Genomic DNA, 56,690 nt, shown 5'->3' with positions numbered 1-56,690 from the left:
TCGGCACACAGCACCGCGCCGGATTCCGCGATCCGGTTCACCGCCACCCATGCCGAATTGAGCGGCAGTGCCGGAGCCATCGTGAAATCGGAATGCAGCGCGAAGGTCACGCCCGCCCGTTCCAGCGAACCCATGCGCGCCATCTGCGAGGCGCGCTCATAGCCGATGGAATCCCGCCAATAAGCCTCGCCCAGCTCGTGCAGATAGTAGACATTGGCCGAGACAATCGCGCCCAGATCCTTGATCCGCCGCACCTGTTCCTCGTTCGACACCCCGAAATGTTCGATGGTGAACCGGTGATTGAACCGCGGCTTTTCCGCCTGAAGCTTTTCAAGCGTGTCCAGCGCCAGTTCGACGCCCATGTCGCCGGTGCAATGCACATGGATCTGCTTACCCTCAAGCCAGAAGGCGCGGGCGTGGTCATAAAAGGATTCCGGTGACATCAGCCACTCGCCATGATGCCCGTCGATAAAGCCCGGCTCGCGCATCTGCATCAGCTCGGCAAAGAACCCGCCATCGGTGAAAAGCTTGACACTGTTACCGAAAAACAGCCGGTCCGTGTCGCGCCCTTCAAATTGGCGCACCCGTTCGACGTTTTCCTGCGCGTTGCCCTCGAATGTGCCGCGCTGCAGGGCGCGGGGAATGATCTTCATCCGGAAGGGCACCGTGTCATTGTCCAGCGCGCCCTTGAGAAGCTGCCATTCGATCTGGTCGTTCATCATCGGATAGGCCAGTTCCCCGATGGTGGTGTGCCCGCCCAGATGGACGGTCTGCTTGACCAGTTCCAACCCTTTCATGAACCGCTGCGGGGCCAGCAGAACCTTGTTCATCGCCTGCGCCGCCAGCGCCATGCCGGTCTCGAAGAACCTCCCCGACTCCAGATCGATCTGCGGATGCCGTTCCAGATCCTCGCGCGCCGTGCCCATCCATTCGATGGCCGCATCATTGGCGATGATCTCGTGAAAGGATCGCTGCCAGACAAAAATTGGCTTGGTCGAGGATACCGAGTTCAGCGCCTCGCGGTCCACATTGCCATGCCAGATCCGGTGAAAGCCCCAGGTGACGGTGATTTCCTCGCTGCCGTCATCGGCGGCAATGATCTCGGACAGGCGAGCAAGGTAGTCTTCGTGGCTGGTGACTGCCGGACAGGTCCGGTCTGGCAGTACCCATTCCATCGCGGTGATGAAATGGCAGGGCATCAGGATCGCGCCAAGAGTCGGGTGCAGGTGCGGGTCGATGAATCCCGGCATCAGCACCTTGTCCTCGAATCGCGTGTCGATGCGGTGGGGATGCGCGTTCAGCCAGGGTTTCAGCGTCTCAAGCGTGCCGACCTCGATGATCCGCCCGTCGCGCACCGCGACGGCGCTGGCCTCGGGCATGGCCCCGGTCATCGTGCGGATCTTGCGCGCGGTGAAAACGGTGATGTCGCTCATCTGTTCTGGCTCCTGTTGGGCATGTCCCCGGCCTGTCCCGGTGGGTCTTTAGAAATTGGCCTGCGCAAAGGACCAGACGATCACGGCGTCCCCCGGCCCCGGATTCCGGCAGGAATGGCTTCCGGTCCCGTTCAGTTGGAAACTGTCCCCTGCGCTTAACGAAAGTGTCTGACCGTCGATGGTCAGCTCAAGCTGGCCCGAAACGATGTAACCGCCCTCATCCCCCTTGCGGGCGCGGCCCTCGGGGCCGGTCCCGGCCTCGGGCGCAAAGGTGGTCAGCACCATTTCGAGGTTCCCGTTCAGATGCGGCGACAGCAATTCCTCGCGCACGCCGGACTGGCTCAGGTTGATCTCGCGCCGCGCGCCGCGCCGCACCACATAGGCGCTCTCGGCAGAGTCCTCCTGCTCCGCGTGCGAAAAGAACCAGCTGATCGACACGTCGAGCCGCCGCGCGATCTTGTCCAGCGTATCCAGCGTGATCGGGCTCACCCCGCGCTCCAGCTCGCTCAGATGACCGACCGACCGGCCAATTGCCTTGGCCATATCGCTGAGCGTCAAACCGCGCGCCCGGCGTAATTCGCGAATCTGCCGCCCGACCGGTTCGCTGGCATTGTTCAGATCGTCTTGGGCTGTGTCGCCACGTCCAGCCGACCGCTTCGCTTGAATATTTGTCGAAGTCACGAGGATTTTCCCTTCTAATTTCACTGGACTGAAAAATTCGTTGCATTTTTTCACAAGCGTTGCAACAGTTCTGGATATTACAAACACAAGACGCCGGAAAAGCCGCGCAAATAATCACCAACAGAGGACCATAGATGCTTGATACTTTCCTGAAATCGCTCCCTGTCGCGCTTGCCGCGACCTTGGGCGCGGCCTCGCTCGCGCAGGCCGAACCAAAGGCGGGCGGCACACTTACCGCCTTTACCTCGGGCTACCGGACCCTGAACGCCGCCGTGCAATCGGGGGCCGCCACCGGCGCGCCCGCCTCGCAGATCTTTGCCGGTCTGGTCACCGTCGGCACCGATTACGCCATCGAACCCTATCTCGCCGAATCCTGGGAAGTGTCCGAGGACCAGCTCACCGTGACCTTCGATCTCGTCGACGGCGCGACGTTCCACGACGGGGAACCGATAACCGGCGAGGACGTGAAATTCTCGATGGAGGTGGTCAAGGCGAACCACCCCTTTGGCCAGAACATGTTCGGCCATGTCACCAGCATCGACACGCCCGAGGCCGACAAGGTCGTGCTGCATCTCGACCAGCCGGTGCCGGGTTTGCTGATGTCGCTACAACCGCTGCTGATGCCGGTGCTGCCGAAGCACATTTATGACGACGGGCAGGACATGAAGACCCACCCCCGAAACATGGAAAACGTCGTCGGTTCCGGCCCCTTCATGGTCGAGGAGAACGACCCGACCCAGCGCCTCACGCTGGTGAAATACGATGATTTCTTCATCGACGGCCGTCCCTATCTCGACAAGATTGTCTTCCCGCTGATCAAGGATCCGCTGACCCGCGTGCTGATGCTGGAAAAGGGCGAGATCGACTATGCACCCTTTGCCGGTGTCCGCCCGAATGACGCCACACGCCTTGAAAAGGCAGACGGGGTGAATGTCACCACCGACGGCTACGGCGCGATCGGCTACGTGCATTACCTCGAGCTGAACCTGCGTGAAAAGCCGTTCAACGACCACGCGGTGCGCGAAGCACTCGCACATGCCATCGACACGGATTTCCTCTCCAAGGTCATCTTCGGCGGCCGTACCCAGCCAGGCACCGGTCCGCTGCACACGGGCAACCCGTTCTATTCGGCGGACGTGCCCATGTACGAACCCGACATGGAAAAGGCCGCCGCCCTGCTGGATGAGGCTAGCTATAGCGTTGGCGACGACGGCACACGGTTCTCTTTCGTGCTCGACGTGCCAAGCTGGGCCCCCGCCGCGCATGTGCCGATGGCCGAATACATTCAGGCGCAGCTTGCCAAGCTGAACATCACCGTCGAACTGCGCAAAGCCCCGGATTTCGGCACATGGGTCAAGCGCATCGCAAGCTGGGATTACGACGCGACGATGAACGGATCCTTCAACTATCCCGATCCGACCATCGGCGTGCATCGCCATTTCGACTGCGACAACATCAAGAATGTGATCTGGTCGAATACCCAGGGCTACTGCAACGAAGAGATGGACAAACTGCTTGATGCGGCCGCGGTGGAAACCGACATGGACGCCCGCAAGGCGCTCTATGCCGATATCCAGAAGATGGCGCAGGAAGACCTCGTGTTCATCTACATGCCGCAGGATTTCTCGGCGACGGTCTATTCCGACCGTATCGGCAACACACCCGCATCGCCCTTTGGCGCGCTGGCACCGTTCACCGACGTCTACCTCGAAGAGTAAAGAGCCAACCAGAAGGGCGGCCTTCTGCGCCGCCCTCCCGATCTCCACCACTCACGAAAGGGACCGCCCCCGTGCTCACCGGACTGCTGCGCAAGCTCGCCAATGCTGTATTATTGCTTTTCGCCGTGCTCGTGCTGAATTTCGCTTTGATCCACATCGCCCCCGGCGATCCGGTCGAGGCGCTGGTCGGTGAGATGGGGGGCGCGACCCCTGAACTTATCGCCGAGTTGCGCGAAAGCTTTGGCCTCGATCAGCCGCTTTATGTGCAGATCGGCCATTACCTCGGTCGCGTGCTGCAGGGCGATCTTGGCTATTCCACGTATTACGACCAGCCGGTGACCCACCTGATCGCCGAGCGCATAGGGCCGACCTTGCTGCTCGTTACCGTCGCTCTGCTCTGGGCCATCGTCATCGGCACCATTCTTGGCGTCTTTTCCGCCCAGCGCCGCAATTCATGGATCTCTCACCTCGTCACTGTGTTGTCGCTGGCAGGCTTCTCCGCCCCGGTTTTCTGGATCGGGATCATGCTGATCCTGCTTCTCTCCGTCGCCTACCCGATCCTGCCGATCTCGGGCATGACCAGCACAGAGACCGCGACAAGCACCATCGGCTATATCCTCGACGTGGCGCATCATCTGGTGCTGCCCGCGCTGACCCTCGGTCTGATCTACCTTGCCTTTTACAGCCGCCTGTCGCGCACCAGCATGCTCGAAGTGCTCGAGACAGACTATGTCCGCACCGCCCGCGCCAAGGGCCTGCCGAAACGGCTGGTGATCTACAAACACGCGCTGCGCAACGCGGTGCTTCCCGTCGTCACCTTTGCCGGCCTTCAATTCGGACAGGTGATCTCCGGCGCGGTGCTGGTTGAGACCGTTTTCGCATGGCCCGGGCTGGGCACGCTGGCATTCGAATCGATCCTGCGCCGTGACACGCCCACCCTGCTGGGCATCCTGTTCTTTTCCGCCCTGATGGTCGTGGTGATGAACCTGCTAACCGACGTCATCTACCGCCGGATCGACCCGAGGATCAAAGCCACATGAGCGTCACCGACACCACCCCTCCCGTCGCCGCGACCGCAGGCAAACCGCTGCCTAAACCGGTCTCGCCCTCGCGGCAGGTCTGGCAGATGTTCCGCCAGAACCATTCCGCGATGATCGGGCTGTTCATCCTGTTCGCGATCATCGTGATCTCGATTATCGGGCCGTCGCTTTATACGGTGTCGCCGCGCGATATGGTCTGGATGCCGCTAACCCCGCCGGGCCAGTCCGAATACCTGCTCGGCACTGACTACCTTGGCCGCGACCTGTTGGCCGGACTCATCAACGGCGGTCGAGTCACCATCACCATCGGGTTTTCCGCCGCCGTGCTGACCATCCTGATCGGCGTCACCATCGGCGCGCTGGCCGGGTTCTTTGGCGGCCGGATCGATAACGTGCTGATGCGCGTGACCGAGTTCTTTCAGGTCCTGCCGAACCTGCTCTTTGCGATGGTCGTCGTGATGCTCTTCTCGCCCTCGCTGATCAACATCGCCATCGCCATCGGCATCGTATCATGGACCTCGACCGCCCGCCTGACCCGCGCTGAATTCCTCAAGATTCGCGAGATGGATTACGTCAAGGCCGAACGCTCCATCGGCGCAGGCAATGCCCGGCTGATCTGGAAGGTGATCCTGCCCAATGCCGCGCCGCCGCTGATCGTGGTGGCCGCCCTGTCTATCGGCTCGGCCATCCTGTTCGAGGCGGGTCTGTCCTTTCTCGGTCTTTCAGATCCCAACGCGATGAGCTGGGGCCGCATGATCGGCGACAACCGCCCCTATATCCTCGACAGCTCATGGGGCGTGACCTTTCCCGGCATAGCCATCTTCCTGACCGTGCTGGCCATCAGCCTCGTCGGCGACGGGCTGAACGACGCCATCAACCCGAAATTGAGACAGCGATGACCAGCTCTTCCCCTCTCCTCTCGGTTCGCGATCTAGAGATTTCCTTCCGCACCGGCGGGCGTGAAATCCCCGTGGTACGCGACCTCTCCTTTGACCTTTCCGCGGGTGAGACCCTTGGGATTGTCGGCGAATCCGGCTGCGGCAAAAGCATCACGGCGCTGTCCCTGATCGGCCTCGTTCCCAGCCCGCCGGGCCGCGTCTCCAAGGGGCAGATCCTGCTGAACGGCGAAGACATCGTGACCGCTGGCGAAGACCGTCTGACCCGCATCCGCGGAAATGAAATCTCGATGGTGTTTCAGGAACCGATGACCTCGCTCAACCCGGTCTACACGGTGGGCGAACAGATCGCCGAAACCGCCCGCGCGCATTTCGGCAGCTCGCGCGCCGAAGCATGGGACCGCGCCATCGAAATGCTGAAACTGGTCGGCATCCCCTCGCCCGAGCAACGCGCGCATAACTATCCGCACCAGCTATCCGGCGGGATGCGTCAGCGCGTGATGATCGCGATCGCGCTGGTCTGCGAACCCAAGGTGCTGATCGCGGATGAACCGACCACCGCGCTCGACGTGACGGTACAGGCGCAGATATTCGATCTGTTCCGAGAGCTGCAGCGCAAGATCAAGGCGGCCATCATCCTCATCACCCATGACATCGGCGTCGTCGCCCAGATGTGCGACCGGGTCATGGTCATGTACGCGGGCCGCAAGATCGAGGAAGGCCCCGTCCGCTCTTTCATCCGCGACCCGCGCCACCCCTACACGCGCGGGTTGATCTCCTGCATCCCCAAGCTCAGCCGCGATCCAAGCGACACGCCGGAACCCCTGTTCGAAATTCCCGGCGTAGTGCCAAGCCCTGCCGATCTCGCCGAGCTCAAGGGCTGCGCCTTTGCGCCGCGCTGCAACCGCGCGATCAATGAATGCCAGTTGCACAGCCCCGCCCTGACTCCGCTGGGCTCGGACCGCGCCGTCGCCTGCCTGCGCCAAGAGGAGATCCCCGCATGAGCGAAATATCGGCCCTCAGCGTCTCGGACCTCAAGGTCCATTTCCCGGTCGGCGGCGGCAAGGTCGTCCATGCGGTCGACGGAATCAGCTTTGACATCCCCGCCGGCGTCGCCTTTGGCCTCGTGGGTGAATCCGGCTCCGGCAAGACAACCGCCGCCATGGCCTGCGCCCGTCTCAACGACGCGACCGACGGCACGATCCGGCTGGGCGGCGATGACATCACTCATCTTGACGGCGACCAGATGCGGCAGGCGCGCCGCGACATCCAGGTCGTTTTTCAGGACCCCTACGCCTCGCTCAACCCACGCGAACGCGCCGGGGCCATCGTGCGCCGCCCGATGGATCTCATGGGGATCGGCACGCCCAAGGAACGCGAGGATCGCGTCGATGAGCTTTTCGCGACCGTGGGCCTGCGCGCCGAGCAAAAGGCGCTGTTTCCGCACCAGTTCTCTGGCGGGCAGCGCCAGCGCATCGGCATCGCCCGGGCGCTTGCCACACGGCCCAAACTCATTGTTTGCGACGAACCCGTCTCGGCGCTGGACGTGGCCATTCAGGCGCAGATCCTGAACCTGCTTGGACGCCTCAAGGCCGAATTGGGCCTGTCCTACCTGTTTATCAGCCATGACCTTGGCGTGGTCCAGCACCTCTGCGACAAGATCGCGGTCATGTACCTTGGCCAGATCGTCGAGATCGGCTCACGAAGCGCGATTTTCCGGCGACCCATGCACCCCTACACGATGGCGCTCATCTCGGCTGTGCCAACGCTCGAGGCCGGGATGGACGCAGGGATGCGGCTGAAAGGCGACCCGCCCAGCCCGATCTCCCCGCCCGAGGGATGCCGCTTTGCCGGGCGCTGCCAGTTCGCGCAGGATCGCTGCCGCCAGCAAAGCCCGGTACTTTCCGGCGATCCGGATGGCCAAAGGGTTGCCTGTTTCCGCGCCCGCGACCCCGAGGTCGCAGCGCTGAGGGACAAGCTGACCAGCACTCCCGCCTAGGCCCCGACACCCACGTATTGATGCAGCAGGCTCTTGTCGCTGCGGACCTCTTCGATGTCGAAGCGGGCCTTGATCTCGCCGTGGTTCATGAACGCCACCCGGTCGGCAATCGGCAGCACCGCATCGACCCGCTGTTCCACCAGCAGGATCGCGACGCCATCGTCGCGCAGCTTGACCACCGCCTCACGGATACTGGCAATGGCCGAGGGCATCAGCCCCTCGGTCGGCTCGTCCAGCATCAAGACCGAGGGGTTCACGCAAAGCGCGCGCGCCATTGACAGCATCGTCTGTTCACCCCCCGACAGCGTACCCGAACGTTGTTTCATCCGCTCGCGCAACACCGGGAACAGCCCCAGCGCATAATCCAGCGACTCCTGCCCCGAATGGCGCGTCATCAGCCCGATCTCGAGGTTTTCAGCCACGCTGAGTTCCGAAAACAGCCGCCGCCCCTGCGGCACATAGCCGATCCCGCGCCGGGGAATTTCGGAGGCGGGCAACCCGGTCAGCTCTTCTCCATCCAGCCACAGCCGCCCGGCCGCAGGCCGCACCGTGCCCATGATCGCCTTGAGCGCGGTGGTCTTGCCCGCGCCGTTCCGGCCCATCAGGCAAAGCACCTCACCTCCCTTCACGGTAATCGAGAAATCCCGCAGCGCCTGACTGCGGCCATAAAAGGCGTCATAGCCCTCGACGCGCATCTCGCTCATGCCGGCGCTCCCAGATAGGCGGCCTGCACCGCGTCATTGCTGACGATGTCACCGGGGCTGCCCTCGGCCAGTACCTGGCCAGTCTCCAGCACGGTGATCCGGTCGGCCAGCGCCATCACCACATCCATGTTATGTTCGATCAGCAACACCGTGGCCGATTGTGCCACCCGCCGCACGACCTCCTGAAAGTTCCCGATCTCGGAATCCGACAGGCCCTGCGTCGGCTCGTCCAAAATCAGCAGCTTGGGTTGCAGCGCCAGCCCCATCGCCACCTCAAGAAGACGCTGATGCCCATAGGCCAGCGTTCCGGCGGTTTCATATAGCAGATCGCCCAGCCCGACCTCCTGCGCCGCCTTGGTCGCCGCCCGCGCGATCTGCACCTCGCTGACGGGCTTGCGCGAAAACAGATGCGGGCGCAGCCGGTTCTGCGCGGCGATCGCGATATTTTCCAGCACGGTCATCGCCCCGTAGATATTGGTGATCTGGAACGTATAGGCGATCCCCATGCGCACCCGTTTATGCGCGGGCATCCCGGTCACGTCGCGATCTTCAAAAAACACCTGCCCGGCCGAGGGTTTGATCCGCCCCGACAGCAGGCTGACAAAGGTGGATTTTCCCGCGCCGTTCGGCCCGATGATGGCGCGGATCTCACCGGGGTCCAGCGCGAAATCGACGCCATCCACCGCCTTGAGCCCGTCGAAATGGCGTGACAACCCCTTGGTACGCAGCAAGGTCATTTCAGCCACCCCAGCCATCTATCGCGGATCGTGCCAAGGATACCCTTGGGAAACCACAGGTTCACGACGATAAGCAGAACACCGATCACGATCAGGTAGGCGGTGGTGATCCCGCTTAGGCGATCAATCAGCATGGTCATTACCGCCGTACCCAAGAGCGGACCCAGCAGCGTTCCCGGCCCGCCGATCAGCGTGTAAAGCAGCGCCTCAATCGAGTTCTGGAACCCGGCAAAGGACGACCCGATATAGCCGAACATCAACCCGTAAAGCGCCCCCGCCGTGCCCGAAATGGTGCCTGATACGGTAAAGGCGGTCAGCTTGATCGCATAAGTGTCGAAGCCCAGCATCTGGGTGCGCGGCTCATTCTCGCGCACCGCCACGAACAGCCGCCCCAGCGGCCCCTGCGTGATCGCGAAAAGCACCCCCAGCACCACTGTAAAGATCAGCAGCGCAAGGTTGAACCGGGCCGTGTCCGAGGTCATGTCGACGACGAAGCCGAACAGGCCAAAACTACGCGCATCGGTCGGCAGGGTCAGCCCCTGATCGCCGCCAGTGATACTGGTGAACTGGAGCGTCATCAGATAACCCGCCTGTGCGAACATCAGCGTCACGATCATAAACGACACGGCCTGCGTGCGCAGCGCCAGCAGACCGATCACCAGCGACACGGCAAAGGCGCCAATGATCCCAAGCAGAAAGGCGACCGGCAAGGTAACGCCCCAGTAATAGGTCGAGAGACCCGCCGCATAAAGACCGGCGGCAAAGAACATCGCATGCCCCAGACTGAGCAGCCCGGTATAGCCCATCAGCATGTTGTACCCCATCGCAAATACCGACAGGATCAGAATACGGGTCAGCGCAAGCGTCAGATAGGGCGGCAGCACGAATTGCAGCACGAAAAGGACGATGACCGTTACGACGCAGAGCGCCAGCAATTTACCATTATGCAAGGTCATGACCGGTGATTTCCGCCTGTCTGATGTACAGGGGGTGTACAGGTTGTGTACGCAAAACATACAGGCGTCATACGCGGTTTGACCTTCCAAACAGACCCTCGGGCTTGAACACCAGAACAAAGGCGACGAGCAGGGTGGAAAAGATCTTGGCCGCCGTCGGCGAGAAGAAAACCGAGAGCAACCCGTCGGACATGCCGATCAGGATCGCGGCGGCGATGGTGCCGGGGATCGACCCCAGCCCGCCCACGATCACCACGACGAAGGACAAAAGCAGCGGGTCGCCGCCCATCAGGTAGTGCGCCTGCTGGTTGGGCACGACCAACACGCCGCCAATGGCTGCCAGCATCGCGCCGATGGCAAAAACGATGGAATAGACCCGGTTAACGGGTATGCCAAAGTTCTGCGCCGTCTCGCGGTCGAACTGGGTAGCCCGCATGACCAGCCCCCATTTCGAGCGTTTGAGCATCACCCAAAGCCCCGCCACCAGTACCAGCGCCATGACGACGGTGAATAGCTTGTAACTGGAATATCCGAACCACGGCGTGCGGATCGTATAGTAAAACGGCGCGTCGACGGCTCGGGCGTCGGGGCCAAAGCTCATCAGGGTAAGCTGTTGAATGATATAGAGCATTCCGATGGTCGAAACGATGGTGCCTTCGGGATCGTAGTTGATCCGCTTGAGGATCGCCCAGTCTGCAAGGTAGGCCAGCATCCCGACCAGCAGGGGCGCGACAACGAGCGCCACGCAGAAGGCCAGTGCCGGGTGGCCGGGCACGAACTGCGCGCAGGCCCAGGCACCGACCGCGCCAAGCATGTAAAATTCGCCATGCGCCACGTTGACCACGCGCATCACGCCGAACACGAGCGAAAGCCCCAGCGCCGTCAGCATGAGCACCGAGGCCATCACCAGCCCTTCCAGCCCGGCCAGCAGGAGATAGGGCGCAAGATCCATCATGAAGTCACTCCTTCAGCCCGCCGTGTCGGGGGTGAAAGCAAAGAGGCAAGAAAAGGGCGGCAGGTCAATGCCTTGCCGCCCTGATGCGTTTGATCAGAAGGACATCTGGGTATAGTCCGTCTCATCCTCGTAGAGGGTTTCCTCGATCGAGGTACGATAGACGACGTCAAGCTTGCCATCCGTGACTTTGGAAATGTTCTGATGGGAAAAGGCCTGGTGAGTCTTGCCGTTGAACAGCTTTTCGCCTTGCGGGAATTCGTTCGACGCTTCAAAGCCTTCGATGGATTCCATTGCCTCGAGGAAGGCGATTTTCTGGTCAGGGCCTTTGTAATCGGCCATTTCCATCGCCTGCTTCATCGCGAACAGCGTCTCCCAGACCGAGAACATGTGTGCATAGGTCGAGATGTCGCGCGCATCGTCCACCGATGCACCGTTTTCATCGACGCCAACCTTTTCGCGATAGAACTTGTCGAACTCTGTCTGGTCAGCTTGGGCATAGCGCGCATGACCTTCCCAGAAATGCGTGCCCTCGAGGTATTCCAGCTGCGGGATACCGATGTCGACCGCCTCCAAGCTGTCGATAAAGCCGAATATTTCCGGACGGTTAGAGCCCAGATGCTCGCCCAGTTCCTTGACGAAGGTCATCACGGCGGGGCCAACCATCACGTGATAGATGACCTCGGTATTGAACGGGATGCGTGGCATGTAACGGGTGAATGTCGTCTCGGTCGGCGGGATAGCGATGTCGGCCACGACTTCGCCGCCCTGCGCCTTGATCGCGGCGGTCATGTTGTCGCGATGGTCATACCCAAAGGCATAGTCGGGGTAGATCAGGGTGATCTTCTTGCCGAGGTTTTCCGAAATCCACGGTGCCATCGAACTGACCTGGCTTTTCACGTCCGAGATCGACGGCTGGAAGCAGTAGCGGTTGAACCCACCCGCCGCCAGCGTATGTGCCTCGGAACACAGGAAATAGGGCATCTTCAGTTCACCCGCACGCGGGGCCGTCGCCGCCGCGACGTGCGAGAAGAGATGGCCGAAGACAGCGTCGACCTTGTGCTCTGCCGAGAATTTCTCGATCAGCTCGACGCCGCGTTTCGGGTCGGTGCCGTCATCCTCGACGATCATCTCGACGGGCATGCCGTTGATGCCGCCGCCCGCATTGATCACCTCGAGCGCGGCGTTAGCGGTACGTTCATACCAGCGCCCGTAGGATGCACCGATGCCGGTGCGGTGGAACGGGGCGCCCAGCCGGATCGCGTCGCCCGCCTGTGCTCGCGCCCGCCCGATTATTCCCGGGCTGGCCAGCAGCAAACCTGTCCCTGCGAGTCCCGCGAGAACGGAACGGCGATTCTGGCCCTTGTTCATAACTCTCATGATGTAACTCCCTTTTGTCCCTGTTGGTCTTTACCCGGTATCGGGCTGTCCGGGTTTGCCCGGGCGTTGCCGCGCCTTTTGATAGCGGTCACGGCAAAGATTAACCGACATCCGCCGGTTCGAAAGAAAAATTAACCTTTGCTGCGGTTTTTCCATGCGATTGCCCGGATTTGGGCGGTTCGGGAAAAAAGGCGTTGGATCAAACACCTCTCTCAACCCGCGCTTTCCCGCCCAAGCTGAACCACCAGTGTACGTTTCGCGTCGAATGTGATGCCGGAAGTGTTGACGTAACAGGCAAGGGGCGCTTAACCTGACAAGTGTCAGTCTGGCTTTGCGACGAATAATGCCGGACCGTCACAAGAAGAGGGGAGGCTTCTTTGTTCGCACTGATAGACACGACTTTGGCTATCACGGCCCAGCGCGGGTCGGTTACCGATCTGCGGGTCCGGGCGTTCCCTGCTGACAATTATTAGCGACACCGGATCGGGACATTCTCCGAACCGGCGCGACAGATCACGACAAACGATCCTTGGGAGGAAATTATGAAGAATGTTACGTCTTTGGCGTCCGGCGCGGTAACCGCGCTGGTCTTGTCACTTGGGCTGGCAGGCGGTGCGACGGCAGAGGATTTCGAGTGGCCGCGCTTGCTTGTCATCGGGACACCGGGCACGTCGAGCGGCAGTTTTGCGTCGACAAACGGCTGGGGGCCGATCTTGCAGAAGGAAACCGGCACCACCGTCCGCATCGTTCCCGAAGACAGTGAAACCCAGCGCTATCGCCGCCTGACCGATCGGGAAGATATCGCGATCTCATCGGTTTCCGCGTCTGAAATGCGCTACCAAATCCAGGGCATCGACGGCTATTCGCAGACCAAGCCGGTGGCCCAGCGCATCCTATGGCATCACAACGACACGCCGTGGGGTTATGTCGTGGCGGGCGACTCGCCGATCAAGAGCGTGCAGGACATAAAGAACGGCGGCGTGCGCATCACGCAGGGCGTATTTTCGCCCCCGATGGTTTCGGCCGTCACGGTCGGTCTTCCGGCCATGCTGGGCATGAGTGAAGACGAGGTCTCGGAGAAGATCGAATTCGTTCCGGCGTCGTCCTATGCTGAAAACTGCCGCTCGGTGGTCGAAGGCAAATCCGACATCGCCTATTGCTCGCCGATCAGCTCGGTCCTGTCGGAAATGGAAGGCGCGCCGGGTAGCATCCGCTGGCTGGACCTCGACCCGGCGGACAAGGAAGGCTGGAACGCCTATCTCGCCGAACGTCCAATGCTGATCCCCGCCGAGATCGAGATGGGCGTCAAGACCGCGCGCGGCGTGAACGGGGCGACGTCTAACTTCGTCTACAGCGTTCCGGCCACCACGGACGTGGATTTCGCCTATAACATGGCGAAGTGGTTCCATGAATCCTTTGACGCCTACAAGGGCACGCACCCGCTGGCCACACGCATGTCGATGGATCAGTTCCGCAAGTACCTGAACCGCACCCCGCTGCCGGTCCACGAGGGCACGGTGAAATACCTGCGCGAAATCGGCCAGTGGAGCGATGAGGACGATACTTGGAACAACAAGGCCATCGAGACCATGGACGCCTGGATCAGTGCCCGTCAGGAAGCGTTGAAAGCGGCGCAGGAACAAGGGATCGAAATCAACTTCGAGAACCAGGAATTCCTTGATCTCATGAAGGAGAAGACCGCCGGCGTGGAGAATTTCCAGTCGCGGCTTTGACAGGCTGATTAAATGCGGGGCGGCGCTGATCGCCCCGCGTTTTTGCCGTTTTCATCTTTAACCTATCGGGCCGGTACATGTCTGACAGCATCTCATCCCCTTCCACTGAGGACACTGCGACCCAATCCTCGGATTTCACCCGCCTCGGTGGGACTTATTCCCTCTGGAGCCTCGTCTTTGTCGCGCTTGTCGCCATAGGGATCGGCACGGGTGTCGCCTATGCCTTTGGGCTGCCGATACTGGGTAAGCGCCTGCTCGAGGGACAGTATTACTGGGTCTTCATCGGCATCTTCTCGGCCTGCGCCTTTATCGCTATCCCCGCGCATCGCAACCAGACCAAGGTGCCATTCTACGACGTGATCGCGGCTGTGGTGATCCTTGCCATCAGCCTATATTTCTCGACCCACGCCTGGGACATGGTGCAGGCGGGATGGACGAATATCCCGCTTGGTATCGTGATCTGGGCCCTGATGCTGGAAATGGCCCGCCGGTCCGGCGGCATTCCCTTCCTGATGGTCGTGTTCTTTCTTGGACTCTACCCGCTGGTCGCGGATTACTTCCCCGGCCTGCTGATGGGCATCCCCTATAGTTTCGACCGGCTGATGGAGGCCCACGTCTTTCGCGCCGAAGGCATGATGGGCATCACCACCAAGATCGTGGCCGAGATCGTGCTGGGCTTTCTGGTCTTTGCCGGTGTGCTGATCGCCACCGGGGCGGGCGAGTTTTTCATCAATCTCGCGAATGCCGGTTTCGGCAAGTATCGCGGTGGCCCTGCCAAGGTGTCCATCGTCGCCTCGGCCTTTTTCGGATCGCTCTCGGGGTCGATCTTTTCCAACATCGCCGGGACAGGGTCGATCACCATTCCGACCATGAAAAAGGTTGGCTATCCGCCGCATTACGCGGGCGCCATCGAGGCCTGCGCCTCGACCGGCGGGGTGGTGATGCCGCCAGTCATGGGTGCCATTGCCTTTGTCATGGCGATCACAATCGGCGTCGATTACGCGACTGTCATGATCGCGGCGATCCTGCCCTCGCTGCTGTTCTATTTCGGTCTGATCCTTCAGGTCGATGCCTATGCTGCGCGCAAGGGGCTGGACGGGGTTGTCGACCCGGATCAGCCGTCGGCATGGCAGGTGCTGCTCAAGGGCTGGCCCTTCATGTCGGTGCTGGTCTTCCTTGTCTGGGGCCTGCTTTACATGCGCTGGGAATATTACGCGCCGTGGTATGCCTGCATCCTCATGGTCGCCTTAAGCTTTCTGCGCCGCGACACGCGGATGACTCCGCAGCGGCTGATCGAGACCGTACGCCAGATCGGGCTTCTAGTGACGCAGACCACCGCGATCATCCTGCCCATTGCCTATGTTGTCAGCGCGCTGACCATTACCGGCGTTACCGGCTCTGTGACCTCCGGACTGATCGCGCTGGGCGGAGACAACGTGTTCCTCATCATCGCATTGGGAGTCGTAGCCTGTTTCATCATGGGCATGGCCGGTCTTGCCATCGTCGCATATATCTTCCTTGCGGTGACGCTGGCCCCGGCCATCATCGAGATCGGCGGGCTGAACACTGTCGCGGTGCACTTCTTCATCATCTACTACGCGATGTTGTCGGCGATCACACCACCCGTGGGCGCGGCGGCATTCCTTGCGGCGACCATCGCCGGGGCGAAACCGATGCGGACCTCTTTCACCGCGATGCGTCTTGGGGTGGTGATCTACTTCGTGCCGCTGTTCTTCCTGTTCCAGCCTGCGCTGGTGCTTCAAGGGGATCTGACACCACTGATCTACGTGCTGCCGTCGATCATCATCGGGATCATGCTGCTGTCGGGCGGGCTGGAAGGATACCTGCTGGGGATCGGTCACGTGCGCCCTGCCCTGCGTCTGCCGCTGGCGGCAGCAGGGTTCGCGTTCAGCTTCCCCGGGTTGATGACAACCCTGATCGGCGGCGCGATTTCCGCGCTGCTCGTCGGGTTGATCATTGCGGATAACAAGAAAAGGAACGTTCCCGCCGAATAGGGGGCGTTCAGCGCGGGCCGGTCTCTGCGATCAGCTCGCGCACCATCGCCGCCGCACCGACGGCCACGGTACGGATCACGGTTTCCTCGGGAATGTCACGGCTCAGCCAGTCCCGCATCGGCGCATAAACCGACAGAAAAAGCAAAACATTGGCGAGAACCTCAAGCTCGGCATCGTCCAGTTCCCTGCCCGAGCGTCGGCGCAACTGGTCCGCTATGTCTTTGATCAGCGCGAGTTCGCGAATTCGCATCGCATGGCGATCCTCGCTTAGCAGGTGCGGCACCGAGCGATAGGCCAGCAAAGCGCCGTTGCGCTTTTTGCTCCATGTTTCCCTAAAATAGCCGACAAAGACCTCTTCAAGCGGGATGCTGGTATCATCGAGTATTTCCGGCAGTGTTTTAACATCCTGTCGGAACCAGACCTGATTCAGCAGGCGGCGCAGGATATCGTTCTTGTTGGCGATATAATCGTAGATGCTGGCCTGATTGACCCCTGAGCGAGCGCAGATGTCGCGGATCGTGGTCGAGGCAAATCCTTTTTCGAGGAACAGCTCAAGTGCCGCATCACAAATCTGTTCGCGCCGGGACTGGACCAATGCCTTGTCCTGCACATTTGTTATCTCGGCTTCTTCCAGCAGTTGCTGACGCACAGTGTCGAGCCGCATTATTCCTTGTCCGCCTTGCAAGCAGCCACTCCCCAAGCCGATCCGCTGTTTCAAGGCTACCGCCCGGATCGGGTCCAGACAACCGGCAAACGCGCCATAAGACACAGTTGGTAGAGACAAAAAGCCGGTTTGCCCGTGCTTGTGACACGAGAGTCGCGGTTAACCAAATTTGTCAGTGTTTTCGACGGATCTGAGGCCGCGATTTACGGCGCGACCAACCCTTTTCGCAGGGCTGTCAAATCGAGGTTGCGTGACATGAAAAGCGCGCCTGCTTCGATGGCGTCTTCATAGAGTTTCGGATCGAGCGTCAGGATGCCGGGCGGCTTGCCTGCCAAGCGGATACGGCGGATCGCGTCGATCACGGCCTGCCGGACGTCGGGGTGCGAGGGCTCTCCGGGATGGCCGAGCGAGGCGGCAAGGTCGGCGGGGCCGACAAAGATCGCGTCGATTCCGGGCACAGCGGCGATGGCCTCGATCTGGTCCAGCGCCTCTTGCGTTTCGACCTGCACGATAAGACAGATTTCTTCGCGGGCCTTGCGGTGATATCCGGCGATCTTGCCGAACCGGGAAGCGCGCGTGCTGCCGGACACGCCCCTGATCCCGGACGGCGGGTAATCGACCGAACCAGCGGCAAGCGCGGCTTCTTCGGCATTCTGAACATAGGGGACAAGGATCGTCTGCGCGCCCAGATCCAGCAGTTTCTTGATCTCGGCCGGGTTCAGCGAACCGGGGCGCACGATGGGGGTAACCGGGTATGGTGCGACTGCCTGAAGCAGGGGCAGCACGCCATTCGGATCCAGCGGCGAATGTTCCGTGTCGAACATCATCCAGTCGAACCCGCAATCCGCCATCATTTCCGCCGCAAGGCTGTCGCTCATCGTGCACCAGATTCCGTGCTGAAGCTGCCCTTCGCGCAGCGCGGATTTGAAACGATTCACAGGCAGTTCGGACATGAGGACCTCACTTTTCAAAATGTCGTTTCCCGGTTCTATCGCAGACAGGGGAGCACGTCCGCCGAAAAATTTCTGGTCCGGCGCAGGCTGCATTCAGGGGGAATTTCAAGACCTTGCGCAGGGACACGAAAATCACGAAATTCTCATGCATGCGATGGGGTCGCCGTGCTAGGGTTCGGGTCAGCGTAAAGAAACGGGGGGAGGCCGGCGTGGATACGGGTACGGCGAGCGGCAGAACAAATAACGCGCAGGATGGCGCGGATCTCGTGGAGCTTTTGCGCGGATGCAGCAGGGGCGATCGGGCCGCGCTCAAAGCCCTGTACGATGCCGAAGCCAGCCGCATGACCGGCGTTGCGATGCGTATTCTTTTCAACCGCGATCAGGCCGAGGATGCGGTTCAGGACGCCTTTATCCAGATATGGCGGAAAGCGTCGCGCTATGACGTGGCGCTCGGCTCGCCCCGGGCGTGGATGTACACGATCGTCCGGTATCGCGCGATAGACATCCTGCGGGCACGCGGCAGGGAACAGGTGACGGAACCGGAAGATCTCGACAAGCTACGCGAGGATGCGGTGGATCTTTCTTTTCGTCGGCTCGACAAGAACGGTATTCTCTATCACTGCCTGAAAGCGCTGGAAGATGACCGGCGCTATGCGGTTCTGCTGATTTATGTTACCGGGCTGACGCAGGAGGAAGTCGCGGGCAAGCTGGGCCGACCGCTTGGCACCATCAAGAGCTGGCTGAGACGCGGATTGCAATCATTGAAGGCGTGCTTGTCATGACCCGCGCAGAACTGCTGAACCTGTTCGGACAGGATGACGATGAATTCCGGGCCGAGGCCGAGGCGACGCTTGCGCCGACCACTGCCGCCGCGCGCAAGCAGGCCGAAGAGATCGCGGGCGAGCGCGAGAAGTTTCATGAACTTGACCTGACCGCAGAGTCCGTTCCGCTACGACCCGAGGCTTGGGCACGGATCGAGGAAGCGCTGGACGAGCCAGAGCCCGAGACCGGGTCCAATGTGGTCCGGATTGAACGAAAGAAATCCGAAGATGCACAGGCAACGCGCTGGCGACCAACGGCGCTGCTTGCGACCGCAGCCGCGCTGGTTCTTGCCATGGGGCTTGCCTGGCAGCTGATTCAGGCGAAACCGCCGACGATGGTTGCCATCCTCGTGGATGACACCGGCGAGTCGATTGCCATCGTCGAAGCATTCAGCGACACCCGGCTGCAGGTGACTCCGCTCGCGCCCATCACGCCGGAAAACGCGCAGGTTCTGGAACTCTGGACTCAACCCGACCCGGACGGCCCGCCAGTTTCCATCGCTGTCATGGAACAGGGCGAACGGACCATGTTGTCGGCGCAGGACCTGCCGCAGCTTCGCTCCGACCAGTTCTTTGCCATTTCGGTTGAACCGGAGGGCGGATCGCCGACCGGGCTTCCGACTGGACCAGTGATCGGTCAGGGGGTTGCGCAGCCGGCCTATTGAGGCGTTGGGCAGAGACATTAAGAGCCTAAATCGACCGCCCTGCGTGAGTTGACAAGTCAATTGTGCGGCTATCGCGCCACAGCATGCTGTCCAGAAAGCAAATTCCCAACAGAAACAGTTGGTTGTATCCGTTCTGAGAGATAAAAGATTATTAAAACAAATACCTAAGTGAAGGCCGATCCAACGGTCGCAGACGATTTCGTCAAGAGACGCAGGCAGCAGCATGAGACCATTTGCTTCCCGATACCGGTCATTCAGGCTCCGACGTTTCCGAGGAAGCCTCGGATGAACCGTCTCGCTTGCTCCGTGCCTGTCGGAGTTTCGACTGCGCCGGTGCCGCCCTTCTCGAACCGTATTGTCATAAATGCCGAGGGGGTTCTCAAGTAATGCAAGCCACTGACCAGACCCAGCAGAAGACTTTCGAAGAGGCCAAGTACAATCAAGCCGTTCTCGACACCGTGGCGGACGGGATTGTCTGTATCGACGCGCGCGGAACAATCCGAACCTTCAACAAGGCGTCGGCAGAGATATTCGGCTATACGGCGGAAGAGGTCCTTGGCCAGAAGATCAACATGCTAATGCCAAGATCATATGCCGACCGCCACGACGAGTATCTTGAGAACTATGCGAAAACCCGCGAGCCAAAGCTGATGAACAGCAGGCCCGAGGTGGAAGGCAAGCGGAAATCCGGAGAGATTTTCCCTATGGAAGTCGCCCTGACCGAAGTCGCCTATAATGACGAGATGATTTTTGTGGGGGTGGTACGGGACATCACCGAGCGCAAGCGGATCGAGCAATTGAAATCCGAGTTTATCGCAACGGTCAGTCATGAGTTACGCACCCCGCTTACCTCGATCTCTGCCCCGCTTGCCCTGATCCACAGCGGCAAGCTTGGCGCGCTGCCCCAGATGGTGTCGAGCACCACCGAAATCGCGATGCGCAACTGCGAGCGCCTGACGTCGTTGATCAACGACCTGCTTGATTTCGAAAAGACGTCATCGGGCCGCGCCAAGTTCAACATGCAGCTTTACCGGATCGAAGAGCTGATCAGTCAGGTTCTGCAGGAAAACTTCACAATGTCCGAAGACTTTCCGATCCGGCTCAACCTGCCGGAGGAAACGGCGGACGAGCGCATTCTGGTCGACAAGGAACGGCTGCTCCAGATCCTCGGGAACTTCGTATCTAACGCCGTGAAATTCTCGGACGATGAAAAATCGGTCGAGCTTTACGCGGAACGCAAGACAGAATCCGTGCGGATATCGGTTGTCGACCGGGGCATTGGCATTCCCGAGGAATTCCACGACAGGATTTTTCAGCGGTTCTCGCAGGTGGACGGATCGACCACGCGGAAAAAGGGCGGCACCGGCCTTGGCCTTGCGATCAGCAAGGAGCTGGCAAAAAGCATGGGGGGCGAAATCGGCTTTTCCTCGAATGAGGGACAGGGCTCGACCTTTTGGGTAGAATTCCCGCAGGAACGCCGACCGTCCTGAGATACCGACCACCTGTATGCTAGGGCCAAAGCGTGGGCCTTTTCAGCCGCGCCGGATGACCCGCCAAAGCGCGAATACCACCACGCCGTTGGAAACCGCTAGTACGGCAATGAGGCGCAGGGTCAGGTCCGGACTGGCCGCGCTTATCAGCCAGGCGCCGAGCATCGGCGCCGCTGCGGCGGCAATGAGCGAGGGCCGCGCCAGCTGTCCGATGATCGCCGGATAACGGTCGACGCCGAATACCGCGAGCGGTAGCGCTCCGCGTGCAATCGAAAACAGCCCGTTGCCTCCGCCAAAGAGGATCAGCGCCATTCCGGCCCAGTCCAGGCCCGACGCGAGCAGGAGGACGCCGGCTCCAATGCCCACCGCTGACGCGATCATGGTCCAGATCGGGTGATGCCTCCCGCCGCCGAGCATTTCGAGAACTCTCGCGGCAACCTGTGACGGACCGATCAGAGTTCCCAAGCCGACAGCTGCGGCCAGCGCGTAGCCCTGCGCCTGCAGAAAGGTGAACAGCCATGTGGCGATATTGACCGCGATCAGCCCGTTCAAAACAAGCAGGACGCCCATAAGGATAAAGACAGTTTTTTCCTGCCCCAGCAGCTTGGCTTTTTTCGTCGTGCCAGCGGTCGTCTCGGGCACGCGTTTCTGTTCTACCGGGAGGACGATCAGGACCAGAGGCAGGGTCAGGCAGATATGGATGACCGCATAAGCCCCGGCAACACCGCGCCAGCCCCATGTTTCCAGCATCACCGTCGAAAGAGGCCAACAGACGGTGCTGGCGAAACCTCCCCAGAGTGTCAGCATGGTGATCGCGCCTCTCGCATCCGCTCCGTATAACCGGCCCAGCGACGCAAATGCCGGATCGTAGAGACCGGCCGCCATGCCTACGCCCAGCAACAGCCAACCGAGCCAGAACAGCCAGAGATTCGGAGCTATCGAGATCACCGAGAGGCCGAGCGCGATCAGTATGCAACCGATGGCAAGAACAGGACGCCCGCCGTGGTGGCTTATCGCCCGCCCGACGGTGGGCGAGGCAAGCCCCGCGATGAGCATCCCCCCCGAGAGCGCCGCCGTGATCCCGGACAGCGGCCAGCCCGTGTCAGCGGCAATCGGTGCGGCGAGCACCGCCATCAGGTAGTAGGTGCTGCCCCAGGTAAAGATCATCACCACGCCCAGCGCGGAGATCACGGCCCCTTTCGAGGCCTGCGTTGGTCTGGCGATGTCGACCATAATTTCAGGCAAGCGACCAGAAGTGGAAAAGCAATCCGGTAGCGAAGGCCCCCGAAAGGGAGAGAGCGATGTAAAGGGCGAACACCGGCGGGCGTGCCAATGCCCATACGGCAAGCGCCGCCGGGATCGAGGTAACCCCGCCAGCGACAAGGAAGGCGAGACCGGCACCGGGCGACATGCCCTGCTCGATCAGCCCGCCGACAAGCGGCAGCGCCGCGTAACCGTTCAGATAGGCGGGCACGCCGATAAGCGTTGCGATGGCAATCGGCTGGATACCCGTCCCGCCAAGCGAAGCCGTGATGGTTTCAGCGGGCACCCATGCCAGCATGAGGCTTTCCAGCAGGAAGGCGAGGAACAGCCACTTGGCAAGGAACATCGTCGTGGACCAAGCAGTACGCGCGAATGTTGCCCGTCGTGCCGGATCGGTCCAGAATTTCCAGACCACCGGCTTTGGCGCGCGGATCTTTGCCCCGCCGCAGCCGCCGTTGCTGACACCCTCGCGCAGGGGATTCTGGATCGCGCCGCTTTTCGACAGGAGATGGACGGTGATGCCACCGAACAGGCCCAAACCGATGGCAGCGAGCGTCTTGGCGAGGGCGAATTCCATGTCCAGCACACCAGCCGTCAGGAAAAACATGGAGGGGTCCATGATGGGAGAGGCCAGCCAAAAGGCCATGACGGCCGACAGTGGTACGCCCATCGCCAGAAGTGCCGCGATAAGGGGGATGACACCGCAGGAGCAGAAGGGAGAAAGCCCGCCTGCAAGCGCGCCCAACCCAATCATCAGCAGTGGCGCCCCGACAAAAGCCTTTGCGATGAGGTTATCAGCACCGGTCGCTCCGGCCCAAGCGGCGATCGCGATGGAAAGCAGTAAGTAAGGAGCCGTATGCAGCAGCGCTGCAACGGCAAAACCGGTGCTTTCGGCTGCCTGCTGAGTGTCGAAAATGGTCAGCAAAACCACGATAGCGAAAGAGGCCAGCCAGACGCGGTGATCCTTCCACAGAGTGCGAAGCCAGATACGTGGGCCGTTCGGGGTAATCGTCACATCGGTCATCGCCATTCCTCCGGCTTGATTGGTTATATGGATAGGGGGTGCAGATCTGGGCGCATCATGCCGCGTCCTCATCCCGCTGGATCGAAACACCGGTGCAGCATTCAGAGGTCAGGAAATCGAGCACCGCCTGTACCGCAGCATAATCCGCCATGTTGTAGACCTCCCTGCCCTTCTTTTGCTGGCTGACCAGCCCGGCATCGACAAGGGTGGACAGGTGATGGGCGAGGGTCGAGGCGGCGATGTTCAGATGTTCTCCGATATCGCCGACGCGAAGGCCTTCCCTGCCCGCCTTGACGAGCAGGCGGAAAATCGAAAGCCGGACATCGTGTCCGAGGGCGGCAAGGGCGCGGGCGTGAGGGCTGCTAATGGTCATACAACCAAAATAACTACAAAACTAGTTTTGTAAAGATGATTCTATTTTGCGTGCCCGACGCGCGTTACGCGAACCGCTCGCGCGTGCGGTTCGCGAAGGCGACCAGCGACAGCATCACAGGCACCTCGACCAGCACGCCGACAACCGTCGCCAGCGCGGCTCCCGAATTGAGACCGAACAGGCTTATCGCGACGGCGACGGCCAGCTCAAAGAAGTTGGACGTGCCGATCAGCGCGCAGGGTGCGGCGATCCGGTGCGGCACTTTCATGGCGAAAGCTGCCGCATAGGCGAGTGCGAAGATGCCGTAGGACTGGATCAGAATCGGCATGGCGATCAACAGGATCACCTGCGGCCGGTCGAGAATGACCTGCCCCTGCAGGCCGAAAAGGATCACCACCGTCGCGATCAGGCCGATGACGGACAGGGGTTTGACACGATCGCGAAACGCCTCGATCCGGGCGGGCGTGCCAAGCTGCTTGCGGGTCAAGATCCCGGCGACAAGGGGCAGGGCGACAAACAGGAGAACCGACAGGACGAGCGTTTCCCATGGCACCGTGATCTCTGCCACGCCCAGCAGGAAGGCGACGATGGGCGCAAAGGCGAAGACCATGACGAGATCGTTTACCGACACCTGCAAGAGCGTGTAGTTTTCGTCGCCCTTGGTGAGCTGCGACCAGACAAAAACCATCGCCGTACAGGGCGCGGCCCCAAGCAGGATCAGACCTGCGATGTATTGCTGCGCATCCTGCGGGTCGATCAGATCGGCAAAGACGAACTCGAAAAAGAAAACGCCGAGCACCGCCATCGTGAAAGGTTTGATCAGCCAGTTGACCGCCAGCGTGATGGCGATGCCCTTGGGCTGGCGGGCAACATCGCGGAGAGAGGCCGGATCGACGCCGATCATCATCGGGTAGACCATCGCCCAGATAAGCACCGCGACCACAAGGTTGACGCTGGCGATTTCCGCCCCCGCGATCAGCCCGACGAGCCCCGGCGACAGGCTGTCCAGCGCGATGCCCGCAATCATTGCCAGAGCCACCCAGAGGCTCAGGTAGCGTTCAAAAATACTCATGCCTTGATAACCGTTTCTTCCGTTTCCTGCAGGCGGCCTGCGGTGAGGGCCGACAGTCCGACCATGACAGCCGCCGTGCCGAGCGTCAGACCAAGACCGCCGATCTGGTAGGTCGCCCCGGAGAGCACCGTGCCAGCCAGCCGTCCGGCCGCATTTGCCATGTAGTAGAACCCGACATCCATTGTCACCCGCTCTGCCTTGGTAAAGGCAAGGATCAGATAGGAATGGAGCGACGAATTGACCGCGAAAATTGCGCCAAACACGAGCAGCCCGATGACAAGAGTGATCGTGAGCCAGCCACTGGGACCGGAGGAAAGCAGCACGGCGACCGACAGCAGCAGCGGCACCACGAACAGCAAGTAGGCCCAGTCCCTTGCCGCTCGGATCAGTTCGCCTTCGGGACGGATGCCCGCCTGCAGGATGCGTGGCGCAAGTGCCTGAACACCGCCATAGAGGATGATCCAGAGCGCCATGAAGGTGCCGATCATGAAAAACGCGGCCCGGTTCCCCTCTTCGGAACCGTCTGACAGCACCGCATAGAAATAGATCGGGATGCCAACCACGAACCAGACGTCGCGCGCGCCGAACAAAAAGACCCGCGCCGCCGAGAGCCAGTTCACATTGGCCGACTTTGAAAAGACCTCGGAGAATTTCGCGCCTTTGCGGCCCTTGGGCAGACCGGGGGGCATCACGAAGAAGAGCGCGACAAGGATGACAGCGAGCACCGCCGCCATGACCAGTACAGCCCAGAGAAAGCCGAGGGTGCCCAGCATGGCCGCGCCTAGCAGGAAACCGACACCTTTTACGGCGTTCTTGGAGCCGGTCAGCACCGCGACCCAGCGAAAGAGACCGCCTTTTTCATTTGGGGCCAGCAGCTTAACCGCGGATTTGGAGGACATCTTGGCCAGGTCTTTGGCCACCCCGGAAAGACCCTGAACGGCCATCACGAAGACAACCGAAGTTGCAATCGTCCATGACGGATCAAGCTGCGTAAGCGCGATCAGGGCCACGATCTGAAGGCCCAGTCCGATATAGAGCGTCGAGGTCAGGCCAAAGCGGGCAGCGACCCAGCCGGCGGCAAGGTTCGTGACCATCCCTGCGATCTCGTAGAGCACGAAGAGATAGGCAAGCTGGACCGGGCTGAACCCCAGCGTATGGAAATGCAAAAGCACCAGCATACGGAGCGCGCCATCGGTCAGCATGAAGGCCCAATAGGCGGCGGTAACGGCCACATAGGCAGAGAGCGCCTGCCCTCTTGCGTCAGCAGATATCAAAGCGAGTCCCCGACCATGCAGGCCACGTCGACCAGCCGGTGCGCATAGCCCATCTCGTTGTCGTACCAGGCAAAGATCTTAACCTGCGTCCCGTTGACCACCATCGTCGACGGCGCATCCAAAATTGAGGATCGCGTGTCATTGGTGTAATCGGCCGACACCAGCGGGCGTTCTTCATACCCGAGGATACCGGAGAGGGGGCCGTCGGCGGCTGCCTTGAAGAACGCGTTGACCTCTTCGACCGTGGTCTCGCGTTCGACCTCGAAAACGCAATCGGTGAGCGAGGCATTCAGCAGCGGGACCCGGACCGCATGACCGTTCAGACGACCGTTCAGCTCCGGATAGATCAGCGTGATGGCGGTCGCGCTCCCCGTCGTTGTGGGGATCAACGAATTCAGCGCCGAACGCGCGCGCCGCAGATCCTTTGCCGGGCGGTCCACGATAGTCTGGGTATTCGTGACGTCATGGATCGTCGTCATCGACCCGTGCCGAATACCAAGGGATTCATGAATAACCTTCACCACCGGCGCGAGGCAGTTCGTGGTGCACGACGCCGCCGTCACGATGCGGTGGCGTTCGGGTTGGTAGATATCGTCATTCACACCAAAGACGATATTGGCCGCATCCCCATCTTTAACCGGGGCGGAAACCACGACCTTTTTAACACCCGCCTCGAAATATGGGGCAAGCTTGGCCTCGGTCTTGAAGACGCCGGTGCAATCTATGACCACATCGACGCCTTCGAGCGGCAGATCGCCAAGATCCTTCTTGCCAATGAACGGCAGGCTCACGCCGTCCACCGTTATAGTGTCGTCATCGTAACTGAAATCCGCCTGCCAGCGCCCGTGTACAGTGTCGAACTCCAGCAGATGCGCATGCATGGCCGGGTCGCCGACGGCATCATTGATCCACGCGACTTGTGCGCCCCTGTCGAGTAGAGGCTTTAGGATCAGCTTGCCAATTCGGCCCAGTCCGTTCAACGCATACACCGTCATGCGGGCTCTCCGGATGTGGTCTGCGCGATATCGTCTACCGCGCGCTGCAGTGAGATTCTGTTGAGCGATTCGATTGGCAGGGCGGCAAAAGCGGCAACGCGCCTGAGCAGCATGCCGTAGGCCTGCTGGAAGGCGAGGCTTTTCTCGGCGGGCGTTCCGGTCGCCTTGACCGGGTCAACCATGCTCCAATGCGCGCTGACAGGCTGACCGGACCACGCCGGACATTCCTCGTTTGCGGCTTGGTTACAGACGGTGAATACGAAATCGAACTCGGGCGCGTCCGGCCCCCGAAATTCAGAAATGTTCTTGGCGCGCAGGGCCGAGGTGTCATGGCCTTTCTGCTTCAACACCTCAAGCGCGAAAGGGTTGAGTTCCGACCGCGGTCTGGTACCGGCGGAATAGACGTTGAAACGATCACCGGCGGTTTCGCGCAGCAAAGTTTCGGCAAAGATCGAACGGGCGGAATTGCCCGTGCAGATGAAGAGAACATTGAATTTACGATCAGACATGATGGTGTCTCCTAGATCGAGGTTCAGGGGTGAGCAGAGTTCTGGACGGCCACGACAGCAATCCAGCAGCAGATATTCGAAAGTCTGTCGCAATGCTGTCATCTCGACAGCGTAACGAAGCGATGTGCCAACCCTTTCCTGCGTCACCAGCCCCGACTGCATCAACGAGGCAAGATAGGCGGAAAGTGTCGATGGTTTGAGATCAAGCGCGTCGGCCAGCTCTCCGGCCGGAACGCGGTCGGGAAAGCGCCGGACCAAAAGCCGGAAGATTGCCAGCCTTTGCGGGTGTCCAAGTGTCGAGAGGCGGAGGGTTAATTCTTTTTCCATACTTCACGAATATATGAAATATGAAGATTCGCAAGTCTTTAACTGGCTGTTAGAAGCCTGCGTAAGTGAACGGGATGCGAAGCTAAAGGACGAGCGCCAGATCGTCGAACCGCAGTTGAAAGCGGCCCCCCAAGTTCAAGATTCTGCTGAGACGCGTTTAGGGAATTTGCTAGGTTTCAGGCGGCTCGCTATCGCCAGGGGCGAAGCCTTATCCAACGGAAAAAGAACATCAGGACAAAGGTGGTCACAATAAGCCCGATCAGGTCACCGATTGCATAGGTCATGACGACCGCGAAAACTCTTTCGGGAAGGATCAGACCCGCGAACACGAGAGATTGCCCGATTGAGTTGATAACGGATGCGAGCATTCCGACGAGCAGCAGCCATTTCCAGTGAATTCGGAGTTTGCGCCCATCATAAAGGTTGTACCCCAGAAGCCTCAACAGTTCGAAAGCCAGGACGGCCGAGGACGCACCTACGACAAGCGACACCAGGATCACCGGATCGGTCACTCTGCTCACATCGGCTGGGGTGAACAGCAGTTCGGCCAAGAACGCTCCGAAGAATAATGGGAGGAACGCCATTCTTCCCGCGAGCCAGGTCGAGAGCACCCTCACTCCGTGTGGAAGATAGACCAGACTGGCGAACGCCGTGATTTCGGGAATGAACCTCGACTGGAGAGGCGTGATCAGCATCGCGGTCAGCCCATGGGCAAGGACATATGCGACAACGATGACGAACCAGTTCTGAAGTACCGGCACCTAGAACCCGTTTGCTTTCCTGCCTGAATCGGACCCGTTTGATCGCTTTTTCAGCGCACTGCGAATGTCAAAATCGGTGCCAAAACCGCCACCGACGAGATCATCGCGGACAACGTAGGATCGAGCCTTGGTTTGCGCCGCGCGTTCCAGAAGGCCAAGACCAAGAAGGGTCCCAATCGCGCGGTAGAAAGTCGCCTGCGCGACCGATTGAAGGAGCTTGTGATGGCGGATCTGGTCTGAACTAATCACATCGCCCGGTTTGTCACACAGACTATGTGCCGCAAGCAAAACGTCTCTTTCAGTACGGGTCAGGTCATCGAAGCCGATGTCCTTTTCAAGCTGGCGCAACATTTCCCGTAATTCAAAAATAGATTTCAACTTATCCATGCCCGCATCCTTCATCATTTTTGAGGCTCGCGTCAATGGCGGGCGACCGGCTCGGTTATCGACCAATTTATCATAATGATAAATTCTTGGCCTTCACGTTTGAACGTGGTATTCTTCAAATGACGTCGTTCCGTGAGTGGTGTCGCGTCTTTATTTAAAATTGCTTCTACCTTGGCGACTACCATCGCCAAGGTAATTTTTTTCGCAGGTAGTGCTTCTCTTGCCGGTGGCAAGAAACCCTGGCCACTAATTGAAGAATGCGTGAGTAGGGACGATCTGCCTGTAAATAGGACATCAGCCGATTAAGCGACTGAAATAGAATTGGAAATTTCAGAAAAAGCGCGAGGGCGACAGAGCTGCCATCGTCTCTGCCGAAAAAGGGCTCGTATCATTCGTGCAGAGTGTTTCTGTCAATTGGGCCAATGCAGGCGCAGTCTGCACGCCATATCCGCCCTGCCCCGCGAGCCAGAAAAAACCCGGAGCGACGGGATCGAATCCCACGACCGGCGTTCGATCCGCTGCAAAGGTCCGCAGGCCCGCCCATGCGTTTTCGACTCGCGTGACCGGCACTGTTACCATCTGTTCATAGCGGTGAAGACCTTCGGCAAGCACCATGTCATCGACCCATGCGTCGTGGGCGTCGACCGGGTCTTCATCCGCCGGGCTGACCATCAGTTTGCCTCCGGTCGGCTTGGCGTACCAGCGTTCTGACGCAGATGCGAACAACGGCCAGGATGCCGGATTAAACCCTTCGGGCGCTGGAAGAATGGCTGCCGACCGCCGCATCGGCGTCAGATCAATATCGGCGGCCTCTGCCATTGCTCCGACATGGCTAGCCCAGGCACCGGCGGCGTTTACGACGATGGGGGCCTTGTAGCTTCCAGATTCGGTTTCAACTGACCATGTCCCGTCCTGCTGCAGGATACTTGTCACCCTGCCGCCGCTTTCCGTCCGGCCACCACGCGTTTTGAAAAGCCGCAGGAAACCGGCAAGCATCCGGTCCACGTCAATATCCTGCGCATCCCATTCAATGGCGGCGGCGTTAATCTTGTCTTGCCGGAGGATCGGCACAAGATCGACGGCCTGTTGCGGGCTCAGCAGTTCCAACCCCGTAGCCCCGGACGCATACTCCGCGAGGTGTTCCAGCTCATCCTCGGCGGCGACAAGCATTTCCCCACGTGGGGTGAGCAGGCTGGTCTCACCGATCTCATCAGGCGTCTCGAAAAAAGACGCCGAGGCCGCGTTCAGCTGGCGCAGGGTCGCGTTGCCATAGTTCCGGATGAAGATCGCGGCTGACCGTCCGGTCGAGTGATAACCGAACTGCTTTTCCGCCTCGAGCAGGATGACCGACATATGCTTGGCCAGTTGGGCGGCGGCGCTGACTCCTGCGATCCCGCCGCCAATGACAATGGCCTCTGCGCCGGTCACAGCGCCTCCTGAAACCCTGTAAGGGTCCGGGTCAGATTGATACCAAGGCTGTCGGATATATAGCCGCCCTCCTGCACGAACAGGATTGGCAAACCCGTTTTGGCAAAGGCCGCGCCGATCCTGGCGAAACCGTCCTGCGTGACGGCGAGCCCTTGGAACGGGTCGTCGATCGCGGCATCCAATCCGAGGGCAACCACGACCACATCGGCACCAAAACTATGGACCCGGGCAAGAGCCGTATCGAGCGTTTTCATGAAACCATTATCCGGGGTCTGGCGCGGCAGCGGCAGGTTAAGGTTATAGCCCAGTCCACGCCCCTCTCCGCGCTCATGCGCGTGCCCCCAGAAGAACGGGTAGAACCGGGCCGGGTCGGCATGAATGGACACGGTCAGCACGTCATCGCGGTCGTAGAATATTCCCTGAGTCCCGTTTCCGTGGTGAACGTCGACATCGACGATGGCTGGCCGCAGGCCTGCCGCACGCAGACGTTCTGCCGCAATTCCGGAGTTATTCAGGAAACAAAACCCACCAGCCAGATCGCCAAAAGCGTGGTGCCCCGGCGGACGCGAGAGGGCATAGACCCCGCGTTCGCCCTTGCAGATCAGATCCGCGCCCGTGATCGCACTCTGCGCCGACCAATAAGCGGCATCCCATGTGCCGGAGGAGATGGGGCAGGCGGTATCGGCCTGATGATAGCCAGCCTGCCCGACAGCCGACTCCGGGTAGCTGTCGGTTCGATTGCCCGGATGGATGTTCGGAATGACTTCCTCGCCCGCGCCTTCGATGCGCTGCCAGCGGGTGTAGATGCTCTCTAGAAAACCGAGGTACTCCGCCGAATGCAGCGCGGCGATCGGACCCAGCCCGGCATCCTCCGGCGTGATAAAATCGCATTCTGCCTTTGACGCGCCTTCGTGCAGGATTTCGATCCGGCGCGGTTGCTCCGGGTTGGGCTTGATCGCGCCATTGGCCATAAAATGCTTGGGATCATGACCCCATTGACGTTCATCAAAAACAGCCTTCATTCTCTTCCTTTCAGCGCCGTACAACCGGCTTCATCCAACATCATCTTGGTTTGTTCATCACTCGGTCGAAAACCGAGGCGATCGTAGAATTGACGTGCATCAAGGTTGGAATTGTACACGTCCAGCTTCATGAATTTCGCGTTCCACACCTGTTTGCCGTCCCGAAGCGCGGCGGCGAGCAGGCCCTTGCCCACGCCTTTTCCACGCACAGACGGCGCAGTCCACAGGTCCGAGACATAAATCCCGGCGCTGCCGAAAACGGTCGAGACATACGGCGAATAGAGCGCGACGCCGACGACTTCGTCCTCGGTTTCGGCAAGGGTGGCACGACAGACAGGGTTCTCGCCCCAACCAAGTTCGCGAAGAGCCGTCACGCTGGCCCGGTGGGTATCGCCCAGCTCTCGCGACAGCTTGGCAAGTGCCGCGTTCAGCGCCTCAGCGTCTTCGACCGTCGCATTCCGGTAGCTCAGCATTGCATCATCACCCTGTCGGCGCCCTTCAGAACAAGCATCTGACGCGCCTCATCGGGCGTCGCCACGCTGCGCCCGAGGTCTTCGACAATGCGCCTGATCTTAATCACCTGTTCGGCATTGCTGCTGGCAAGCTGTCCGCGTTCGATCATCAAGCTGTCTTCCAGTCCGACCCGCACATGTCCGCCCATGGCGGCGGCCATCGCGGCGAAGGGCATCTGGTGGCGACCCGCAGCCAAAACGGAAAACACGTAGTCATCGCCAAAGAGCTTGTCTGCCATCCGTTTCATGTGGCTGAGGTTTTCAGGATCTGCCCCCATGCCACCCAGCACGCCAAAGACGAATTGGATGAAAAAGGGCGGCTCGATCAGGCCGCGATCTGCGAAATGGCGCAGCATGTAGAGATGCCCGACATCGTAGCATTCAAACTCGAACCGGGCACCGCGTTCCGCCCCCAGTTCGGTCAGGATCCGCGCTATGTCGCGTGGCGTGTTCTTGAAAACGAGATCATCCGAGCCTTCGAGAAACGGCTTTTCCCAATTATACTTCCATTCGGATATGCGTTTCGCAGCCGGGTAAAGGGCGAAATTCATCGTCCCCATGTTAAGCGAGCACATCTCGGGCGCGATCTGTCGCGGAGCGGCAAGCCTTTGGTCCAGCGTCATCACTGCACTGCCGCCTGTCGAGATATTGAAAACCGCATCTGTCGCGTCCCGGATCGACGGCAGATAGGCCATGAAATCGGCAACGCCTGCCGAGGGCTGACCGGTTTCTGGGTCGCGGGCATGCAGGTGAAGGATCGATGCCCCCGCCTTTGCCGCATCGACCGCCTGCCGCGCGATCTCATCCGGTTTGAACGGCAGATAGGGCGACATGGACGGCGTATGAATCGAACCCGTTACCGCGCAGGTGATGAGGATTTTGGACATGGGTCAGGAAGCTCCCGCCGCGACGTGTAGCTCGTGGACGAACTGTTCCAGCGAGCCATCGAGCCCTTCGATGATTTCGTCGAGATGGCCGTCATTCAGGATGAGCGGCGGGCACACGAGGATATGGTCGCCCTCGTACCCGTCATGGGTTCGGCGGGAATAAACGATCAAACCGCGTTCGTAGGCGATATCTACGAAACGCTGATAGGCGTTCAGATCACGCGACAGGGGCGTTTTTGCATCCCTGTCGGACATGAATTCGAATGCGGTCAAAAGCCCCTTGCCGCGAACATCTCCGATGATCTCATGTTTTTGCTTCAACGCCTGCAAGCGGGTCATGAGCTTTTCCCCCATTCGTGCCGCGTTGTCACAGAGACCCTGGTTTCGGATTTCACCGACGACGGCCAGTCCCGCAGCACAGGCAAGCGGGTTGCCCGCATAGGTGAAGCCATGGGCAAAACCGCCCGCATCCAGAACCGGTTCTACCAGACGCTCATCCACGATCATCGCGCCCAGCGGTACATAGCCCGAGCCGATCCCCTTGGACATCACAACGATATCCGGGCGGGTTCCCCAATGTTCGCACCCAAGGAAAGTCCCGGTCCGCCCCGCACCGGTCATGACCTCGTCCATGATCAAAAGCACGTCGTAACGGTCACAGATCTCGCGTATGCGCTCCATATAGCCCTTAGGTGGCACAAGCGCGCCGGTCGAAGCACCGCCGACCGGTTCGACGATAAAGGCCAGAACGGTCTCGGGACCTTCGGCAAGGATCTGTTCTTCGAGCATGTCGGCATAATGGTGGCCGGTCGCCTCATCATCTAAATCCAACCCGTCGAGATAGGCCCGTGGCGCGGGAACTTTCGGCATGATGCGCATCATAGGCTTAAAGGGGCCAGTCAGGGCGGCATAGCCTGTCACCCCGAGTGCACCTAGGGTGCAGCCATGATAACTTGGCTGGCGCGAGATTACCTTCCAGCGACTGCCCTGCCCGGTTGCCAAGGCATGCTGACGCGCCATCTTGAGTGCGCTTTCGACGGCTTCGGAACCGCCCGAGACAAAGAACACCCGCGTCAGATACTCGGGCATCAGTTCGACCAAGGACGCGGCCAGTTTTTCCGAGGCCTCGGTTTCGAAATGCAGGCGGTAGCCAAAGGTGGATTTTTCCATCTGCCGCCGCATTGCCGCCAGCACATTGCTGTTGGAATGGCCAATGTTGCAAACCATCGCGCCGGAAGACCCGTCAAGGTAACGCTTGCCGTCCGTGTCCCACATATAGACGCCGCGCGCCTGATCCAGCATGGGTTTCCGGCCACGGCCCTGATAAAAGAGGTTGCTCATCTCAAGCTCCGGGTAAAGCGGCGCAGTCCTTGGCGCGGAAGGCTGCGGTGACCTCCGTGCCCTCTGGGAATGGGCGCTCATCGATCAGGTTGATTGCCTGCAACTGGGTATCGCCCGTACGGATGAAATAGCGAACGGTCTGCCCTTGGTAATCCACGGTTTCGACAGTCGCGGGTGCAGTGATCATACCCGTTGTATCGGCACCCGGGGGCAGCAAAGTCAGCTTTTCCGACCTGAGAACGAGTTTCGCGGGGCCATTGTCCAGACCCGATGCCTTGCTTGCGGGCACGGGAACCGTACCGAACAAGGATGTTTCGACCGCAACATCACTGCCGCTCTTCCCGAGGCATGTGCCTTGGAGGATGTTCGACGCTCCAAGGAAATTGGCGACGAATTCGCTGGCGGGTGCGTTATAGACCTCTTCGGGGGTGCCGACCTGCTCGATGCGTCCCGCACTCATCACGACGATCTTGTCTGACATGGCGAGCGCTTCGGACTGGTCATGCGTCACGAAAACCGTCGTCACCCCGATCTTCGATTGAATGCGTTTCAACTCGACCCGCATGTCTTCGCGCAGGTTCGCATCCAACGCGGAAAGCGGTTCATCCAGCAAAAGCACGTCCGGTTCAATGACAATGGCGCGCGCCAGCGCGATGCGCTGCTGCTGCCCACCGGAAAGCGCCTTGGGATACCGGTCGCCGACGTCCGGCAATTGCACGAGGTCTAGCGCTGCCTGTACACGGCTAGCGACCTCGGACTTCGGCACATCCCGGTATTTTAGGCCGAAGGCTACGTTTTCGGCGACTGTCTTATGGGGAAACAGGGCATAGTTCTGGAACACGATACCAAGATTGCGCTTGTGGATCGGGATATCGTTGACACGTTTGCCCCCGATCTGGATTTCGCCCTCGGTCGGGTCGAGTAACCCGGCGATCATCCGAAGATTGGTTGTTTTGCCGCAGCCCGACGGCCCCAGCAGGGTGACGAAATCGCCCTCGGGGATTTCGAGATTCGCCTGATGGACCGCCGTGAAGGTGCCGAACCGCTTCACGATATTCTTGAGGGTGACAGAACTCACGTGGATGATCTCCGAATGGAAGTGCCCCTTCCCTTGCGGGAAAGGGCTTTGGGTTCAGTAGCCTTTCTGGACGCGGCCGAAGGTCTTAGACCATTCAGCTTCGTTGCCGTTCCAATAATCGGGATCGGCAAAGGTCAGGCCTGACAGGGTGCCTGTCGGGTCAAAGGCGGGCAGTGTGGGGATCTTGTCGCCAAGGTCGACCTGTTGCGGATCAAGCGCGGGCGGATAATTCTGCCCCTCGGCCACGGCGATCGAGGTTTCCGGCGCCAGCATGAAGTTCAGAAGCTCTTCGCAGGCCTCCATGGGCGAGCCTTTCATGACGAAAAGGCATTCCTGCCATCCAAAGCCATTCGGGGGATCCATATAGCCGATGTCATGCCCTTGCTCCTGCAATGCGTAAATGCGGCCCGACCAGCCTTCGGTGACATAGATTTCCTCTTCGGCAAGAAGGCTCATAAGCTCGGCACCCGAGGTCCAGTACTTGAGCGACAGGTCACGATGGGTGCGGATCGCATCCCAGACAGCATCCATATCGGTGGCGCCGTTCGGATCCTGACCGGTCTGGAGCGAGGCATACCAGATCCGCGTGCGCCAGTCGCTCCAACCCGCGATCTTGCCCTTGTAGGCCTCATCGATCAGGATCTTCGCGCCTTTTTCCTTCATCTCTTCGTCCGAGATATACTTGCGGTTGTAGGCAAGACCCGTCGTTCCATAGTCATAGGGCACACAGGACAGCGCTCCGTCGGAGACGTTGCGGAAGACGTCAACCAGCTTGGGAATGACGAATTTCAGGTTCGGAATATTTTCTTCGTTCAGGGTCGAGGCGAGGCCGAGGTTGTAATACCGGGCATAATCGAAGACGCCCGAGAGGTGTGCGATGTTGTATTCGCCTTCCTGGCTGGCTTTCACGCGGCTGAGGTATTCGTCGCCGCCGCCGAATGTACCGTCAACCACAGGTATCCCGGTTTTTTCCGTAAACGGGTCAAAGGCGTACTCACGGAAGGCTTCGGATACGACGCCACCCCAGCCATCAAAGCGCACCTGATCGGCCGCCGCATGGGCGTATTTGGCAAATGGTGTCTGAACGCCATAGGCCAGCCCTGCCAAGCCGATCATGCCCAGAAAGCTGCGCCGGTCGAGATCGCCGTTCATATAGCGTTCGCGCAAGCGTTCGTATCGGGTTGTGTTATCCATCTTCTTGGTCATTTCTCACTCCTTGTCGGTATGGTTTGTTGGGTGTTTGCGGTTCTACGTGCCGCTTTTCTTGGAAATCTGTCTTGCGATGGCCGCGCCCAGCAGCGGCAGGCCGACCGTCATTGCGATCATCACCGTGCCCAGCGCGTTGATCTCGGGGCTGATCGAGTTGCGCAGCATCGCGAAAATCTGTGTCGGGACCGTTTCCACGCCTCCGGGCTTCCAGAATAGGGTGCCGGTGATGTCGTCGAAACTGATTGTGAAAGCGAACAACCCGCCCGCCAGCACAGCGGGCATCATCAGCGGCAGGGTGATCTGAAAGAAGGTCTGGCGCGGGCTGGCGCCCAGGCTCATAGCAGCCTCTTCGACGTCGCGCTTGATCGAAATCAGCCGGGCCTGAACGACAAGGATCACAAAGGGCAGCGTGAAGATCACGTGACCGAACAAAAGCAGGGTAAAGCTTTTGTTGATCCCGAGGAAGTTGAGAAACAGCAGCAGGGCAACAGCGAGAACGACCTCGGGCACGAGTATCGGCGCAATCAGAAGTGTTGAAATCGCATTGGCGCCGGGCACGCGGTAGCGAACCAAGGCAAGACTTGCCAGGACGCCAAGGGTCGTGGAGATAATCGCCGTCAAAAGGCCGAGTATGATCGACGTGCGGAACGCGCGCAGGATCGCGTCGTTATTGGCGAGTTCGATGAACCAGCGAAACGACAGGCCGGTCATCGGGAAGCTGCCGAACTGGCTGGCGTTGAAGCTGAGCAGCACGACAACCGCCACCGGCAGGAACATGAAGATGTAGACGAGGATCGCCCAGCCCCGGATCAGTTGCCACCCCATCAGCCCAACCCCTTCATCAGCTGCGCCATGCCGAGATAGCGGTTGTAGATCATGACCAGTACCCCAAGCACCGCGAGCAGCATCAGGCTTAAAGCAGAACCCAGCGGCCAGTTGAGCTGGGTGATGATCGCCTCGAATACGAGGTTGGCGAACATCGCGTCACGCGGCCCGCCCAGAACCAGTGGCGTGATATAGGTTCCCGCCCCCAGCACGAAACACAGCAGACCACCGGCCGCCAATCCGGGCAGCGAAAGAGGCAGCGTCACCTGCAAAAAGGTTTCCCACCGAGTCGCACCAAGCGAGTTGGCCGCATCCTCGAGATTGGTATCGATGCCTTCGAGACTGACAAAGACGTTCAGCACCATGAAAGGCAGTAGAAAGTGAACCAGCCCGAGGATCACGGTCGTTTCATTGTAGAGCATCTGGATGGGGTCCGTGATGATCCCGATCCAAAGCAGAAAGGTGTTCAACGCGCCGGACACGCCAAGAATGTTGATCCAGCTCATCGTCCTGATGATGTAGCTGATCCAGAACGGCAGCATTAGCATCAGCAGAAGGATCGCCTTGTTGCCCTTGGACCGGGCAATGAAATAGGCGGCCGGATATCCCATCAGTGCGCAGACGAGCGTGGTGATGGCCGCGATGCGCAAGGTACTGAAAAGTATGTCGCGGTAGAAGGTGTCGGTCAGCGCCTCGCGCCAGTTGTCTAGGTAGAAACCCGCCTGATCCGCCCCTGTCGCCGTGCGCAGCCAGAAGCTGTAGACCAGAATGAAGAGCAGCGGCACGAAGAGAAACAGCGCAACCGCCGTCAGTGCGGGGCTGAGCAGAATCCACGGCTGGCGCGCCTCTCGTGCTTCTACGGACATGTGATCTCGCGTTCCATTTCAGAATGAGAAAAGGATTGCGAAACGCTTAACCATAGATCAAATAGATAATTAGTATTATCAATATTGGCCTGAACTATAATGCGTCAAGAACCGTTCCTTGATCCCAAGTTGAAACCGGACAGGATTGCGCGCGAACTCGACTGGAATTTGCTACGGACCTTTGTCGTTCTGGCCGAAAGCAGGTCTGTTTCCGAAGCGGCACATAAGCTGAGTCTCAAGCAGCCATCTGTCTCTACCGCATTGAAAAGGCTAGAAGATCGGCTTGGTCGAAAGCTGATCAATCGCTCACCCGGGCATTACACCCTGACCGATGCGGGGCGTTTGCTATATCGAGAGGCGCTCGACATCAACGGATCGGTTCTGCGGCTTTCGACCTTGATGCGCGAGCTTACAGACGAGGTGCAGGGTCACGTTCGGCTGATGGCGGCAAGCCATGTGGTGTGCCCGCTATTTGATCAGGTGCTCGCGGATTTTCACGGCAGGCACCCGAATGCCCGCCTGACAATAGAAGTTGAATCGAGCGCGGATGCGATTTCAGAGGTCGCTGCGAAACGGGCCTCCTTTGCCGTCTGCCTTGTCAAGGATCACAACCCCGGCCTTGAATACCGGCGCTTGTACCGGGAATTCTTTGGCCTGTTCTGCGGCCCGCCACATCCGCTTTTCGGAAAGAAGGATCTGACTCAGGCGGATCTGGCCGGGCACAGTTCGGTCAGTTTCGAAACGGACCGGCTTCAGGATGTGTTGAGACCGGTGACACTCATGCGGGCACAGGCCGAACTTGGGCAGAAGATCACCGGCCTGTCGAGCCATCTTGAGGAAGTCCGGAGGATGATCGTCGCTGGCCTGGGAATCGGCCCGCTGCCCGTTCATGTTGCCGCGCGGGACGTCGCCGACGGGCATTTGTGGCAGGTGCCACCTTTCGACAATCTGCCGGCAATCGACGTGCACGTGGTCTGGAATCCGAAAGCCATCAAGAACAGGGCGGAAGAGCTTTTGCTTGAGGCATTGTTGGAGGCCATTGAAACGGTGCCCATCGAAGAACGAACCTACCAGTAAATCCCGTTTTCCATCGTTGACCTGCTGGTTGTTCCGGCGTTCACATTGAACCCGGGATAACGAAACCGGATCAGGCAATCATGGGCAACGACATTTCCGACACGACCATTCCGATCATCGACGCAAGGGAGATCGCCTCGGGCGACAGGGCAACCGATGCAAAAATTGCGGCTGCGGCCAAGGATGCGGGCTTTATGCGCCTATCGCACGTGGACGAGGCGCTGGGGCTGTCGTCGCACTTGCGGCCCGAACTGCTGAAATTCTTTGACCTGCCTACGTCCGAGAAGAGCAAGCTCGCGCGCCGCAAATTCGCCCCCGAACATCCAAATGTTTATCGCGGGTATTTTCCGCTGCAGAGCGGCCAACCCACCTACAAGGAGGGGATCGACATCGGGGCGGATGCAGTCGACAGCGCTCGTACAGGTAGTTTTGGCGATCCGCTGCTCGAGCCAACTCCGTGGCCTGAAAACGCCGATGATTGGCGTGAGAGTGTCGCCGAATATTACGTCGCGATGGAAGGTCTTGGCCGCATGCTCCTTGCCGCGCTTGCCCGTGGTCTGGAGCTTGACCCCGCCCTCATGACGCCGCTTTTCGACTCCTCGAATTCCACGCTTCGGCTGATCCGCTACCCGGAACGATCGGCGGAATCACTGCCTGAAGATCTTACACAGGTTCAGGTCAGCTCGGGGGATCCGCGCTGGCTGGTTGGCGGCGCCCATACTGATTCCGGCTTTGTCACCTTGCTCTGGCAGGACGACAACGGCGGCTTGCAGGCCGAGGCGCATAATGGCGACTGGATCGATGTCCCGTCGACCGCAAACGGGCTGGCGGTCAATTTCGGTCAACTGCTGGAGCAGTGGACCGGCGGACAGGTTCGGGCGACACGGCACCGCGTGCTTGGCGGCTTGCGGGAAAGAGTCTCGATCCCCTTCTTCTTTGAGCCGGCGGTCGATGCTATCATCGAACCGCTGCCTCTTGCCGGGTGCGAGCCTTTTGCACCCTTTGCTTACGGAGATTTCCTCTGGGACCACATGTCAAAATTCATCGAGTTTCAGGGCGTAGAGCGCGCCGCGTGATAGCCGGGTGCGCCGACGGACAGGCACATGCGGAATGCCGAGCCGAGACTAGTCTTTTAACCCTCAACGACGGTCGATCACTTTTGGAAATAACGCGCTTAGCAGCGATTGTGACCCGCATTCATCGTTGAGAGACAGACAAGGAAACAATGCATTGATCCAGTCCGACGTTGCTGAAACCCGCGCCAGCCGGAACTTTACTCTTATACTTGTTATTCTCCTAATCTGGACGATCATCACAATTTTCGGGGCGAGACTGATCTATTCTGGCGATGTTTCGCTGGGCGATGTCGTGAAGACCGGCATTGCATGGCAAATCTTTGCAGCGGCGCTTTTCCTCGTTTGCGTCATTCGGTTTTTGAACTGGCGCGATCTGGGCTTGCGCGGGCCCCAATCGGGCACGCTGAGGCTGCTGTGGCTGCCATTTCTGATCCTCGCGATGATGGGAATTCTGGCGGTTCTTTCGGGACTGCCGCCGGTTCCCGTCGTCGTCATGATCCTGCTCAACACGTTTCTGGTGGGCTTTTCCGAAGAAGTAATGTTCCGCGGCATCTTCTACTCCGCACTTCGGGACAGGCTGCCGATCTGGACCGCTATCATCTGGACAAGCGCGACCTTTGGTGCTGTTCACGTTCTCAATGGATTCGTGACCGGCGATTTCGGCACGGCGACGGTACAGGCTATCGCGGCAGCAGCCAGTGGGCTGGTGTTGATCGCGATAAGGCTTCGCACCGGATCGCTATGGATTGCGATTGCATATCACGCCCTCTGGGACTGGATCCTTTTTGTTGGGATTGCTGGCTCTGCAGGGCCGGTGCCCAAGCAGGTCGGCGCGACCCCGTCCATTGCCGTAATGCTCCTTCCCTTCTTGCTGGTGCTCCCCAATGCGCTCTACGCGCTTTGGCTATTACGGGGCGTGGGACGATCTCTGCCGTTGAGCGACCCGAAGGCCCTTTGAGCGCGAGATCGGACAGATCGCCTGCGTTTTAGCCAAACGTTCGGACCCAACCGACGTTACTTACGAGAGTTCTCATTGCCCGAGCATATTCCCAACTTTTCAATCAGGAATACTATCCTAGAAACGATGCGACGGACACTGGCGGCGCACCGGCAAGGACGGGAAATCTTTGCAGGCCCGCTGTTCGCAGGAGCGTTGTCCTTTAGCAGCATCCTGTCGCTACCCTTTGCCCTGAATGAGCTGGAACAGGATCTGCTCGCCGCCATCGACGGCGATCCGGCAACGCCGGTCCAATCCGCCCAGCTGGCAGGGCTCGCCCGGTGAAATGGATTTTCCTTGTATTAGGACTGCTTTCAGTCATGGCAGTGTCCCTGACCCTCGGCGTCAGAAGCCTCGCCTTTTCAGACTACGCCGCGGCTTTCACCAATTCTGATCAGTACGACCCGGATCATGTCACCGTTGTTCATATTCGGCTGCCGAGAATGATCGCTGGGGGAGCGCTTGAGGCGGCTGGCAGCCTGATGCAGGCGCTGACCCGCAATCCCCTTCCCAATCCCGGGCTGCTTGGTGTCAATGCCGGCGCAGCCTTTGCCCTTATTATCTCTTCGGGCAGGCAAGCCAAAGCAATATCGCTTTACTTGCGTTTCCCGGCGCGGCACTCGCTGCGATGGCAGTCTTTGGCCTTGGCAGCAGGCTCTAGGGGGATGCCGGGCCGGTGCGCCTGACGCTGACCGGGGCCGCGTTGAATGCGCTGCGGCTGTCTCTGGTGACGGGTGTCGTGCTGATCCGTCAGGATTCACTCGAAATCCTGCGCTTCTGGGTCGCTGGGTCTCTTTCGCAGGCAACGGTCAGTCTTTATCTTCATCGCACGCAGCCTGCGCCCCGGGGCAACTGCGTGAGAGGCCCTGTACTTCTAAGCATATTACTAGGGGCCACATACTCGGCGGCAATATCGATTGGTCAGGTAGATATGGCGCGCATGACCTCCTAACCCTTCTGGCTACCGGAAAAGGTCCCGGCGCGCTGATCCTGGATACAATTCGCGGCCCTCGAGTTGCGACCGCATTGGGAGCGGAGGCCGTATTCGGTCTTTCCGGCGCACTTTTCCAGACCCTGTTCCTAAATCCACTGGCAGCGCCGGATAGGCGTGATGACCGGCCTAATCGGGGCACCATATCTGCTTTGGCTTCTGTCTCGTGAAATGGAAAGGGACGAATTATGACCCGGAGAGCTGAAAACCTGTCGCTCGGGTATCATGATCATATCGCAATCAACGATCTGGCCATCGAATTGAAGCGCGGCGATATGACAACGATTCTAGGCCCCATCGGTTGCGGGAAATCGACTTTCCTGAAATCGCTGGCACGGTTGGTGAAGCCGTTGAATGGGCGCGCCACATTGGAGGGTCGAGACATCCACGCCCTGAACAGCCGATCATCGCCACGCGAGATGGTGTTCCTGCCGCAAACTCGCCTCGCCCCAGATGGCATCACTGTCGGTGATCTTGTCAAACGGGGCCGGACAACGTGGAGAGGTTTTCTCTCCCCGTGGAGCGAGCACGATTCGCAAGCCTCAAAAATGCGCTGGATGTCGTGGGATTGACCGAAATGGCGGATCGTCCGGCGCAGGAACTGTCGGGCGGCCAGCGTCAGCGAACATGGATTGCGTTGGTTCTGGCACAGAATGCACCGCTTTTGTTGCTGGACGAACCGACGACCTATCTGAAGCTGGTGCATCAGATCGATTTGCTCAGCCTGCTTCGCAAGTGGAACGTGGATGATGGCCTGACAGTCATCAGCGTGCTGCACGACCTGAGCCTCGCCGCCCGCTTCTCGGACACGCTGATCCTGCTGGGCCAATATGGGTTAGTCGCCGCCGGAACACCGGAACAGGTCATCACGCCAGAAAATCTGGAAATGTCCTTTGGCCTAAAATCGCAGGTGATACCCGATCCCGTGAGCGGCCGCCCGATGATCGTCCCGCTGAAAGCGAATAAAAGCCCAACTATCGCCAGAAGAAAAGCCTGTACACCTATCTGGCGAGTTCGGATAGACGGAGAATTTTGATCTAGTTGGTCAAGGCGACGCTGGCCAATTAGCTCATGCAGCAATCAATAACATCGAAAGAATTCTTGCTGGTCCAGAGCAAAGATCAAAGATGTTGTCAGCTGCAGGATGTGTACGTGCAGGAATAAAATCTTAATGATCTTTAAGCCACTCATCGCGACCGTTTTTCCATTTAATGCAGGATCGGCTACTACAGGAGTGAAAATCGCTGGGCTCGTGAATTATAAACTTTTGGCGAGTTAACCGTCGTCGCCGTGATGTCTTCCAGACCATACCGACTTCCAATGATACATCTTCGAATATTTAATACAAACTCTGCGACAGTTGTAGTTGAGGTCTGCTATGCCCCGCGAACTGGCAGCTATTCTTCAGGTTTGCAACGCTCCAATGGGTCACTGACAATAAGGGCCGTCTGAATGGCACTTTGGGCTTCATAGTGCGATATAAATCCTGCTTTCAACATTTCCGTCAGCACGAAATTTCTGCGCTCAACCGCTCGTTCGTATGACCTAACTGGATGGAAATGGATTGGAGATTTGGGCAGTGCTGCTAAGTAAGCGATTTCCTCAAGTCTTAGATCATCAATAGGTTTTCCAAAATACGCCAAGGCTGTGCCAAGAATGCCAAAGCAATTTTGCCCTAGGAAAATCTGGTTCACATACCAGTTCAAAACCTCTTCATGTGAGAGTGTTTCACCTATCACAAATGAAAGTGCTATTCTTTGGAGTTTCCCATCTCTTGGTTGAAGGTACCAACGTCCGATCAGCTGTGTGATGGTAGAGTTTTGAGGTGGACGTTTAAAGAAATAGCGATCCTCTGCCGCGACAAATGCAAGTTGCGCGGTGCGGGGTATCGTCGGCCAATTGGTCGCTAATTTTTGGTAGTGTTTACGTACTTGATCAGGGCTTGGAAGCTCTGGTACCGTGGTGTCGCCTCTGGCAACCACCGCCGAGACAATGATGACAAAAATACTGAAAAGTAGTTTCTGAGAAGGACTCATAAGGAAGCCTATCAAACAGGTTTTTTTTTTGGAGAATGAGGCCAAACAAGTCCGATTGCCAGTCAACCCACGGAACGCAATTACAGTTTTTTCTCAACATCCGGAAAGTCACCGTTCGCGCATCCGCAGAGAAGGCGAACTTTGTCCCACATAGCGGACCTCTTGAATGAAAACGGGTCGTGACCGATTACAGCCCACCTCTGCCTTTTAGCCTAGAGATTTCTGACTATACGCAGAAGCATTTTGGCCGCCAACGTCAAGGCCAGAGGCACCCAAGGACAAGGCCGAACCACCTGCTCAGAGGATAGATGCCCAAAGGCGACGGGCAACGCGCGCGCCCTGAACCTAGAAGCCCGAAACTGCAAACAGTTCCCAGCAAACGCAGACGACACCAAACGCCGGCCCGCCCTGAAAGTTGGCGATCACTGTAAACGAAATTTTCCATAAGCTGAGATTAGGGCAGTCGTGCGTACATCATCGACTGCACGTTTATTCCCACGTTGACGCTCGCTTTGTTAGACTGGTTATTCGGAGAGCCGTCCCGTTCCTGTCGCGCTCCTTTGAATCGCGATCATGAAGGCAACTTACGGGCTTCGGAAAAAGAAACGAGACGACGTCCGGCCTCATCCCAGAGTGCGAGCTTTGCGCAACCCAGGCTCTCATAGAACGTAATTCTTCCAACCTCGTTGAACTGGACGTTGTCGCGAAGAACTTCGGGCAGTCGGTAGAATGGGATGCGGCTGGCGAGGTGATGGATATGATGTGCACCGATGTTCCCGGTCATCCATGTCAGAATTGGCGGTAAAACGTAGTGGGACGAGCCACGATACGACGCGTCCTGCACCGTCCACTCTGTATCCTGATCCCAATATGTCTCTTCGAACTGATGCTGAACATAGAAGAGCCATGTGCCGACAATCGCCGCGAGCACCATCATGGGCAGGTAGACGAAGACCAGCACCGGAACGCCACCCAGCAGGTAAAGCGATCCGAGCAGAGCGATGATTGCGCCATCGGTGCCAAGGGCACTTTTCCACTCTCCCCGTCGTGCCTTCAGGGGATTGGGCGGAACACGGTTCCAAATCAGGAAATTGAATGTCGCGATGAACCCGAAGAGCACCAACGGATTCCGTAGAAGTCGGTATCCGGCTCGCGCCACCAACGACCTGGAGCGATATTCGGCGATCGTTAGGGTGGGGATGTCCCCCGTCCCGCGATGGTCGAGGTTACCGGTCGTCGCGTGATGAAGCGCGTGGTTCTGTTTCCACATGGCGTACGGGGTTAGCGTCAGCACGCCGATAATCCGCCCGCACCATCCGTTCCAGAACCGGGACGAGAAGAAAGCGCCGTGTCCGCAGTCATGCTGGATCACGAAGAGACGGATGACGAAGGCTGCGTTGGTCAGCGACATGCCGACCGAAAGCCACGGGCTGATCGCGAGGGACCACCACGACAGGGCAAAGATGAAAGCGAAGGGGAGTGCCGTAACGACCAATTCAAAACGACTGCGCGACGGAATCGGGGTCCGATAAGCTGCGAGGCGACGACTCCAAGACAGCGCCGAACCTCGAGTCGGACTCGGTCCGAGGACTGTTGGTCGAGGATCTGTGTGTGGAAGAGATTGGTGTGCCGGGTGCCTGTCAGGGCACCCGGCTATGCTCGGATCAGGCGAGCGCGAGATTGGTCGCGCTCTCTCTGTTGTCGCGGCCCGATTCGACGTCGAAGGTAACCTTCTGAGCGTCGGCAAGACCGGTCAGGCCTGCGCGTTCGACGGCCGAAATGTGGACGAAGACGTCACGTCCGCCTGTCTCGGGCTCGATGAAGCCGAAGCCTTTAGTTGCGTTGAACCATTTCACGGTGCCATTGGCCATATCCGTGATCTCCTATTCTTGGTGCTGCCCGCAGGATGCGGCAGCCCGGCAATATCAGACTGAGTGATCGACTGAAGCCGGTTGAACGGAGGCAGAGGGTCGCAGAAAAACGTTAGCCAACCTCATGTGGATGTTTCCAGGGCAAAAAGCAAGTACACGGTTTCAGAAAATAGCGTGTCTTTGAGAAAGACTGAACGATACGACGCATTATCTGACAGTTCCCTTGAGGCAAGAGGGTATCTTTGAAAACAAAGCCGTGCAAAGCTGCTTCATGATTGCACTCGTACCCAAGCCTGGCGACTTTCAAAGGGTCCTCAGGCGCATGCTGAACCGTGCAGAGGGTTTGGGACGAACCGAAATCGCCATAAATGCGCAGGACTTGGACGAGGAAGTTGACGGCTATCCTGGTGCCAGTCACCGCGTGGCCATGTGCTGTGATGCCATGGTCGCGGAGATGTGGTCCGACGACAATTTGCTAAGCGCTCCGCCCGATGGAATTGGCCAATCGTTGACCATAAACTTCCGGCTGCCGCGTCGATGGCAAAGGTAGGAATTATGTTTTAGTAGTGGCGCCTAAAAGACGCCAGACGGAAATCGACGTGGGCTGTAGCGGTCGCGCGGCAGCCGCTGAGACGGCGAGAGAGCGGCAAAAATTTTTCAGTTACGTTTTCCGAATTCTCATCGAAGCCTTTTACACGCAACTGTCCCTTCAGGAATGCCACAAGATTGGGAATCTACTGGCACGCCTTGAAGTCTGGTGCGAGTCCTGAATTGGCGCAAATCGACGATCTCGAGAGATCCATCGTAAGTACTGGGCCGACGATGCATCGCCGAGAAAACACCTAGGCGAATTCGGGCGTAGAGGCCGGTCGCAGACCGACAAAAAAGTCCTAAAGGTTCAAACCGCTACGCCACATCGATCCAGAAAGGTCCGTCGTGGGGCGTATCACGCAAGGCTGGACGCCTGAACAGAAGGGCACCTAACCTCAGCGTCAAAAGGGAGAACGATTCAGATCTGGGACACGCCCAGAAGCGCGCGGAGAGGGTCGCGACCAATCTCGCGCCCGCCTTCCAACTTTGCAGCAACCGCAGCACGGTTCGCAGCAGAGCGCGTCTGCTCGACCTTGGAGACCCCGACAACCGTTTCGATGTGAATACGGAATCCGACGATCCGGAGCATCATTCTATCTATATCGCGCTGTTCAATGCGATCCAACTGCCATGTACCGCCGATACGACGTTCGGATTGGGAGACGATATTGAGCATTAGAGCCATCATCTCCTCCTCGGTTTCGATCAACTCTATCGGGCCGCGCACCTGAACCGACTGGTAAATCCACGTGGGTACATCCTCATCTTCCACATACCACGCCGGTGACACATAAGCTGATGGGCCGGTGAAAACCGCGAGTGCCTGAGTTTCTGAACCAACGCTTGCGGCTTGGGGATTGGCACGGGTGATGTGACCGACGAGTTTGCCACAGTCCGCTTGTCCGTTTTCGAAATAGAGCGGCGTGTGGGTTGCTTCGGTGATGCCTGCCTCACCCTGAGTGACCAGCAAGGAGAACGGTTCGGATAAGATCATCGCTCGCGCGGCGTCTTCGCCCATCTTGTAGGGCGCCGGAACATAGGGGCGACGAATTGACTGTGTCATAGGCTGGTCGCTTCCCGTGCTCTGACAGCCACGATGTGGCCTGCTTTGGCCTCAACAAGATGATAAGGGTCGTCAGGGCGTGTCGCATCGTAGTAGTCGGTCACGTCACTGTCGTCCTGCGGCAGCTCTGTCTCGGCAAGCATAACCCCGTCCTCACTCTGTTGAAGCCGCGGGGAAGCGCTTAGCAGCAGCCGGGTATAGGGATGACGGGGCGCGGCAAAGAGGTCTGGCGTCGCCGCCGACTCCATCAAGCGACCATTGTGCAGAACGTAGAGCCGGGCGCAAAGCTGCTCGACGATGTGGAGATCGTGGCTGACGAACAGACAGGCAAAGCCAAATTCTGCCTGTAGCCGTTTCAAAAGAGAAAGGATCTGTGCCTGAATCGTCACGTCGAGGGCCGAAACCGGTTCGTCCGCGATGATAAGATCCGGTTTCGCAATCAGCGCCCGGGCAATGGCGACCCGCTGACGTTGCCCCCCAGAGAGTGCATGCGGGAATCGGTTTGCCATTTCGCGAGTCAGCCCGACTGCCTCCAGCATTTCCTCGACCGCACGTTGCCGCTCGGCCCGGCTCAGGCTGGTGTCATGGCGCAGACCCTCGCGGATGATACGGCCAATCCGCATCCGGGGATTCAGCGAAGAAAATGGATCCTGGAAAACGACCCGAATACGCTGACGCAGTTTGCGCTCTTCCGCCGATGACAGGCTACCCAATTCACGCCCGTCAAAGGTGACACGCCCGCCGACGCTTGGGGTCAGACCGCAGACCGCTCGCCCGATGGTGCTCTTGCCGCTGCCGGATTTACCGACGAGACCAACAAATTCGCCCGGCGCAACCGTCAGCGAGACATCGCGTACCGCATGGTGAACCTTCCCGCCAACAAGGCCCAGCCAGCCTTTTTCCGTGAAATCGACGCTCAGGTTCTCGATCTTCAAGAGCGGTTCCCCTTCACGTCCGGCAACCGGAGCTGGCACGCCAAGTTGTGCGGCCTCGAGCAGCCTTTGGGTGTACGGATGCTGCGGGCGCGTCAGAACCTTTTGTGTAACCCCGCTTTCTACCAGTACGCCCTGCTCCATCACAGCGATCCGGTCGGCATAGCGCGCCACGACGGCGAGATCGTGAGAGATAAGGATCACAGCCGTACCATTGGCCCGGGCTAATTCCTCCATGATATCCAGCACCTCACGTTGAACCACCGCGTCGAGCGCTGTCGTCGGCTCGTCGGCAATGAGCAGTTTCGGCTGAAGCATCATCACCGAGGCGATCATGATCCGCTGTCGCATCCCGCCCGAGAATTCGTGCGGATAGTGATTGAGCAGCGTCTCTGGCCGGTCCAGCCGAACCTGTCGCAGCATGTCGAGCGCCCGTTCGCGGATCTGGCTCTCGGAAAGGTCGGTATGCAACCGCATCGCCTCGAACATCTGTTCACCAATGCGCATCGTCGGGTTCAGCGACGAAAGCGGCTCTTGGAAGATCAGCCCGATGGAACGTCCGCGCAGCTTGCGCAATGCCTCAGGGCTCGTTGGAGAAGTTATTTCCTCACTACCAAACCGGATATGGCCTTGGGTAACGCGCCCGGGTTCGGGCAGTAATCCAAGAATCGAGCGCCCGATCATGCTCTTGCCGCTCCCCGACTCTCCGACCAACGCAAGTACTTCGCCCTGCTTGACAGTCAGGTTCACGCCCTTGACCACCGCAGCATGCCCGAAAGAAATCTCCAGGTTCTCAACGGCAAGGAGGACATCGCCATCTGAGCTTATGTTCCTTGACTGGGTCATGTCAGATCGTCTCCTTCGAGGGCGCTGCCCCAGATTTTGGATCAAGCTCGTCGCGCAGCGCATCACCGAGAAGGTTCACGCCGAGCAGGGCAATGGAAATGCAGACCCCAGGCAGCAGCCCGAGCAGCGGGTAGCGCATCAGATGTGCCTTGGCCTCCGACAGGATATTGCCCCAGCTCGGCTCTGGCGGCGGTACGCCCAGTCCGAGAAAACTCAGCGCACTTTCGGCCAGAAGAACCCAGCCAAACATCATGGTGGTCAGTACGATCAGCGGAGCGAGACAATTCGGCAGGATATGGATCAGCAGCGTATAGAGGCGGGAATTGCCCATCACTGTCGACGCTTCGACGAACTCGTTCTGGCTGATCGAGAGCACGGACCCGCGTACCACCCTTGTCACTGCAGGAAGATAGGCGACTGAAAGCGCCATGATCACACCGAACCGGTTTGCCCCGATGACAGCCATAAGGCCAAGCGCGATCAGCAGCCCCGGAAAGGCCATCAGCGCATCGAGGATCATGATCAATAGCCGGTCGAACCAGCCTCGGAAGTAACCCGCTGCCGCTCCGAGCAACGTGCCGAGAATAACCGGAAGGATCAGTGTCGAAAGCCCGATTGAAACCGAAACCCACGCGCCGCGCATCAATCGCGACAGGACGTCGCGGCCGAACATGTCGGTCCCGAACGGATGGGCCATCCCGGGCTCGGCAAAGCGATTCAGCAGATCGGATTTTAGCGGGTCGTACGGGGTCCAGACCGCGCCGAGAAAGGCGGTGAATAAGACGAGGACAAGCATGACAGCCCCGATGAGGCCATTGGGTTTGCCAAGCAGGCGGAACAGGAAAGTCACGTCAGTCGCACCTTGGGGTCAAAGAAGGAATACGCGATGTCGATCAACAGATTTGTCAGGACATAGATCAGCGCGATGAACAGCAGCGCACCCTGCAGGACGGGATAGTCCCGGCCATAAATCGAGTCGACGAGCAGCTTGCCTATACCCGGCAGGGTAAAGACCGTCTCGGTTACCGCCGCGCCCGCCAGCAGGCCCGCCAGCGCGATGCCGACCATCGTCAGCGTCGGCGCAAAGGCATTCGGAAAGACATGCCGCCACAGAACCTGCCGCTCGGGCAATCCCTTCGCCCGGGCGTGGGTGATGTAATCGCGGTTCATCACCTCGAGACTGCCGGCACGCATCATGCGGGTCATCACCGCGATCTCGGACAGGGCCAACGAGGTCACAGGCAGGATAAGGTAAGTCACGCCGAGCCCGAAATCTTGCGACATCGACACGTAGCCCACCGTTGGAAGCCAGCCCAGCATTGCGCCGAATACGACCAGTAGCATCAACCCAACCCAGAAACTCGGCATCGAGAGTTTCAGGATCGTCAGGAAGACGATGGCGTAATCGGTGCGCGAATTGTGCCGGTGCGCCGCCACCAGTCCGGCCGGAATGGCGACAATCAGCGCCGTTGTGATAGCCAGCAACACCACGGTGGCCGTGACGCTGAACCTGTCGAGCAGGAGGGCGCCGACCGACTGACCGGTCAGCACCGAGACACCGAGGTTGCCGGAGAAGATCTCGCGCAGCCACGCGAGGAACTGGATCGGCAGCGGCTGATCCAGCCCCAGTTGCTGGCGCATCATTTGAAGGGTCGACTCGTCGTCGATATTGCCGCCCAGCATCATGATCGCCGGGTCGCCTGGCAAGGCCCGGACGAGGCAGAAAACCATGACGGCGACGATGATCAGCGTCGGAACCGACATCAGCAAACGTCTTGCAACGAAAAGGAACATGGTCGCCGTCTCCTAGCCTGCTCGGATCAATCAGAGACCCGCAGCATCCAACCGCGCAGCACGCCCGCACCCCAGTTCTCGAAGCCCGAGACCCGGTCAGACATGCCAGTGAAAAGCATCCGGTGGCCGAGACCAATGGCCGGAACCTCTTTGTTGAAGCGACGCGAGAGCTCGTCGATGATTTCCTGCAAACGTTCCGGATCGCCGGTTTCGAGTGATTCATAGACAAGCGCGACGGCTTCCGGATCCTGCCACGCCTTGCGCTTGGCCTCGCCGGTGAACATTTCAAAGCTCAGGCCGGCATGGAGCCGTGGCGAAAAGCTGAAAGATTGCATCGTGTAGCCTTCACCGGTGCGGTAGGCTTCCAGCTGGGTGCCCCACTCCACCACTTCGAGTGTTGCATTGAATCCGGCATCGGCCAGCATCGCCTGTGCCATCAGGGCGCGTTCGTAGTAGGCACCATTGCGGCGGGTCGCGATGATCTTGATCTCTTCACCGTCATAGCCAGCCTCTTCCATCAGGGACTTGGCCTGCTCGACGTCATAGGCCGGGTACTCGGCCTGAACCTCGGTAAAGTTCTTCGACATCGGCGGCACCGGCGAAGGCGAAGCCTCACCGAACCCTTCGGTAATCGCGGCCATGATCTGACTGGGATCAATAGCATGCGCCATGGCCTGACGAATCCGCACATCGGCCAGAACCGGATCGTTCGGGTTCAGCAAATAGGTATCCCAAACGGCCGACTGTGTCGCATCGACCTTGAAGCCAGGCGCTTCCTTGAGCTCGGCCGCCGCCATTGCGTCGAGCGCCACGATGTCTAGATCGCCAGCCTGGAGGGCCGTCTTCGCCACCGCGCCTTCACCTACGAAATCAAAATGAAGGGTGTCCACCTCTGCCTGTTTGCCGCCACCGAGGCCGTTCACCGGCTCGTCCCGGCTGACGTAATCAGGGAACCGCTCGAGTTCCACGTAGCGGCCGGGAAGGTGTTCACCCAGAACATAGGGACCCGTGCCGATCGGCTTCTTCCAGCTTCCATCTTCATTCACCGAGTCCGGATGCAGGATACCCATGGAGCCGCAGTCAAACCGCGCCATCGTCGCCAGAAACACGGCATAGGGCCGATCAAGAGTAATTTCGAACGTGTAGTCGTCCACCGCTTTGGCAGAAACGACCTTCAGGCCATTTTCGCCGTTGAAGTAGTTCTTGCAGTGGCTTTCCGACGCTTCCCCGGCCAGCCGGTTCCACGACCACTCTACCTCTTTGGCTGTCATCTCCTCGCCATTGTGAAACTTGACCCCGTGGCGAAGATTGAAGGTGTAGGTCAGGCCGTCCTCGGAAACGTCATAGGTTTCGGCGAGCATCGGGATGATTTCAAAGTTGTCGGCATAGGTCACAAGTCCCTCGACAAACTGCGAGTGAATGATGTCGGTGTTGCCGTCCCGTGTCACTCCGGGGTTGGTGCCGCGGATATCGGCATTCAGTGCCATGTTGACTGTGCTCTCTGCCATGACGCTCCCGCTGGCGGCGCAGCCGATCGCCGTTGCTGCGAGGAGTCTCGCGATACCGAATTTGTTCATAGTCATGCTATTTTCCCTGTTGTTTAATTGATTGAGGTTTGAAGCGTGCCGCGCGACCAGAGCTACGAGAGACTGAAGACGGTTGTTTCGCTGTGAGCGTAGGGCAGTTGCCGAATGCGCATTTCACCAGCACCAGCATTCATCAGAACCATGGCGACCGTCGCGGAGAGATAGGCATTGGTTTCGCCTTCGTTCCCCTGAGGCGAGCGTATGATCCCCCTTGGCGCACCAAATCTGTCATCCAGAGCTTCGGCCAGCGTATCGAGCGTGTGTTTCGACGCGCCTTTTTCGATCAAGCCCCGCAGTCGACGATCCCGGAACAAAGTGTCAGCCCCGCGGGCGATCCCGAGGTCCATCTCGCGTACACGGGCGGCCGGGCTGGTAAAGTGGTTGGCGTGGGTGATGCAGCCGCCTTCTGGCGCCTGCCAGTAAATTCGGTCGGGCGTGGTCTCGAAATTCAGGCAATCGCCGCTTTTTGCGCAGCTCACTGTCATGTTGTTCGAGACGGTGCGCGGCAATAGATAGAGTTCCGTCAACGCTTTTGAATATCCCCCCGCCTCTAGCACGCGGCGGCGGATGACAGACAGCGGCACGCCAAACGGGGCTGTCCCGTCCTGTGCGCAGACGAGGTTGTTGCCGGTGATCGCAACCCCTTCCGAATTGAAACCCGCCCTTGCAAGGCCACCTGCCTCGACAAAGGTCAGTACGTCAGGACCGTCGTCGCGCCGGATCTTCAAGACTACGGTGCTCTCGGCGCAATCCGGTAGCCAGTCCCAGTTCTGAACATGCAGAAGCTGTCCGTTCTCGCTCATTTCGGGCAGGACCACGGCCGATGTGCAGCCATCGTCGAGCTTTGAGGTATCCTTTGGGCGTTGTGCGTGGAGATTGATAATCTCACTACGGCCATTGATGACCAGCACCTCTTCAAGCTGCACGCCCGCGCCTTCGGCGATGCCGGCGAGTTCGTCCATCGCCTCCGGCACTCGTTTGGCAAGGCTTTCGCGCAGCTCTGCCGCATAGGACAGAACGCTATCCCAGCCCAGACGATGCTCCTCAAAAAGCTTGCGATATACACCAAGCCCGTGACGCAGCTGGGTGTCTGCTGCGCGGCCATAGGCGCGTCCCCGTTCAAGCGGCGGGCCTTCGAGCTCGATCAATTTTGGTACGATAGCCATCAGCGCACACCCGGTGTGGGAAGCTTGTCTTGCAGCACGTCGGTGAAAAAGCGTTCGACATAAGGGAACACACCTCGCATGTCATGCGGCACCCCCGGCGCAATGTCGTGCCATACATCGACGCCCCGCAACTCGAGCGATTCACGCAGGCTGTGCAGACGCTCATTGCGGTCTTTCCCGGCACTATTCGCCCCGGGGATGTATCTCGGCGAATCCTCGGGGAAGGTGATCTCCCAGCTCTCGAGATCCTGTGCGCCGACAGACATATGGACCTTGACCTGCTTCAGTGCGTCAAAGTTGATGCCCCGTCCGAACACTTCTGCAAAGTTGCGGATGCCTGGCCACCAATCCATCGTTTCATCCAATAGCGTGACTGAGCCAGGTGCGCCGATCGAGGCCGCCTTGAGCCGGTCGGGATGCAGATAGAGAAAGCGGTGGGTAAAGTGCCCGCCGCCGGAAAAACCGAAAAGCATGAATTTTTCAAATTGCCGGGTCAGTAGATCGCCCGCCTCCTTGACCATGGCCAGCAGAACCTTGTCATAGCGGATATCGCCTTCAATCATGTATTTGTACCCGCCCGACTCCATGTCGCCCAGAACTCCGACAGGAAAAAGCGGAGCGAGGATCGCGCAGTTGTTGAACCGGCCAAAACCCGAAAAAGCATCGCGGTAAAGAGATTGAAGCCGCATCGTCCCGTGCACTGCGACAAGCAGATCCAAGTCCCTCTCAGGCTCGTCCCAAGCGCTTTCGGGAATGTAGAGGGTATAGCAAAAGCGTGGATCCGCCTTGCAGGCAATGATCGTGGTATCCCCGGTCAGGTAAAGCGATCTCAATCGTTCCTTGGGGCTATCCCCTACTCTTGGCAGCATTCGCTATGGTCTCCAGTCGTCATTTCAAGCCGACCTTAGGGGCCTGGCTTTGTGGCGTCAAAATATTTTTACAAATTGGCGCCAATTTTGTAGAGCATATTGAAAGCGGAGCCTTTCCTGCGTAAAATAACCGCATAACAGCCGGAAACGCCTTCATGACCGCTACACAGCAAGAGACGATACCCGCCAGACAATCCTTGGATGAGATCTCGCAGCAGATTATTACCGATATAAACAAGGGCGCTCTCGGCCCAGGTGAGTGGCTGAAGCAGATCGACATGGAGAAGCGCTATGGGTGCACCCGGATCAAGGTCCGCGATGCGCTGACCAACCTGCACTCCAAACGTTTGGTCGAACATATCCCGAATCGGGGCTACCGCGTTCCCATGCCCGACCCGGTACGTTTGAAACAGGTTGGCGAGGTGCGCGCGATACTTGAATGTCAAGCTGCGGCCGATGTCATTGAATTCGCCACCGACGCGGACATCGCCGAGTTGCGCGGCTACGCCGAAGCCTTCAAAAACGCCGCCTATCACGGATCCTCTTTTGCCCAGATCGAGGCAAATCAAGCGTTTCATTTCAAATTCTACAGCTTTTGCCGCAACGATGTGCTGCGCGAACTGATGCTGGATCTCCGCCAACGTGGCCCAGCCGCACCCGTCGGCCAATGGCAGACGATGCACCAGCTTCAGCAGGCCACGCAAGGCCACTTCGAGCTGGTTGATGCCATCGAAAAGCGTGACCTTACGCTGCTGAGGTCTGCGATCACCGACCATATCAGCGGCAATCGCGCCGCGTCCGCAGAGCCCGAAATTGAATGACCATACATCCAGACCTGCAACGCCTGCTCGAACGCAACCGCGCGGCCGGCGGCCCAGCCCTGCAGGATATGACCCTGCCCGATGCCCGCGACGCCATGCGCGCCATGTTCGTCGGCAACGGCTACCCGGTCGTGCACCCGGCGCGGGTTGAGACACTCTCGCCAACGGGTGTCCATTTCACCGTGACCATCTACCGCCCGGAGCATTCAGAGGGGCCGCTGCCTGCGATAATGTACTTTCACGGCGGCGGCTATGTGCTGGGCGACGCAGAAACATATGACAACCACTCCCGCGCTCTGGCCCATCTGCTGGAGGCGGCGGTTGTTTTCGTCGGTTATCGACTTGCGCCCGAACACCCCTTCCCCGCTGCGGTCGAAGATGCCCAGGACGCAATCGAATGGCTCGGGAGCGCAGCCAAAGACCTTGCAATTGACCCGGCGCGGATGGCGGTCATGGGGGAAAGCGCCGGTGGCAATCTCGCGGTCAATGCCGCCCTTCACGCAGGTCGAACAGGCGCACTGGAACTGCGCGGTGCAACGCTGATTTACCCGGTAACCGATGCCCGCCCATTCGCCGCCGAGCCCGGGCCGGAAATCTATCGCTCCGTTGAGCAATATGGCAAAGGCACCAATCTCGAACATGACGAAATGCAGTGGTTCGTGGCAAACTACCTGCAAGAAGCCGCCGACATCGACCGCCCTGAAAATGTTCTGGAACATCAACCAGACTTGCATCTGATGCCGCCCACTAGGATCATTACCGCCGAATGCGATCCGCTGCGCGACATGGGCATGCGTTTTGCCATGACTCTGACCGAGGCCGGTGTAGAATCGCAGGCCGAATGCCTGCCCGGAATGCTGCACAGCTTTATGTGCCATGGCGGTATCTCAGGCCGGGCTCTTCGCCACTTTTTCCGCATTGTCGAAATGCTGGCAGGTGATCTGGGAAAATAGCCGCAGGACCAGCTGCACTTCAATCAGAAAA

At 59.2% G+C, this 56,690-nt stretch carries 57 protein-coding genes (1 of these 57 only partly in view); 20 read left to right on the top strand and 37 right to left on the bottom strand.

What is annotated here, in order from left to right; translation table 11 throughout:
- A protein-coding gene (locus MF268_RS19380) for an amidohydrolase (protein ID WP_238372503.1) crosses the window boundary here: on the bottom strand, positions 1 to 1,433 show its 5' portion. Its footprint begins 217 nt before the window's first position; 1,433 of the gene's 1,650 nt are visible here — the first part of the coding sequence; it begins with the start codon at positions 1,431 to 1,433; its stop codon lies beyond the left edge, outside the window.
- A 48-nt stretch (positions 1,434 to 1,481) separates the two neighbouring features.
- On the bottom strand, positions 1,482 to 2,114 hold the full coding sequence (locus MF268_RS19375; RefSeq protein WP_238372502.1) for a helix-turn-helix domain-containing protein: 633 nt from the start codon (positions 2,112 to 2,114) through the stop codon (positions 1,482 to 1,484).
- Positions 2,115 to 2,248: 134 nt separating this feature from the next.
- On the opposite strand from MF268_RS19375, the gene MF268_RS19370 reads away from it, so the two are divergent.
- The 5 genes from MF268_RS19370 (at position 2,249) to MF268_RS19350 (ending at position 7,767) form a co-directional block, all read left to right on the top strand.
- Positions 2,249 to 3,832: an ABC transporter substrate-binding protein gene (locus tag MF268_RS19370; protein WP_238372501.1), complete on the top strand. Its 1,584-nt coding sequence runs from the start codon at positions 2,249 to 2,251 to the stop codon at positions 3,830 to 3,832.
- A gap of 71 nt (positions 3,833 to 3,903) precedes the next feature.
- Positions 3,904 to 4,872 carry an ABC transporter permease gene (locus MF268_RS19365; RefSeq protein WP_238372500.1) on the top strand — a complete coding sequence of 323 codons (969 nt, stop codon included), beginning with the start codon at positions 3,904 to 3,906 and terminating at the stop codon, positions 4,870 to 4,872.
- Positions 4,869 to 5,771, top strand: a complete 903-nt coding sequence (locus MF268_RS19360) for an ABC transporter permease (protein WP_273545084.1) — start codon at positions 4,869 to 4,871, stop codon at positions 5,769 to 5,771. Before MF268_RS19365 ends, MF268_RS19360 begins: the two co-directional genes overlap by 4 nt.
- Positions 5,768 to 6,772 carry an ABC transporter ATP-binding protein gene (locus MF268_RS19355; RefSeq protein ID WP_238372499.1) on the top strand — a complete coding sequence of 335 codons (1,005 nt, stop codon included), beginning with the start codon at positions 5,768 to 5,770 and terminating at the stop codon, positions 6,770 to 6,772. Before MF268_RS19360 ends, MF268_RS19355 begins: the two co-directional genes overlap by 4 nt.
- A complete protein-coding gene (locus MF268_RS19350; RefSeq protein ID WP_238372498.1) occupies positions 6,769 to 7,767 on the top strand; it encodes an ABC transporter ATP-binding protein in 999 nt (332 codons plus the stop codon). Before MF268_RS19355 ends, MF268_RS19350 begins: the two co-directional genes overlap by 4 nt.
- Here the strand turns inward: MF268_RS19350 and MF268_RS19345 are convergent.
- The 5 genes from MF268_RS19345 to MF268_RS19325 all read right to left on the bottom strand — a co-directional run bounded on the left by MF268_RS19345 (position 7,764) and on the right by MF268_RS19325 (position 12,496).
- Entirely contained in the window at positions 7,764 to 8,471 is a 708-nt protein-coding gene (locus tag MF268_RS19345) for an ABC transporter ATP-binding protein (RefSeq protein WP_238372497.1), read from the bottom strand. The genes MF268_RS19350 and MF268_RS19345 overlap by 4 nt on opposite strands.
- Positions 8,468 to 9,208 carry an ABC transporter ATP-binding protein gene (locus MF268_RS19340; RefSeq protein ID WP_238372496.1) on the bottom strand — a complete coding sequence of 247 codons (741 nt, stop codon included), beginning with the start codon at positions 9,206 to 9,208 and terminating at the stop codon, positions 8,468 to 8,470. Before MF268_RS19340 ends, MF268_RS19345 begins: the two co-directional genes overlap by 4 nt.
- Positions 9,205 to 10,164, bottom strand: coding sequence for a branched-chain amino acid ABC transporter permease (locus MF268_RS19335; protein ID WP_238372495.1), 960 nt, complete (start codon positions 10,162 to 10,164; stop codon positions 9,205 to 9,207). The genes MF268_RS19340 and MF268_RS19335 overlap by 4 nt, the downstream gene beginning before the upstream one ends.
- A 67-nt stretch (positions 10,165 to 10,231) precedes the next feature.
- Positions 10,232 to 11,116 carry a branched-chain amino acid ABC transporter permease gene (locus MF268_RS19330; RefSeq protein ID WP_238372561.1) on the bottom strand — a complete coding sequence of 295 codons (885 nt, stop codon included), beginning with the start codon at positions 11,114 to 11,116 and terminating at the stop codon, positions 10,232 to 10,234.
- A 96-nt stretch (positions 11,117 to 11,212) separates the two neighbouring features.
- Positions 11,213 to 12,496 carry an ABC transporter substrate-binding protein gene (locus MF268_RS19325; protein WP_238372494.1) on the bottom strand — a complete coding sequence of 428 codons (1,284 nt, stop codon included), beginning with the start codon at positions 12,494 to 12,496 and terminating at the stop codon, positions 11,213 to 11,215.
- Between the two features lie 542 nt (positions 12,497 to 13,038).
- Here MF268_RS19325 and MF268_RS19320 point away from each other — a divergent pair.
- Complete coding sequence (locus MF268_RS19320) at positions 13,039 to 14,229, top strand: TAXI family TRAP transporter solute-binding subunit (protein ID WP_238372493.1); 1,191 nt, start codon at positions 13,039 to 13,041, stop codon at positions 14,227 to 14,229.
- Between the two features lie 77 nt (positions 14,230 to 14,306).
- Positions 14,307 to 16,244 carry a TRAP transporter permease gene (locus MF268_RS19315; RefSeq protein WP_238372492.1) on the top strand — a complete coding sequence of 646 codons (1,938 nt, stop codon included), beginning with the start codon at positions 14,307 to 14,309 and terminating at the stop codon, positions 16,242 to 16,244.
- A gap of 7 nt (positions 16,245 to 16,251) precedes the next feature.
- Here the strand turns inward: MF268_RS19315 and MF268_RS19310 are convergent, their stop codons facing one another.
- A complete protein-coding gene (locus MF268_RS19310) occupies positions 16,252 to 16,908 on the bottom strand; it encodes a TetR/AcrR family transcriptional regulator (RefSeq protein ID WP_238372491.1) in 657 nt (218 codons plus the stop codon).
- 203 nt (positions 16,909 to 17,111) lie between these two features.
- Positions 17,112 to 17,861: an HpcH/HpaI aldolase family protein gene (locus MF268_RS19305; protein ID WP_238372490.1), complete on the bottom strand. Its 750-nt coding sequence runs from the start codon at positions 17,859 to 17,861 to the stop codon at positions 17,112 to 17,114.
- 209 nt (positions 17,862 to 18,070) lie between these two features.
- Between MF268_RS19305 and MF268_RS19300 the strand changes: the two genes are divergently transcribed.
- The 3 genes from MF268_RS19300 (at position 18,071) to MF268_RS19290 (ending at position 20,837) form a co-directional block, all read left to right on the top strand.
- Positions 18,071 to 18,643, top strand: coding sequence for a sigma-70 family RNA polymerase sigma factor (locus tag MF268_RS19300; RefSeq protein WP_238372489.1), 573 nt, complete (start codon positions 18,071 to 18,073; stop codon positions 18,641 to 18,643).
- The gene (locus MF268_RS19295) at positions 18,640 to 19,347 is read left to right on the top strand and encodes an anti-sigma factor (RefSeq protein WP_238372488.1); all 708 of its coding nucleotides are present in this window, start codon (positions 18,640 to 18,642) and stop codon (positions 19,345 to 19,347) included. Before MF268_RS19300 ends, MF268_RS19295 begins: the two co-directional genes overlap by 4 nt.
- Positions 19,348 to 19,733: 386 nt before the next feature.
- The gene (locus MF268_RS19290; protein WP_238372487.1) at positions 19,734 to 20,837 is read left to right on the top strand and encodes a PAS domain S-box protein; all 1,104 of its coding nucleotides are present in this window, start codon (positions 19,734 to 19,736) and stop codon (positions 20,835 to 20,837) included.
- 42 nt (positions 20,838 to 20,879) lie between these two features.
- Here MF268_RS19290 and MF268_RS19285 read toward each other — a convergent pair whose 3' ends face one another.
- The 18 genes from MF268_RS19285 to MF268_RS19200 all read right to left on the bottom strand — a co-directional run bounded on the left by MF268_RS19285 (position 20,880) and on the right by MF268_RS19200 (position 37,990).
- Positions 20,880 to 22,070 carry an MFS transporter gene (locus MF268_RS19285; protein ID WP_238372486.1) on the bottom strand — a complete coding sequence of 397 codons (1,191 nt, stop codon included), beginning with the start codon at positions 22,068 to 22,070 and terminating at the stop codon, positions 20,880 to 20,882.
- 4 nt (positions 22,071 to 22,074) lie between these two features.
- Complete coding sequence (locus tag MF268_RS19280) at positions 22,075 to 23,124, bottom strand: permease (RefSeq protein ID WP_238372485.1); 1,050 nt, start codon at positions 23,122 to 23,124, stop codon at positions 22,075 to 22,077.
- Between the two features lie 55 nt (positions 23,125 to 23,179).
- Positions 23,180 to 23,497, bottom strand: coding sequence for an ArsR/SmtB family transcription factor (locus MF268_RS19275; protein WP_238372484.1), 318 nt, complete (start codon positions 23,495 to 23,497; stop codon positions 23,180 to 23,182).
- Between the two features lie 64 nt (positions 23,498 to 23,561).
- Positions 23,562 to 24,569: an ACR3 family arsenite efflux transporter gene (gene arsB, locus MF268_RS19270; RefSeq protein WP_238372483.1), complete on the bottom strand. Its 1,008-nt coding sequence runs from the start codon at positions 24,567 to 24,569 to the stop codon at positions 23,562 to 23,564.
- Positions 24,566 to 25,843, bottom strand: a complete 1,278-nt coding sequence (gene arsJ, locus MF268_RS19265) for an organoarsenical effux MFS transporter ArsJ (protein ID WP_273545082.1) — start codon at positions 25,841 to 25,843, stop codon at positions 24,566 to 24,568. Before arsJ ends, arsB begins: the two co-directional genes overlap by 4 nt.
- The gene (locus MF268_RS19260; protein ID WP_238372482.1) at positions 25,840 to 26,838 is read right to left on the bottom strand and encodes an ArsJ-associated glyceraldehyde-3-phosphate dehydrogenase; all 999 of its coding nucleotides are present in this window, start codon (positions 26,836 to 26,838) and stop codon (positions 25,840 to 25,842) included. Before MF268_RS19260 ends, arsJ begins: the two co-directional genes overlap by 4 nt.
- Positions 26,835 to 27,674: an arsenate reductase/protein-tyrosine-phosphatase family protein gene (locus tag MF268_RS19255; protein WP_238372481.1), complete on the bottom strand. Its 840-nt coding sequence runs from the start codon at positions 27,672 to 27,674 to the stop codon at positions 26,835 to 26,837. Before MF268_RS19255 ends, MF268_RS19260 begins: the two co-directional genes overlap by 4 nt.
- Before the next feature lie 188 nt (positions 27,675 to 27,862).
- Positions 27,863 to 28,435, bottom strand: a complete 573-nt coding sequence (locus tag MF268_RS19250) for a hypothetical protein (protein WP_238372480.1) — start codon at positions 28,433 to 28,435, stop codon at positions 27,863 to 27,865.
- Positions 28,436 to 28,840 carry a hypothetical protein gene (locus tag MF268_RS19245; RefSeq protein ID WP_337926821.1) on the bottom strand — a complete coding sequence of 135 codons (405 nt, stop codon included), beginning with the start codon at positions 28,838 to 28,840 and terminating at the stop codon, positions 28,436 to 28,438.
- Positions 28,841 to 29,152: 312 nt separating this feature from the next.
- A complete protein-coding gene (locus MF268_RS19240) occupies positions 29,153 to 30,250 on the bottom strand; it encodes an NAD(P)/FAD-dependent oxidoreductase (protein ID WP_238372479.1) in 1,098 nt (365 codons plus the stop codon).
- Positions 30,247 to 31,272 (bottom strand): histone deacetylase family protein, encoded by a 1,026-nt coding sequence (locus MF268_RS19235; RefSeq protein ID WP_238372478.1) that lies wholly within the window; start codon positions 31,270 to 31,272, stop codon positions 30,247 to 30,249. Before MF268_RS19235 ends, MF268_RS19240 begins: the two co-directional genes overlap by 4 nt.
- Entirely contained in the window at positions 31,269 to 31,745 is a 477-nt protein-coding gene (locus MF268_RS19230) for a GNAT family N-acetyltransferase (protein WP_238372477.1), read from the bottom strand. The genes MF268_RS19235 and MF268_RS19230 overlap by 4 nt, the downstream gene beginning before the upstream one ends.
- Positions 31,739 to 32,671, bottom strand: a complete 933-nt coding sequence (kce, locus tag MF268_RS19225; RefSeq protein WP_238372476.1) for a 3,5-dioxohexanoate:acetyl-CoA acetone transferase — start codon at positions 32,669 to 32,671, stop codon at positions 31,739 to 31,741. The genes MF268_RS19230 and kce overlap by 7 nt, the downstream gene beginning before the upstream one ends.
- A 3-nt stretch (positions 32,672 to 32,674) precedes the next feature.
- A complete protein-coding gene (locus tag MF268_RS19220) occupies positions 32,675 to 34,012 on the bottom strand; it encodes an aminotransferase family protein (protein ID WP_238372475.1) in 1,338 nt (445 codons plus the stop codon).
- A 1-nt stretch (position 34,013) separates the two neighbouring features.
- The gene (locus MF268_RS19215) at positions 34,014 to 35,090 is read right to left on the bottom strand and encodes an ABC transporter ATP-binding protein (RefSeq protein WP_238372474.1); all 1,077 of its coding nucleotides are present in this window, start codon (positions 35,088 to 35,090) and stop codon (positions 34,014 to 34,016) included.
- 54 nt (positions 35,091 to 35,144) lie between these two features.
- Complete coding sequence (locus MF268_RS19210; RefSeq protein ID WP_337926823.1) at positions 35,145 to 36,284, bottom strand: extracellular solute-binding protein; 1,140 nt, start codon at positions 36,282 to 36,284, stop codon at positions 35,145 to 35,147.
- A 54-nt stretch (positions 36,285 to 36,338) separates the two neighbouring features.
- Positions 36,339 to 37,124, bottom strand: a complete 786-nt coding sequence (locus MF268_RS19205; RefSeq protein WP_238372472.1) for an ABC transporter permease — start codon at positions 37,122 to 37,124, stop codon at positions 36,339 to 36,341.
- Positions 37,124 to 37,990: an ABC transporter permease gene (locus MF268_RS19200; protein WP_238372471.1), complete on the bottom strand. Its 867-nt coding sequence runs from the start codon at positions 37,988 to 37,990 to the stop codon at positions 37,124 to 37,126. The genes MF268_RS19205 and MF268_RS19200 overlap by 1 nt, the downstream gene beginning before the upstream one ends.
- Before the next feature lie 99 nt (positions 37,991 to 38,089).
- Between MF268_RS19200 and MF268_RS19195 the strand changes: the two genes are divergently transcribed.
- From MF268_RS19195 to MF268_RS25270, 8 genes are all read left to right on the top strand, one after another.
- Positions 38,090 to 39,067 (top strand): LysR family transcriptional regulator, encoded by a 978-nt coding sequence (locus MF268_RS19195; protein ID WP_238372470.1) that lies wholly within the window; start codon positions 38,090 to 38,092, stop codon positions 39,065 to 39,067.
- Positions 39,068 to 39,147: 80 nt separating this feature from the next.
- Entirely contained in the window at positions 39,148 to 40,143 is a 996-nt protein-coding gene (locus tag MF268_RS19190) for an isopenicillin N synthase family dioxygenase (RefSeq protein ID WP_238372469.1), read from the top strand.
- Between the two features lie 154 nt (positions 40,144 to 40,297).
- Positions 40,298 to 41,101, top strand: coding sequence for a CPBP family intramembrane glutamic endopeptidase (locus tag MF268_RS19185; RefSeq protein ID WP_238372468.1), 804 nt, complete (start codon positions 40,298 to 40,300; stop codon positions 41,099 to 41,101).
- Positions 41,102 to 41,227: 126 nt separating this feature from the next.
- Positions 41,228 to 41,425, top strand: coding sequence for a hypothetical protein (locus MF268_RS19180; RefSeq protein WP_238372467.1), 198 nt, complete (start codon positions 41,228 to 41,230; stop codon positions 41,423 to 41,425).
- Positions 41,422 to 41,826, top strand: coding sequence for an iron chelate uptake ABC transporter family permease subunit (locus MF268_RS19175; RefSeq protein ID WP_238372466.1), 405 nt, complete (start codon positions 41,422 to 41,424; stop codon positions 41,824 to 41,826). The genes MF268_RS19180 and MF268_RS19175 overlap by 4 nt, the downstream gene beginning before the upstream one ends.
- A gap of 91 nt (positions 41,827 to 41,917) precedes the next feature.
- Positions 41,918 to 42,301 (top strand): iron chelate uptake ABC transporter family permease subunit, encoded by a 384-nt coding sequence (locus MF268_RS25280; protein WP_273545096.1) that lies wholly within the window; start codon positions 41,918 to 41,920, stop codon positions 42,299 to 42,301.
- 18 nt (positions 42,302 to 42,319) lie between these two features.
- On the top strand, positions 42,320 to 42,703 hold the full coding sequence (locus MF268_RS25275; protein WP_273545081.1) for an ATP-binding cassette domain-containing protein: 384 nt from the start codon (positions 42,320 to 42,322) through the stop codon (positions 42,701 to 42,703).
- Positions 42,704 to 42,708: 5 nt separating this feature from the next.
- Positions 42,709 to 43,167 carry an ABC transporter ATP-binding protein gene (locus MF268_RS25270; protein ID WP_273545095.1) on the top strand — a complete coding sequence of 153 codons (459 nt, stop codon included), beginning with the start codon at positions 42,709 to 42,711 and terminating at the stop codon, positions 43,165 to 43,167.
- Between the two features lie 361 nt (positions 43,168 to 43,528).
- On the opposite strand, the gene MF268_RS19165 is transcribed toward MF268_RS25270, so the two are convergent.
- The 10 genes from MF268_RS19165 to MF268_RS19120 form a co-directional block, all read right to left on the bottom strand.
- Positions 43,529 to 44,167 carry a transglycosylase domain-containing protein gene (locus MF268_RS19165; protein ID WP_238372465.1) on the bottom strand — a complete coding sequence of 213 codons (639 nt, stop codon included), beginning with the start codon at positions 44,165 to 44,167 and terminating at the stop codon, positions 43,529 to 43,531.
- A gap of 571 nt (positions 44,168 to 44,738) precedes the next feature.
- Entirely contained in the window at positions 44,739 to 45,662 is a 924-nt protein-coding gene (locus MF268_RS19160; RefSeq protein WP_238372464.1) for a fatty acid desaturase, read from the bottom strand.
- A 169-nt stretch (positions 45,663 to 45,831) separates the two neighbouring features.
- Positions 45,832 to 46,038: a cold-shock protein gene (locus MF268_RS19155; protein WP_238372463.1), complete on the bottom strand. Its 207-nt coding sequence runs from the start codon at positions 46,036 to 46,038 to the stop codon at positions 45,832 to 45,834.
- A gap of 1,009 nt (positions 46,039 to 47,047) precedes the next feature.
- Entirely contained in the window at positions 47,048 to 47,692 is a 645-nt protein-coding gene (locus MF268_RS19150; protein ID WP_238372462.1) for an FMN-binding negative transcriptional regulator, read from the bottom strand.
- Positions 47,689 to 49,470, bottom strand: a complete 1,782-nt coding sequence (locus MF268_RS19145) for an ABC transporter ATP-binding protein (protein WP_238372461.1) — start codon at positions 49,468 to 49,470, stop codon at positions 47,689 to 47,691. The genes MF268_RS19150 and MF268_RS19145 overlap by 4 nt, the downstream gene beginning before the upstream one ends.
- Position 49,471: 1 nt before the next feature.
- Positions 49,472 to 50,320 carry an ABC transporter permease gene (locus MF268_RS19140; RefSeq protein ID WP_238372460.1) on the bottom strand — a complete coding sequence of 283 codons (849 nt, stop codon included), beginning with the start codon at positions 50,318 to 50,320 and terminating at the stop codon, positions 49,472 to 49,474.
- Positions 50,317 to 51,264, bottom strand: a complete 948-nt coding sequence (locus MF268_RS19135; RefSeq protein WP_238372459.1) for an ABC transporter permease — start codon at positions 51,262 to 51,264, stop codon at positions 50,317 to 50,319. The genes MF268_RS19140 and MF268_RS19135 overlap by 4 nt, the downstream gene beginning before the upstream one ends.
- A gap of 26 nt (positions 51,265 to 51,290) precedes the next feature.
- Positions 51,291 to 52,847 (bottom strand): ABC transporter substrate-binding protein, encoded by a 1,557-nt coding sequence (locus MF268_RS19130; protein ID WP_238372458.1) that lies wholly within the window; start codon positions 52,845 to 52,847, stop codon positions 51,291 to 51,293.
- A gap of 56 nt (positions 52,848 to 52,903) precedes the next feature.
- Positions 52,904 to 54,016, bottom strand: coding sequence for a C45 family autoproteolytic acyltransferase/hydrolase (locus tag MF268_RS19125; protein WP_238372457.1), 1,113 nt, complete (start codon positions 54,014 to 54,016; stop codon positions 52,904 to 52,906).
- Positions 54,016 to 54,885, bottom strand: a complete 870-nt coding sequence (locus tag MF268_RS19120; protein WP_238372456.1) for an alpha/beta hydrolase — start codon at positions 54,883 to 54,885, stop codon at positions 54,016 to 54,018. Before MF268_RS19120 ends, MF268_RS19125 begins: the two co-directional genes overlap by 1 nt.
- Before the next feature lie 155 nt (positions 54,886 to 55,040).
- Here MF268_RS19120 and MF268_RS19115 point away from each other — a divergent pair, with 155 nt between their 5' ends.
- Both MF268_RS19115 and MF268_RS19110 read left to right on the top strand, forming a co-directional pair.
- The gene (locus MF268_RS19115; RefSeq protein WP_238372455.1) at positions 55,041 to 55,706 is read left to right on the top strand and encodes a GntR family transcriptional regulator; all 666 of its coding nucleotides are present in this window, start codon (positions 55,041 to 55,043) and stop codon (positions 55,704 to 55,706) included.
- The gene (locus tag MF268_RS19110) at positions 55,703 to 56,659 is read left to right on the top strand and encodes an alpha/beta hydrolase (RefSeq protein ID WP_238372454.1); all 957 of its coding nucleotides are present in this window, start codon (positions 55,703 to 55,705) and stop codon (positions 56,657 to 56,659) included. The genes MF268_RS19115 and MF268_RS19110 overlap by 4 nt, the downstream gene beginning before the upstream one ends.
- The last annotated feature ends 31 nt before the right edge of the window (positions 56,660 to 56,690 follow it).

Origin of the sequence: Heliomarina baculiformis (genome assembly GCF_019966545.1) — a bacterium.
GTDB classification, from domain to species: domain Bacteria; phylum Pseudomonadota; class Alphaproteobacteria; order Rhodobacterales; family Rhodobacteraceae; genus Heliomarina; species Heliomarina baculiformis.
Note: the sequence above shows the minus strand (reverse complement) of the source record. Positions and strands in the feature narration are given on the sequence as shown.

Excerpts from the sequence above, each read along its gene's own strand:
- MF268_RS19200 (WP_238372471.1), bottom strand. The coding sequence starts at position 37,990 with ATGTCCGTAGAAGCACGAGAGGCGCGCCAGCCGTGGATTCTGCTCAGC.
- MF268_RS19285 (WP_238372486.1), bottom strand. The coding sequence starts at position 22,070 with ATGGTCGACATCGCCAGACCAACGCAGGCCTCGAAAGGGGCCGTGATC.
- MF268_RS19120 (WP_238372456.1), bottom strand. The coding sequence starts at position 54,885 with ATGCTGCCAAGAGTAGGGGATAGCCCCAAGGAACGATTGAGATCGCTT.
- MF268_RS19305 (WP_238372490.1), bottom strand. The coding sequence starts at position 17,861 with ATGTCCGAACTGCCTGTGAATCGTTTCAAATCCGCGCTGCGCGAAGGG.
- kce (WP_238372476.1), bottom strand. The coding sequence starts at position 32,671 with ATGTCCAAAATCCTCATCACCTGCGCGGTAACGGGTTCGATTCATACG.
- MF268_RS19320 (WP_238372493.1), top strand. The coding sequence starts at position 13,039 with ATGAAGAATGTTACGTCTTTGGCGTCCGGCGCGGTAACCGCGCTGGTC.
- MF268_RS19275 (WP_238372484.1), bottom strand. The coding sequence starts at position 23,497 with ATGACCATTAGCAGCCCTCACGCCCGCGCCCTTGCCGCCCTCGGACAC.
- MF268_RS19280 (WP_238372485.1), bottom strand. The coding sequence starts at position 23,124 with ATGACCGATGTGACGATTACCCCGAACGGCCCACGTATCTGGCTTCGC.
- MF268_RS19115 (WP_238372455.1), top strand. The coding sequence starts at position 55,041 with ATGACCGCTACACAGCAAGAGACGATACCCGCCAGACAATCCTTGGAT.
- MF268_RS19195 (WP_238372470.1), top strand. The coding sequence starts at position 38,090 with ATGCGTCAAGAACCGTTCCTTGATCCCAAGTTGAAACCGGACAGGATT.
- MF268_RS19255 (WP_238372481.1), bottom strand. The coding sequence starts at position 27,674 with ATGGAAAAAGAATTAACCCTCCGCCTCTCGACACTTGGACACCCGCAA.
- MF268_RS19210 (WP_337926823.1), bottom strand. The coding sequence starts at position 36,284 with ATGGATAACACAACCCGATACGAACGCTTGCGCGAACGCTATATGAAC.
- MF268_RS19155 (WP_238372463.1), bottom strand. The coding sequence starts at position 46,038 with ATGGCCAATGGCACCGTGAAATGGTTCAACGCAACTAAAGGCTTCGGC.
- MF268_RS25270 (WP_273545095.1), top strand. The coding sequence starts at position 42,709 with ATGGCGGATCGTCCGGCGCAGGAACTGTCGGGCGGCCAGCGTCAGCGA.
- MF268_RS19290 (WP_238372487.1), top strand. The coding sequence starts at position 19,734 with ATGCAAGCCACTGACCAGACCCAGCAGAAGACTTTCGAAGAGGCCAAG.
- MF268_RS19335 (WP_238372495.1), bottom strand. The coding sequence starts at position 10,164 with ATGACCTTGCATAATGGTAAATTGCTGGCGCTCTGCGTCGTAACGGTC.
- MF268_RS19220 (WP_238372475.1), bottom strand. The coding sequence starts at position 34,012 with ATGAGCAACCTCTTTTATCAGGGCCGTGGCCGGAAACCCATGCTGGAT.
- MF268_RS19180 (WP_238372467.1), top strand. The coding sequence starts at position 41,228 with ATGCGACGGACACTGGCGGCGCACCGGCAAGGACGGGAAATCTTTGCA.
- MF268_RS19345 (WP_238372497.1), bottom strand. The coding sequence starts at position 8,471 with ATGAGCGAGATGCGCGTCGAGGGCTATGACGCCTTTTATGGCCGCAGT.
- MF268_RS19205 (WP_238372472.1), bottom strand. The coding sequence starts at position 37,124 with ATGGGGTGGCAACTGATCCGGGGCTGGGCGATCCTCGTCTACATCTTC.
- MF268_RS19310 (WP_238372491.1), bottom strand. The coding sequence starts at position 16,908 with ATGCGGCTCGACACTGTGCGTCAGCAACTGCTGGAAGAAGCCGAGATA.
- MF268_RS19245 (WP_337926821.1), bottom strand. The coding sequence starts at position 28,840 with ATGATGAAGGATGCGGGCATGGATAAGTTGAAATCTATTTTTGAATTA.
- MF268_RS19295 (WP_238372488.1), top strand. The coding sequence starts at position 18,640 with ATGACCCGCGCAGAACTGCTGAACCTGTTCGGACAGGATGACGATGAA.
- MF268_RS19350 (WP_238372498.1), top strand. The coding sequence starts at position 6,769 with ATGAGCGAAATATCGGCCCTCAGCGTCTCGGACCTCAAGGTCCATTTC.
- MF268_RS19370 (WP_238372501.1), top strand. The coding sequence starts at position 2,249 with ATGCTTGATACTTTCCTGAAATCGCTCCCTGTCGCGCTTGCCGCGACC.
- MF268_RS19165 (WP_238372465.1), bottom strand. The coding sequence starts at position 44,167 with ATGAGTCCTTCTCAGAAACTACTTTTCAGTATTTTTGTCATCATTGTC.
- MF268_RS19315 (WP_238372492.1), top strand. The coding sequence starts at position 14,307 with ATGTCTGACAGCATCTCATCCCCTTCCACTGAGGACACTGCGACCCAA.
- MF268_RS19260 (WP_238372482.1), bottom strand. The coding sequence starts at position 26,838 with ATGACGGTGTATGCGTTGAACGGACTGGGCCGAATTGGCAAGCTGATC.
- MF268_RS19110 (WP_238372454.1), top strand. The coding sequence starts at position 55,703 with ATGACCATACATCCAGACCTGCAACGCCTGCTCGAACGCAACCGCGCG.
- MF268_RS19190 (WP_238372469.1), top strand. The coding sequence starts at position 39,148 with ATGGGCAACGACATTTCCGACACGACCATTCCGATCATCGACGCAAGG.
- MF268_RS19150 (WP_238372462.1), bottom strand. The coding sequence starts at position 47,692 with ATGACACAGTCAATTCGTCGCCCCTATGTTCCGGCGCCCTACAAGATG.
- MF268_RS19330 (WP_238372561.1), bottom strand. The coding sequence starts at position 11,116 with ATGGATCTTGCGCCCTATCTCCTGCTGGCCGGGCTGGAAGGGCTGGTG.
- MF268_RS19125 (WP_238372457.1), bottom strand. The coding sequence starts at position 54,016 with ATGGCTATCGTACCAAAATTGATCGAGCTCGAAGGCCCGCCGCTTGAA.
- MF268_RS19360 (WP_273545084.1), top strand. The coding sequence starts at position 4,869 with ATGAGCGTCACCGACACCACCCCTCCCGTCGCCGCGACCGCAGGCAAA.
- MF268_RS19145 (WP_238372461.1), bottom strand. The coding sequence starts at position 49,470 with ATGACCCAGTCAAGGAACATAAGCTCAGATGGCGATGTCCTCCTTGCC.
- MF268_RS19230 (WP_238372477.1), bottom strand. The coding sequence starts at position 31,745 with ATGCTGAGCTACCGGAATGCGACGGTCGAAGACGCTGAGGCGCTGAAC.
- MF268_RS25275 (WP_273545081.1), top strand. The coding sequence starts at position 42,320 with ATGACCCGGAGAGCTGAAAACCTGTCGCTCGGGTATCATGATCATATC.
- MF268_RS19135 (WP_238372459.1), bottom strand. The coding sequence starts at position 51,264 with ATGTTCCTTTTCGTTGCAAGACGTTTGCTGATGTCGGTTCCGACGCTG.
- arsB (WP_238372483.1), bottom strand. The coding sequence starts at position 24,569 with ATGAGTATTTTTGAACGCTACCTGAGCCTCTGGGTGGCTCTGGCAATG.
- MF268_RS19340 (WP_238372496.1), bottom strand. The coding sequence starts at position 9,208 with ATGACCTTGCTGCGTACCAAGGGGTTGTCACGCCATTTCGACGGGCTC.
- MF268_RS19130 (WP_238372458.1), bottom strand. The coding sequence starts at position 52,847 with ATGACTATGAACAAATTCGGTATCGCGAGACTCCTCGCAGCAACGGCG.
- MF268_RS19325 (WP_238372494.1), bottom strand. The coding sequence starts at position 12,496 with ATGAGAGTTATGAACAAGGGCCAGAATCGCCGTTCCGTTCTCGCGGGA.
- MF268_RS19235 (WP_238372478.1), bottom strand. The coding sequence starts at position 31,272 with ATGAAGGCTGTTTTTGATGAACGTCAATGGGGTCATGATCCCAAGCAT.
- MF268_RS19355 (WP_238372499.1), top strand. The coding sequence starts at position 5,768 with ATGACCAGCTCTTCCCCTCTCCTCTCGGTTCGCGATCTAGAGATTTCC.